This window comes from Methylobacterium sp. WCS2018Hpa-22 (genome assembly GCF_031843785.1).
Taxonomy (GTDB): Bacteria; Pseudomonadota; Alphaproteobacteria; order Rhizobiales; family Beijerinckiaceae; genus Methylobacterium.
In genome coordinates this window covers 230,277-286,851 of sequence record NZ_JAVTJA010000006.1, presented here as the reverse complement: position 1 = coordinate 286,851, position 56,575 = coordinate 230,277, and the positions used below count along the sequence as shown (strand labels likewise).

General features: G+C 65.1%; 51 protein-coding genes and 1 other RNA gene (1 of these 52 running past the window's edge). 24 read left to right on the top strand and 28 right to left on the bottom strand.

All coding sequences use genetic code 11. From position 1 onward, the window contains the following. Positions 1-208 precede the first annotated feature (208 nt). Together RQI43_RS10690 and lexA are read left to right on the top strand one after the other, a co-directional pair. Positions 209-901, top strand: coding sequence for a GntR family transcriptional regulator (locus RQI43_RS10690; RefSeq protein ID WP_056430919.1), 693 nt, complete (start codon positions 209-211; stop codon positions 899-901). A gap of 366 nt (positions 902-1,267) precedes the next feature. Further along, positions 1,268-2,005, top strand: coding sequence for a transcriptional repressor LexA (gene lexA / locus RQI43_RS10685; protein ID WP_311275128.1), 738 nt, complete (start codon positions 1,268-1,270; stop codon positions 2,003-2,005). Here lexA and RQI43_RS10680 read toward each other — a convergent pair. Further along, positions 1,999-4,269: a ComEC/Rec2 family competence protein gene (locus RQI43_RS10680; protein ID WP_311275127.1), complete on the bottom strand. Its 2,271-nt coding sequence runs from the start codon at positions 4,267-4,269 to the stop codon at positions 1,999-2,001. The two genes, lexA and RQI43_RS10680, sit on opposite strands and share 7 nt — an antisense overlap. Before the next feature lie 178 nt (positions 4,270-4,447). On the opposite strand from RQI43_RS10680, the gene gltX reads away from it, so the two are divergent. Both gltX and gltA read left to right on the top strand, forming a co-directional pair. Continuing rightward, complete coding sequence (gene gltX / locus RQI43_RS10675) at positions 4,448-5,875, top strand: glutamate--tRNA ligase (RefSeq protein ID WP_311275126.1); 1,428 nt, start codon at positions 4,448-4,450, stop codon at positions 5,873-5,875. A 229-nt stretch (positions 5,876-6,104) separates the two neighbouring features. Then, positions 6,105-7,394 carry a citrate synthase gene (gltA, locus tag RQI43_RS10670; RefSeq protein WP_056430927.1) on the top strand — a complete coding sequence of 430 codons (1,290 nt, stop codon included), beginning with the start codon at positions 6,105-6,107 and terminating at the stop codon, positions 7,392-7,394. A gap of 254 nt (positions 7,395-7,648) precedes the next feature. Here gltA and rpsD read toward each other — a convergent pair whose 3' ends face one another. Both rpsD and murI read right to left on the bottom strand, forming a co-directional pair. Beyond that, the gene (gene rpsD / locus RQI43_RS10665; protein ID WP_056430930.1) at positions 7,649-8,266 is read right to left on the bottom strand and encodes a 30S ribosomal protein S4; all 618 of its coding nucleotides are present in this window, start codon (positions 8,264-8,266) and stop codon (positions 7,649-7,651) included. Positions 8,267-8,470: 204 nt separating this feature from the next. After that, a complete protein-coding gene (gene murI / locus RQI43_RS10660; RefSeq protein WP_311275125.1) occupies positions 8,471-9,349 on the bottom strand; it encodes a glutamate racemase in 879 nt (292 codons plus the stop codon). A 194-nt stretch (positions 9,350-9,543) separates the two neighbouring features. Here murI and egtB point away from each other — a divergent pair, with 194 nt between their 5' ends. Then, a complete protein-coding gene (gene egtB / locus RQI43_RS10655; protein WP_311275124.1) occupies positions 9,544-10,818 on the top strand; it encodes an ergothioneine biosynthesis protein EgtB in 1,275 nt (424 codons plus the stop codon). Between the two features lie 59 nt (positions 10,819-10,877). Next, the gene (gene egtD, locus RQI43_RS10650) at positions 10,878-11,852 is read left to right on the top strand and encodes an L-histidine N(alpha)-methyltransferase (protein WP_311275123.1); all 975 of its coding nucleotides are present in this window, start codon (positions 10,878-10,880) and stop codon (positions 11,850-11,852) included. 3 nt (positions 11,853-11,855) lie between these two features. Here the strand turns inward: egtD and RQI43_RS10645 are convergent, their stop codons facing one another. From RQI43_RS10645 to RQI43_RS10630, 4 genes are all read right to left on the bottom strand, one after another. Next, positions 11,856-12,131, bottom strand: coding sequence for a hypothetical protein (locus tag RQI43_RS10645; RefSeq protein ID WP_056430939.1), 276 nt, complete (start codon positions 12,129-12,131; stop codon positions 11,856-11,858). Between the two features lie 336 nt (positions 12,132-12,467). Then, the gene (gene clpA, locus RQI43_RS10640; RefSeq protein WP_056430942.1) at positions 12,468-14,957 is read right to left on the bottom strand and encodes an ATP-dependent Clp protease ATP-binding subunit ClpA; all 2,490 of its coding nucleotides are present in this window, start codon (positions 14,955-14,957) and stop codon (positions 12,468-12,470) included. Between the two features lie 23 nt (positions 14,958-14,980). Continuing rightward, on the bottom strand, positions 14,981-15,427 hold the full coding sequence (gene clpS / locus RQI43_RS10635; protein WP_311275141.1) for an ATP-dependent Clp protease adapter ClpS: 447 nt from the start codon (positions 15,425-15,427) through the stop codon (positions 14,981-14,983). A 312-nt stretch (positions 15,428-15,739) separates the two neighbouring features. Next, positions 15,740-16,084 (bottom strand): phasin family protein, encoded by a 345-nt coding sequence (locus RQI43_RS10630; protein WP_056430945.1) that lies wholly within the window; start codon positions 16,082-16,084, stop codon positions 15,740-15,742. A 299-nt stretch (positions 16,085-16,383) separates the two neighbouring features. On the opposite strand from RQI43_RS10630, the gene RQI43_RS10625 reads away from it, so the two are divergent. After that, positions 16,384-17,874: a D-alanyl-D-alanine carboxypeptidase gene (locus tag RQI43_RS10625; RefSeq protein WP_207412809.1), complete on the top strand. Its 1,491-nt coding sequence runs from the start codon at positions 16,384-16,386 to the stop codon at positions 17,872-17,874. Positions 17,875-18,020: 146 nt separating this feature from the next. Here the strand turns inward: RQI43_RS10625 and RQI43_RS10620 are convergent, their stop codons facing one another. The 3 genes from RQI43_RS10620 to RQI43_RS10610 all read right to left on the bottom strand — a co-directional run bounded on the left by RQI43_RS10620 (position 18,021) and on the right by RQI43_RS10610 (position 20,208). Beyond that, complete coding sequence (locus RQI43_RS10620) at positions 18,021-18,734, bottom strand: DnaJ domain-containing protein (RefSeq protein ID WP_311275122.1); 714 nt, start codon at positions 18,732-18,734, stop codon at positions 18,021-18,023. Next, the gene (locus RQI43_RS10615; RefSeq protein WP_311275121.1) at positions 18,731-18,988 is read right to left on the bottom strand and encodes a hypothetical protein; all 258 of its coding nucleotides are present in this window, start codon (positions 18,986-18,988) and stop codon (positions 18,731-18,733) included. The genes RQI43_RS10620 and RQI43_RS10615 overlap by 4 nt, the downstream gene beginning before the upstream one ends. Positions 18,989-19,074: 86 nt before the next feature. Continuing rightward, positions 19,075-20,208 carry a trypsin-like peptidase domain-containing protein gene (locus tag RQI43_RS10610; protein ID WP_311275120.1) on the bottom strand — a complete coding sequence of 378 codons (1,134 nt, stop codon included), beginning with the start codon at positions 20,206-20,208 and terminating at the stop codon, positions 19,075-19,077. A gap of 423 nt (positions 20,209-20,631) precedes the next feature. Here RQI43_RS10610 and RQI43_RS10605 point away from each other — a divergent pair, with 423 nt between their 5' ends. Continuing rightward, entirely contained in the window at positions 20,632-20,847 is a 216-nt protein-coding gene (locus RQI43_RS10605) for a hypothetical protein (RefSeq protein ID WP_018044781.1), read from the top strand. A 219-nt stretch (positions 20,848-21,066) separates the two neighbouring features. Here the strand turns inward: RQI43_RS10605 and RQI43_RS10600 are convergent, their stop codons facing one another. Both RQI43_RS10600 and RQI43_RS10595 read right to left on the bottom strand, forming a co-directional pair. Next, positions 21,067-21,267 carry a hypothetical protein gene (locus tag RQI43_RS10600; RefSeq protein WP_056430960.1) on the bottom strand — a complete coding sequence of 67 codons (201 nt, stop codon included), beginning with the start codon at positions 21,265-21,267 and terminating at the stop codon, positions 21,067-21,069. A 74-nt stretch (positions 21,268-21,341) separates the two neighbouring features. Then, a complete protein-coding gene (locus tag RQI43_RS10595; protein ID WP_311275119.1) occupies positions 21,342-22,247 on the bottom strand; it encodes a DUF817 domain-containing protein in 906 nt (301 codons plus the stop codon). 92 nt (positions 22,248-22,339) lie between these two features. Between RQI43_RS10595 and RQI43_RS10590 the strand changes: the two genes are divergently transcribed. From RQI43_RS10590 to RQI43_RS10580, 3 genes are all read left to right on the top strand, one after another. Continuing rightward, entirely contained in the window at positions 22,340-22,759 is a 420-nt protein-coding gene (locus tag RQI43_RS10590) for a hypothetical protein (RefSeq protein ID WP_311275140.1), read from the top strand. Between the two features lie 148 nt (positions 22,760-22,907). Further along, on the top strand, positions 22,908-25,073 hold the full coding sequence (gene scpA / locus RQI43_RS10585) for a methylmalonyl-CoA mutase (protein WP_311275118.1): 2,166 nt from the start codon (positions 22,908-22,910) through the stop codon (positions 25,071-25,073). Between the two features lie 175 nt (positions 25,074-25,248). Beyond that, positions 25,249-26,682: a mannose-1-phosphate guanylyltransferase/mannose-6-phosphate isomerase gene (locus RQI43_RS10580; RefSeq protein WP_311275117.1), complete on the top strand. Its 1,434-nt coding sequence runs from the start codon at positions 25,249-25,251 to the stop codon at positions 26,680-26,682. 18 nt (positions 26,683-26,700) lie between these two features. On the opposite strand, the gene RQI43_RS10575 is transcribed toward RQI43_RS10580, so the two are convergent. Then, on the bottom strand, positions 26,701-28,236 hold the full coding sequence (locus tag RQI43_RS10575) for a YifB family Mg chelatase-like AAA ATPase (RefSeq protein ID WP_311275116.1): 1,536 nt from the start codon (positions 28,234-28,236) through the stop codon (positions 26,701-26,703). 146 nt (positions 28,237-28,382) lie between these two features. Between RQI43_RS10575 and RQI43_RS10570 the strand changes: the two genes are divergently transcribed. The 4 genes from RQI43_RS10570 (at position 28,383) to RQI43_RS10555 (ending at position 31,207) form a co-directional block, all read left to right on the top strand. Beyond that, positions 28,383-28,646 (top strand): PepSY domain-containing protein, encoded by a 264-nt coding sequence (locus tag RQI43_RS10570; protein WP_056430974.1) that lies wholly within the window; start codon positions 28,383-28,385, stop codon positions 28,644-28,646. A gap of 56 nt (positions 28,647-28,702) precedes the next feature. Next, positions 28,703-28,799: signal recognition particle sRNA small type (gene ffs / locus RQI43_RS10565), an RNA gene on the top strand. Positions 28,800-28,867: 68 nt separating this feature from the next. Then, the gene (locus tag RQI43_RS10560; protein ID WP_311275115.1) at positions 28,868-30,820 is read left to right on the top strand and encodes a DNA polymerase III subunit gamma/tau; all 1,953 of its coding nucleotides are present in this window, start codon (positions 28,868-28,870) and stop codon (positions 30,818-30,820) included. 66 nt (positions 30,821-30,886) lie between these two features. Continuing rightward, positions 30,887-31,207 carry a YbaB/EbfC family nucleoid-associated protein gene (locus RQI43_RS10555; RefSeq protein ID WP_311275114.1) on the top strand — a complete coding sequence of 107 codons (321 nt, stop codon included), beginning with the start codon at positions 30,887-30,889 and terminating at the stop codon, positions 31,205-31,207. Between the two features lie 67 nt (positions 31,208-31,274). Here the strand turns inward: RQI43_RS10555 and RQI43_RS10550 are convergent, their stop codons facing one another. Continuing rightward, positions 31,275-32,891 (bottom strand): phosphoenolpyruvate carboxykinase, encoded by a 1,617-nt coding sequence (locus RQI43_RS10550; RefSeq protein WP_311275113.1) that lies wholly within the window; start codon positions 32,889-32,891, stop codon positions 31,275-31,277. Between the two features lie 336 nt (positions 32,892-33,227). On the opposite strand from RQI43_RS10550, the gene recR reads away from it, so the two are divergent. The 5 genes from recR (at position 33,228) to RQI43_RS10525 (ending at position 37,703) form a co-directional block, all read left to right on the top strand. After that, positions 33,228-33,833, top strand: coding sequence for a recombination mediator RecR (recR, locus tag RQI43_RS10545; RefSeq protein ID WP_311275112.1), 606 nt, complete (start codon positions 33,228-33,230; stop codon positions 33,831-33,833). Between the two features lie 120 nt (positions 33,834-33,953). After that, positions 33,954-34,472, top strand: a complete 519-nt coding sequence (locus RQI43_RS10540) for a peptide deformylase (RefSeq protein ID WP_207412799.1) — start codon at positions 33,954-33,956, stop codon at positions 34,470-34,472. 28 nt (positions 34,473-34,500) lie between these two features. Beyond that, positions 34,501-35,430 carry a methionyl-tRNA formyltransferase gene (fmt, locus tag RQI43_RS10535; protein WP_311275111.1) on the top strand — a complete coding sequence of 310 codons (930 nt, stop codon included), beginning with the start codon at positions 34,501-34,503 and terminating at the stop codon, positions 35,428-35,430. 25 nt (positions 35,431-35,455) lie between these two features. Then, positions 35,456-36,229: a tRNA pseudouridine(38-40) synthase TruA gene (gene truA / locus RQI43_RS10530; RefSeq protein ID WP_311275110.1), complete on the top strand. Its 774-nt coding sequence runs from the start codon at positions 35,456-35,458 to the stop codon at positions 36,227-36,229. 247 nt (positions 36,230-36,476) lie between these two features. Next, on the top strand, positions 36,477-37,703 hold the full coding sequence (locus RQI43_RS10525; RefSeq protein ID WP_311275109.1) for a hypothetical protein: 1,227 nt from the start codon (positions 36,477-36,479) through the stop codon (positions 37,701-37,703). Between the two features lie 6 nt (positions 37,704-37,709). On the opposite strand, the gene dapE is transcribed toward RQI43_RS10525, so the two are convergent. Next, positions 37,710-38,915 carry a succinyl-diaminopimelate desuccinylase gene (gene dapE / locus RQI43_RS10520; protein WP_311275138.1) on the bottom strand — a complete coding sequence of 402 codons (1,206 nt, stop codon included), beginning with the start codon at positions 38,913-38,915 and terminating at the stop codon, positions 37,710-37,712. 112 nt (positions 38,916-39,027) lie between these two features. Between dapE and RQI43_RS10515 the strand changes: the two genes are divergently transcribed. Then, entirely contained in the window at positions 39,028-39,804 is a 777-nt protein-coding gene (locus RQI43_RS10515; protein WP_311275108.1) for a molybdopterin-synthase adenylyltransferase MoeB, read from the top strand. Between the two features lie 120 nt (positions 39,805-39,924). Here RQI43_RS10515 and RQI43_RS10510 read toward each other — a convergent pair whose 3' ends face one another. The 12 genes from RQI43_RS10510 to RQI43_RS10455 all read right to left on the bottom strand — a co-directional run bounded on the left by RQI43_RS10510 (position 39,925) and on the right by RQI43_RS10455 (position 50,890). Then, positions 39,925-40,128: a hypothetical protein gene (locus RQI43_RS10510; protein ID WP_207412793.1), complete on the bottom strand. Its 204-nt coding sequence runs from the start codon at positions 40,126-40,128 to the stop codon at positions 39,925-39,927. Positions 40,129-40,191: 63 nt separating this feature from the next. Next, the gene (locus RQI43_RS10505; RefSeq protein ID WP_311275107.1) at positions 40,192-41,223 is read right to left on the bottom strand and encodes a formate dehydrogenase subunit gamma; all 1,032 of its coding nucleotides are present in this window, start codon (positions 41,221-41,223) and stop codon (positions 40,192-40,194) included. Between the two features lie 47 nt (positions 41,224-41,270). Then, the gene (gene fdh3B / locus RQI43_RS10500) at positions 41,271-41,867 is read right to left on the bottom strand and encodes a formate dehydrogenase FDH3 subunit beta (RefSeq protein ID WP_056431009.1); all 597 of its coding nucleotides are present in this window, start codon (positions 41,865-41,867) and stop codon (positions 41,271-41,273) included. 12 nt (positions 41,868-41,879) lie between these two features. Then, positions 41,880-44,822, bottom strand: coding sequence for a formate dehydrogenase subunit alpha (locus RQI43_RS10495; protein WP_056431012.1), 2,943 nt, complete (start codon positions 44,820-44,822; stop codon positions 41,880-41,882). A gap of 7 nt (positions 44,823-44,829) precedes the next feature. Continuing rightward, the gene (locus RQI43_RS10490) at positions 44,830-45,054 is read right to left on the bottom strand and encodes a formate dehydrogenase (protein ID WP_056431015.1); all 225 of its coding nucleotides are present in this window, start codon (positions 45,052-45,054) and stop codon (positions 44,830-44,832) included. 44 nt (positions 45,055-45,098) lie between these two features. Continuing rightward, positions 45,099-45,686: a molecular chaperone gene (locus RQI43_RS10485; RefSeq protein ID WP_405030596.1), complete on the bottom strand. Its 588-nt coding sequence runs from the start codon at positions 45,684-45,686 to the stop codon at positions 45,099-45,101. Positions 45,687-45,841: 155 nt separating this feature from the next. Further along, on the bottom strand, positions 45,842-46,516 hold the full coding sequence (locus RQI43_RS10480; protein ID WP_311275105.1) for a DUF3306 domain-containing protein: 675 nt from the start codon (positions 46,514-46,516) through the stop codon (positions 45,842-45,844). After that, positions 46,513-47,067 (bottom strand): DUF3305 domain-containing protein, encoded by a 555-nt coding sequence (locus tag RQI43_RS10475; RefSeq protein WP_311275104.1) that lies wholly within the window; start codon positions 47,065-47,067, stop codon positions 46,513-46,515. Before RQI43_RS10475 ends, RQI43_RS10480 begins: the two co-directional genes overlap by 4 nt. Next, entirely contained in the window at positions 47,064-48,074 is a 1,011-nt protein-coding gene (locus RQI43_RS10470; RefSeq protein WP_311275103.1) for a DUF6352 family protein, read from the bottom strand. Before RQI43_RS10470 ends, RQI43_RS10475 begins: the two co-directional genes overlap by 4 nt. Beyond that, positions 48,071-48,649: a DUF6505 family protein gene (locus tag RQI43_RS10465; RefSeq protein WP_056431027.1), complete on the bottom strand. Its 579-nt coding sequence runs from the start codon at positions 48,647-48,649 to the stop codon at positions 48,071-48,073. The genes RQI43_RS10470 and RQI43_RS10465 overlap by 4 nt, the downstream gene beginning before the upstream one ends. 151 nt (positions 48,650-48,800) lie before the next feature. Further along, positions 48,801-50,084 carry a porin gene (locus tag RQI43_RS10460; protein ID WP_311275102.1) on the bottom strand — a complete coding sequence of 428 codons (1,284 nt, stop codon included), beginning with the start codon at positions 50,082-50,084 and terminating at the stop codon, positions 48,801-48,803. Between the two features lie 77 nt (positions 50,085-50,161). Beyond that, on the bottom strand, positions 50,162-50,890 hold the full coding sequence (locus RQI43_RS10455; protein ID WP_311275101.1) for a biotin/lipoate--protein ligase family protein: 729 nt from the start codon (positions 50,888-50,890) through the stop codon (positions 50,162-50,164). A gap of 128 nt (positions 50,891-51,018) precedes the next feature. Between RQI43_RS10455 and RQI43_RS10450 the strand changes: the two genes are divergently transcribed. After that, a complete protein-coding gene (locus tag RQI43_RS10450) occupies positions 51,019-53,061 on the top strand; it encodes a 4Fe-4S binding protein (RefSeq protein WP_311275100.1) in 2,043 nt (680 codons plus the stop codon). Between the two features lie 288 nt (positions 53,062-53,349). Here the strand turns inward: RQI43_RS10450 and RQI43_RS10445 are convergent, their stop codons facing one another. Continuing rightward, positions 53,350-54,612 (bottom strand): c-type cytochrome, encoded by a 1,263-nt coding sequence (locus RQI43_RS10445; protein WP_311275137.1) that lies wholly within the window; start codon positions 54,610-54,612, stop codon positions 53,350-53,352. A gap of 218 nt (positions 54,613-54,830) precedes the next feature. Between RQI43_RS10445 and RQI43_RS10440 the strand changes: the two genes are divergently transcribed. Both RQI43_RS10440 and RQI43_RS10435 read left to right on the top strand, forming a co-directional pair. Then, positions 54,831-55,916, top strand: coding sequence for a molybdopterin-binding protein (locus tag RQI43_RS10440; RefSeq protein ID WP_311275099.1), 1,086 nt, complete (start codon positions 54,831-54,833; stop codon positions 55,914-55,916). Beyond that, positions 55,913-56,575, top strand: the beginning of a protein-coding gene (locus RQI43_RS10435) for a molybdopterin biosynthesis protein (RefSeq protein ID WP_311275098.1). The gene runs 1,332 nt beyond the window's last position; the window shows 663 of its 1,995 coding nt (coding positions 1-663); the start codon lies at positions 55,913-55,915; its stop codon lies off the right edge, out of view. The genes RQI43_RS10440 and RQI43_RS10435 overlap by 4 nt, the downstream gene beginning before the upstream one ends.

Genomic DNA, 56,575 nt, shown 5'->3' with positions numbered 1-56,575 from the left:
GTCGACACAGGAAGAATACAACTCCTTCCTTCATGGTAATCGGAAGTCTGCTCTTCGAACCGTAGCGAGGAAAGCGCCGCTCAGCTTATGTTAAGAGCTTTGAGCGGGCCGAGGCATTCCTTGTATTTCAAACGCGAGTTTGGCATGCTTCACACCAAGTGTGCTCGCCCGCGTGTGCGAGTTTAAATTATTCTAGGTGGCATGAAAAATGGTTAAAACCGACACATTTCAAGTAAAGCCTATCGTTGCGACTTCAAGCTTGCGTGCATTGGCTTATGACGCGCTCAAAGAAGCAATCACGAACATGAACATTTATAATCAGCGTGAAGAGGTTCGCCTGGATGAGCGAAAGTTGTCCTTGAACCTTGGCGTGAGCCGCACCCCTGTGCGCGAAGCGCTGACGGTATTGGAGCAGGAAGGCTTCGTGCGGTTCGAGGCCCGTCGCGGTGTCTTCGTCATCAAGAAGTCGAAGAAAGAAATTGTCAGCATGATCCAGGCCTGGTCTGCCTTGGAGAGCATGGCTGCGCGCCTCGCCTGCGAGCGGGCCACCGACGAACAACTTCACTGCCTGCGCGAGCACTTTCCAGAATTCTATGAAGGACGCCCGTCGGATCATCTCGACGAGTATTCGGAAGCCAACATTCGCTTCCACCAGAAGATCATTTCGCTCGGCCAGTGCGACGTGATCAAAGACATCACCAGCAACCTGCTGATGCATGTCCGCGGTATTCGCAACACCGCGCTGCGTCAGGGGGAACGCGCGGCCAACTCGATCAAGGAACACGTGGCGATCATCAAGGCATTGGAAGCGCGCGATGCAGATCTGGCGGAACGCCTCGTGCGCGAGCACGGCCTCGGCCTCGCCAGCCATGTTGAGAAATATGGTGACTATCTCGACTGATCGACGCTGCCCCCAGAGTACCCGCCATATCGCATGGCTCCCCGGCCGTCGGTGACCGACTAAGTCATCGGCGGGGACTGGGCGCGCGGCTCCGCCGGACACCGCGAAGGCCCGCCATACAGGGGCGGGGTAAGCCCCCGCGGCACGAAGCCCCTTCGGATGATTGAAGGGCCCTGCGGGTAATACCGGCGGACGCCAAGCCGGCCCGCGGTAAGGCCGCTTGAGCGGAACATTGCACCTCAGGAACAAACTCTACCACCGGGTTAACGGAACCCTTGCAGAACACTTGCGGAACGTCTACCGTGTTCGTGTTTTGTTTCAGCGGCGTTAGTCGCGGCCATTGGCTTCAGTGGAAGAGTGATCTGTATGTTGACGCGTAAGCAGCTGGATCTTCTCCAATTCATCCAACAACGGATGCAGGAGAGTGGCGTCCCGCCCTCCTTCGACGAGATGAAGGACGCCCTCGATCTCAAATCGAAGTCGGGGATCCACCGGTTGATCACGGCCCTCGAAGAGCGCGGATTTCTGCGTCGTTTGCCGAATCGCGCCAGGGCGATCGAAGTGATCCGGATGCCTGAGAGCCTGACCGGTGCACCGGCGTCGAAGCCCGCTCCCGCCGGTGAAGTTCGCCGCTTCACGCCGAGCGTCGTCGAAGGCGGTCGGTCCAAGGCGATGCCGTCCCTGCGCCAGCCAACGACCCAGGCCCAGGACGAGAGCGGAAGGTCGATCACGATCCCGGTCATGGGACGGATCGCGGCCGGCACGCCGATCTCCGCCATACAGAACCAGAGCCATTCCGTGACGCTATCACCGGACTTCCTGGCCGGCGGCGAACATTACGCTCTGGAGGTCCGTGGCGATTCGATGATCGAAGCAGGTATCCTCGACGGTGATCTTGTCGTGATCAAGAAGCAGGACACTGCGAATACCGGCGACATCATCGTTGCCCTCATCGACGATGAAGAGGCCACATTGAAGCGCCTGCGTCGCCGCGGTTCCTCCATCGCTCTGGAGGCGGCAAACCCAGCCTACGAGACAAGGGTTCTGGGTCCGGATCGTGTTCAGATCCAGGGGCGGCTCGTCAGCCTGGTCCGTCGTTACTGAAGCCCGTCCGACTGCGTTTCGGATGACGGATCGCCGTCGTCGCCCTCGGGTTCTATGGGTTTCGCACTCGGTCCCGATTCCTTCGGAGGCGAAGGGGACGGCGTGACGACGGCGACCGCCCGCCGCCATGGCGGACGAGAATGAGGTTGGTGGGCGGACGTGACCTGCGGTCCTTCGGGGCCGAAACGGATGGCGGTGGCGCCGCGTAGTGCCAGGTATGCGCGATCGATGACGAAGCCGGCCCGGCAGTCTTTGGGTGCGTCACGGCGGGCGATGATCACACTCGCCCGTTCGCAATCCTCCGCGAAGGCCCGCTTGTCCTTGACCAGGGCGACGATCCGACCCGGCCCTAACTCGACGACGCATCCGACGGTATCGCATCGGCTTCTCGGCGAGGCTGCGACGGCGGCGACCTTCCGCGAATCGCCATCCGCCTTGAGCCATTGTTCGAGGACGAAGGCCGGCGGGCTGCCGAGAATGCTCAATCGCCCGTCCCCGTCGCGGAAGGCTGCACCGCCACCCTCACGGTCGATGTAGACGTCGTAACGCGGCGGCATGGTAGCGAGCACGACACCGAGAGCGGCCGGAGCAAGGCCGATCCAGCGTAAGCTCGAGACGGGAAGTGTCAGCAGGAGCAAGGCGAGAGCAAGCAGGCAGAGTGCCGTGCTGCCATAGGCCGGGACGACGAGGGTGGCGTGTCCGAACCCGCTGATCCAGCCGGAGATCGTGAGCATCCCGCGTACGGCGAGCCCCATCGCCCACCAGACCGGCTGGTCCAGTGCGAAGGGATAGGCGAGGATCCCGAGGACCGCCGCCGGCATCACCGCCAGGGAGACGAGGGGCAAGGTCAGGGCATTGCCGACGATGCCGAAGGGCTGGACGGTCTGGAAATGATAGGTCGCGAAGGGCGCCGTGGCGATCTGGGCGATCAATGTCGTCGCCAGGGTGCCAAGGACCGCGACAGCCAGAAACCGCCAGGTTCGGGCCAAGAGGCCCGCACCTTCGCGTGGCGGCATCCAGCGATTGAGCGCACCGGCGCAAGCGATGAGGCCGGCTACCGCGCCGAAGGACATCTGAAAGCTCGGGCCGAGAATCCCGTCCGGCTCTCGCGCGAGGGCGATGAGGGCAGCGAGCGCGAGGTTCCGCATGCTCAAAGCCGGGCGATCCACCAGGATCGCGCCGAGCATCACCAACGTCATGATGAGCGAGCGTTCGGCAGCGATATCCCAGCCCGAGAAAACGCAATAGGCCGTGACACCCACCATGGCGAAACCGGCGGCGATCTTCTTGATCGGCCAAACCAGGGCGAGCCCCGGAACGAGGGCGAGCAGCGCGCGGACGAGCCAGAACACGACGCCGGCTGCGAGCACCATGTGGAGGCCGGAAATCGAGACGACGTGGTAGATTCCCGCCGCACGCAGAACCTCGTTGGTCTCTGCATTGATGAGGCCGCGCTTACCCGTTACCAGGGCGGCGGCCACCGCGCCGGCCTGCCCGCCATTGGCGTCGGTGATGCGCCGGGTCAGCGCGTTGCGGGCGTCGTCTACGGCGGCTGCCAGTGCTACGGAGCGGGGCAAAGGCCTGGGCGGAGGCTTGACGTCGATCTTGCCTACCAGGGAACCGACGGCACCGATCCCGCGAAAATAGGCATCCCGGGCGAAATCATATCCGCCGGGGCGGGCCGCGTCGGGCGGCGGCAGGAGCCGTGCCGTCGCCGAAATGAAATCGCCCGGCTTCAGCGCGAGGGCCTTCTTGTAGGAAACGCGGACCCGCGTGGGCCGGCGATCCGGCGGGAGGTTGCCGAAACTCTCCACGAGAACGATCAGGCGGGCGCCGACTTCCCGTTCGTCGAGGGCTTCGACCAATCCGGTGAGCGGGGCAATCGTCGTCCGGGCCAGGACGGGTGCCGCTACGACCTGCATCCGCAAGGTGGCGGCTGCGAAGCCCAGGAAGGCTGCGGCAAGTCCGAGAACCAATGCCAAGGCCACGGGCCTCGAACCGAGGCGAAGTGCGAGGGCAGAGAGTGCGGACGCGACGAGGAGGGGTGCTGCCAGAGCCGGCTGACCATCCGTGGCGGTGAAACAGACGAGGATGCCAAAACCGAACGTGACGGCAAGCCAGGGAAACAGGCGCCTCTGTTCGGATTCTTGAACCAGCCCGTCGACGATCCAGCGTCTAATCGCGCCGATCAGGATCGCGGGTGAGCGTGACGAGGCCGAGGTGGCACCCGTCGCACCCGCGGCTCGCGCATTGGCCTGCGCCATCTCCCGCTGCGTCTCTCCTCACGGCTCGCGAAGCACGAGAGATGCCGCCCGCGCGAAATCGTCCCCGTTTCGCGACTCGGCGCCACGCTTTCTTAACGTCATCGAAAACGCATGCTACATGCGCCGATCCGGGCCGGTCGATCCGCCCTCTCACTTCACGCACAAGTTTAGCCGCCCGATGTCGTCACCCGTCGTTACGCGCTTTGCCCCCTCCCCTACGGGGTACCTGCATATCGGGGGAGCGCGCACGGCGCTCTTCAACTGGCTCTATGCCCGTCATTTCGGCGGCAGGATGCTGTTGCGCATCGAGGATACCGATCGGGAGCGCTCCACCCAGGGCGCCATCGATGCGATTCTCGACGGGCTCCGCTGGCTCGGCCTCGATTGGGATGGGGACGTCGTCTACCAGTTCGCCCGCGCCGCGCGGCACCGTGAGGTAGCGGAAAGCCTGCTCGCTTCGGGCAACGCCTATCATTGCTACGCGACGCCGGACGAACTCACCGCCATGCGCGAAGCCGCGCGGGCCGAGGGACGTCCCATGCGCTATGACGGGCGTTGGCGCGACCGCGATCCTTCGGAGGCACCGGCGGGCGTGAAGCCGGTCATCCGCCTGCGCGCCCCATCCGAGGGCGAGACGGTGGTGGAGGATCAGGTTCAGGGCCGGGTGACCTGGGCCAACAAGGATCTCGACGACCTCGTCCTGCTCCGCTCTGACGGCAATCCGACCTACATGCTCGCGGTCGTCGTCGACGATCACGACATGGGCGTCACCCATGTGATCCGTGGCGACGACCACCTTACGAACGCCGCACGGCAGGGCCAGATCTATGATGCGCTCGGTTGGTCCGCGCCCATCATGGCCCATATCCCGCTCATCCACGGTGCTGACGGCGCCAAGCTTTCGAAGCGCCACGGCGCGCTCGGGGTCGATGCTTATCGCGACCTCGGCTACCTGCCCGCCGCCTTGCGCAACTACCTCGTCCGCCTCGGCTGGAGCCATGGCGACCAGGAGGTGTTCTCGACGGAGGAGATGATCGCTGCCTTCGATCTCAAGACGATCGGACGCTCCGCTGCCCGTTTCGACTTCGCCAAGCTCGAGAACCTCAATGGGCTCTACATCCGCGGCGCGGAGGATGCCGTACTGATCGATGCGATCGAGACGATCCTGCCGGCCCTCGCCGCCGATCGCGGTTTGCCCACGACCCTATCCCCCGAGCTTCGTGACAAGCTGCGGGCGGCGATGCCCGGCCTGAAGGAACGCGCCAAGACCCTGGTCGAGCTTCTCGACAGCGCCTATTACCTCACCGCCTCCCGGCCGCTCAATCTCGATGACAAAGCGAAGACGCTGCTGAGCGAAGAGGCCCGCCAGCGCCTCGCCGCGATCCTGCCGGCTCTCGGCGACCTTCCGGAATGGAACGCGGCCTCCACGGAAGGCGCCGTGCGCCGGTTCGCGGAGGAGAACGCACTCAAACTCGGCCTGATCGCGCAGCCCCTGCGGGCCGCGCTGACCGGGCGCGCGACCTCACCCCCGGTTTTCGACGTAATGGCCGTACTCGGACGGGATGAATGTCTGGGCCGCTTGGCCGATCAGGCGGCGTCCGCCTGATCGCATGCATCGAACCGGTGACAGATCGGCCCGGTTTTCGCTTCAGGGATAGCGTGGAGAGGGGGATCGGTTGAAGGCGGTGGGCCGATCCGCTAACCCGATAGATGTGTGAGCACTTGCAGCATAGGTCTGCCCGTGCGCTCCGGGCCGAAGTGGTGGGTGTCGCCATGCGGACCGGCGCTCCCCTCTGCCAAGGTCTGCCTTCTGCCAAGAAAGGGTCCACGTCTCCATGAGCGCCTCCAGCACGATCTCCGTGGGCGACAACCAAGTCGAGCTTCCGATCAAGACCGGTACGATCGGACCTGACGTCATCGACATCGGCAAGCTTCACGCCAAGACCGGCATGTTCACCTTCGATCCGGGATTTACTTCCACCGCGTCCTGCGAATCGAAGATCACCTATATCGACGGCGATGCCGGGGTGCTCCTCTATCGCGGCTACCCGATCGAGCAGATCGCCGAACAGGGCGACTTCCTCGAGACGTGCTATCTGATGCTGTTCGGCGAATTGCCGACGCCCGCCCAGAAGGCGGATTTCGACTACCGGGTCACGCGCCACACCATGGTGCATGACCAGATGAACCGCTTCTTCCAGGGGTTCCGCCGCGACGCCCACCCGATGGCGATCATGGTGGCCTGCGTTGGCGCGCTCTCGGCCTTCTATCACGACTCGACCGACATCTCGGACGACAAGCAGCGGATGATCGCCAGCTTGCGCATGATCGCCAAGATGCCGACGCTCGCAGCGATGGCCTACAAGTATTCCATCGGTCAGCCGTTCGTCTATCCGAAGAACGACCTCGATTATACCTCGAACTTCCTGCGGATGTGCTTCGCGGTGCCGTGCGAAGAGTTCGTCGTCAACCCGATCTATGCGCGCGCGCTGGACCGGATCTTCATCCTCCACGCCGATCACGAGCAGAACGCCTCGACCTCCACCGTTCGTCTGGCCGGTTCCTCGGGCGCCAACCCCTTCGCCTGTATCGCCGCCGGCATCGCTTGCCTGTGGGGCCCCGCGCATGGCGGCGCCAACGAAGCAGCGCTCAAGATGCTGGAAGAGATCGGAACGCCCGACAACGTCGCGAAATACGTCGCCAAGGCCAAGGACAAGAACGACCCGTTCCGGCTGATGGGCTTCGGTCACCGCGTCTACAAGAACTACGATCCGCGCGCCCGCATCATGCAGAAGACCACGCATGAGGTGCTCAGCCAGCTCGGCATCAAGGACGATCCGCTTCTCGAAGTCGCTGTGCAGCTCGAGCAGATCGCCCTGAAGGACGAGTACTTCATCGAGAAGAAGCTCTACCCGAACATCGATTTCTATTCCGGCATCACCCTCAAGGCGATGGGATTCCCGACCTCGATGTTCACGGTGCTCTTCGCCCTGGCCCGCACCACCGGGTGGATCGCTCAGTGGGCCGAAATGATCGAGGACCCCTCGCAGAAGATCGGCCGTCCGCGCCAGCTCTATATCGGACCGGACAAGCGCGAATACGTGCCCATCGGCCAGCGCGGCTGATACTTTCGTTCAGGCCGTCCGCCGTATTCGACCTCGCTTTCGAAGCGAACGTCACGGAGGGTCAAGATCTCGTGGGTAGAGGAATGAATGAAGGTGGGGTGGCCGACAGGCTGCCCCGCCTTTTTTGTGCCCCTCTTCGCGTCGTGGGTCGCAGGAGAAGCGAGGAGTGATCGATTTTCGATCGATCCGATCAGGCAAACAAAAAGGCCGCCCTCTCGGGCGGCCTTTCTCGTCTCGGAGATGATCCGGTGGGATCAGCGCGAATAGAACTCGATCACGAGGTTCGGTTCCATCTGGACCGGGTAGGGAACCTCGGTGAGGCTCGGCACGCGGGTGACGCGAGCCGTCATCTTGGAGTGATCCACCTCGATGTAGTCCGGCACGTCACGCTCGGCGAGCTGCGAAGCCACGACGACGATCTCGAGCTGCTTCGAGGAATCCTTCACCTCGATCACGTCGCCCGGCTTCACGAGGAAGCTGGCGATGTTCACGCGACGGCCATTCACCTTGACGTGGCCGTGGTTCACGAACTGACGGGCAGCGAACGGGGTCGGTACGAACTTGGCGCGGTACACGACCGCGTCGAGGCGACGCTCCAGCAGACCGATCAGGTTCTCGCTCGAATCGCCGCGCAGGCGGATCGCCTCGGCGTAGTAACGGCGGAACTGCTTCTCGGTGATGTTGGCGTAGTAGCCCTTGAGCTTCTGCTTGGCGCGCAGTTGCGTGCCGAAGTCGGACATCTTGCCCTTGCGGCGCTGGCCATGCTGGCCGGGGCCGTATTCGCGGCGATTGACGGGGCTCTTCGGGCGGCCCCAGATGTTCTGGCCCATACGGCGATCGAGCTTGTGCTTCGCCTGAATACGTTTTGACATCGCGGTTCCTCTCAGCGAGTGAGATTGGTCGAGGAACGCGCCCTCCTCTTTCCGAAGCGGCCCGGGGCCGAAGCGGAACGACAGAGCGGACATTGCCGCTCACGGGTGCGCTTGAAAAAGCTGCGGGGCCCCTCTCGGAGCCCCGTAACTCTGCGCTGCATAAGCGAGAGATGCCCAAGGGTCAATGCCGAGGCGGCAACACATCTATTGCAAGGCGAGCGGCATCATCTCCACGGCGACATCGCCGACACCTCTTGCGTCGAGAGAGCGACGCAAGGAAGCCGTGACGCCCGCACCGCTGGTGAAGGCCGTGAGTCCCGGGGGGATGTCGTCCAGGGGCTTACGACGGGATGGACCGAGAAGCTGTGTCACCCGGCGGGCGATGGCCGGCGCCGGGTCGATCCAGCTCACTTCCCATGGGGCAAGGCGCTGGAACCGCGCGAGCAGCAGCGGATAATGGGTGCAGGCGAGGCAGACCACATCCGTGCGCCGACCATCCTCTCCCTCGACGAAGCAGGGTGCGATTTCGGCGGCGAGCAGCGCATCGTCGACAGGATGACCCGCAAGTTCGGCCTCGGCATAGGCCGCTAGATTCGGCGATCCGACGAGCGTGACCACGCAATCGCCCGCATAGGTCTCGATCAGGTCGTGGGTGTAGGGCCGCGCAACCGTCCCCGGCGTCGCCAGAAGAGTGATCCTGCGTGAACGCGTCGCTTCCGCCGCTGGCTTGATCGGTGGCACGACGCCCACGAAGGGGGTGGAGAAACCTGCCCGGAGAGCGGGAAGCACGAGGGTCGATGCGGTGTTGCAGGCGATGACGATGAGGTCGGGCGCGTGGCGCGCGATCAGTCGTTCCATCACCGTCGCGACGCGGGCGACGAGGATGGTCTCGGAGAGGCGGCCATAGGGAAAAGCCGCATCGTCCGCCGCATAGACGTAACGCGCGTCGGGGCGGGCCCGCCGCACCTGTTCGAGAACCGTCAGCCCCCCGAGCCCCGAATCGAAGACGAGGATCGTCGGGGTCGGCCGGATTTCGGCAACCAGGGCCGCTGTCATCGCTCCCGCCATCAGATCGATCCGCATACGAGCCTTGCCTGGACACAGTGCGTGGATGGCAGAGTGTCGGGCGACAGGGTTAAGGCCGTGTCACTGCGGCATGAAAAAGGCCCGGCATTTTCAGCGCTTGTGCGCCGCGGCGATGGGCGCAGACGAAGGGCCGTTGCCGAATAGCAGCGGAGCCATATTTCCGCATCATGGATGCGAGTGGAGTGATCGACATGGCAGCGACAGCGGCAATTCGCGAGACCTCGCACCATCAGGCGGACGGCGCAGCATTCCCGCCGCCTAACGTATCGGCGCGACCGGTAGATCGCGCAGCCTGGATCAGAGCCTTCCGCGCGGTACGCGACGAAACGGAGCGCCGCGCCGCGCCGCTCTCGCCGGAGGACCAGCAGATTCAGTCCATGGCGGATGCCAGTCCGACGAAATGGCATCGGGCCCATACCACGTGGTTCTTCGAGCAATTTCTCCTGCGTGATCACGTCCCCGGCTACCGCATCTATGACGAGCGGCTGCACTACCTGTTCAATTCCTATTACGTCGCGGCCGGCCCCCGGCAGCCGCGAATCATGCGCGGCCTCATCACCCGCCCGACCGCCGACGAAGTCGCCGGGTACCGTGCCCATGTGGACCGGGCAGTGGAAAGCCTCCTATCGGATGCTACCGACGCGACCCTGGAGACCGTGTTGCCGATCCTCGAAATCGGCCTCTATCATGAGCAGCAGCACCAGGAATTGCTGCTCACGGACATTCTCCATGCCTTCGCGCAGAACCCGCTGAGCCCCGTCTACGATGCCGGATGGCGATTTCCCCGTCCGGTATCGCGCGGCGGAGCCGCCGAACTGCGGGGTGGGGTGGCGAAGATCGGGCATGAGGGCGAAGGCTTTTCGTTCGACAACGAGTCGCCGCGACATGAGACTCTGATCCTGCCGTGCCGGATCGACAAAGGCCTCGTCACCAATGCGCAATGGCTTGCCTTCATCGAAGACGGCGGCTACGCGCGTCCTGAACTCTGGCTCTCGGATGGCTGGCTCGCGGTGCAGGCGGAGGGCTGGGAGGCCCCTGGTTACTGGCAGCGCAACGATGCAAGGCAATGGTCGAGCATGACCTTTGCCGGGCAGGCAGGCATCGACCCAGCCTTGCCTGTCACCCATGTGAGCTATTTCGAGGCGGATGCCTTCGCTCGATGGGCGGGGCGCCACCTGCCGACCGAATTCGAATGGGAGATCGCCGCCAAGGAGGGCCTTCTCGACGACGCTTTCGGCCTCGTCTGGCAATGGACCCGCTCGGCCTATTTGTCCTACCCGGGCTACAGGCCGGTGTCCGGTGCGCTCGGCGAATACAACGGCAAGTTCATGTCGAACCAGTTCGTTCTGCGCGGTTCCTCGGTGGCGACATCGGGAGGACATGCCCGCATCGGCTATCGCAACTTCTTCTATCCCCACCAGCGCTGGCAATTCACGGGACTGCGGCTGTCGAACTATCGCGACTGAGCGTCGTTTCCCACACCCGCGTAACCCAGCGTCCTTTGGCGTCCTTCGGAGACTTGCCCGTGACCATCAATCCCGTCTTCACGGACGCCACACCCCTGTCCGCCGTCAGCTCGGAAGAACAATTCCGCGATGACGTCCTGGTCGGACTCACGGCGGCGCAGAAATTCATTCCGGCGAAGTATTTCTACGACGAGGTCGGCTCGGATTTGTTCGAGGCGATCACCCGCCAGCCGGAATATTACCCGACCCGAACCGAGATCGGTATTCTGGATGAATCGGGGGCGGACATCGCCTCGCTTCTTCCCCCGCGCGCGAACCTCGTGGAATTCGGTAGCGGCTCGACGGTGAAGGTTCGGCGTCTTCTCGTCCATCTGACTGATCTGGCGGCCTACGTGCCGGTGGACGTTTCCGAGAGCTTCCTGAGGAGCGAGGCCGAGACTCTGTCTCGCGATTTCCCTCGGCTGTCGATCCAACCGGTGGCTGCGGATTTCACTCGGCCCTTCACTCTCCCCGACGGGCTTTCCAACAGCGCCGTGGCGGGGTTCTTTCCGGGCTCGACAATCGGAAATTTCGAGCCGCCCCAGGCGGCCCATCTCCTCGCCCATTTCGGGAGGGTTCTAGGTCGCGGGGCATCTCTCGTCGTCGGCGTCGATCTCGTGAAAGACAAGTCCGCGCTGGACGCGGCCTATGACGATGCGGCGGGAGTGACGGCGCGGTTCAACATCAACTTGCTGCATCGAATCAATCGCGAACTCGGCGCCGACTTCGACCCGTCAGCCTTCGCCCACCGGGCCTACTTCGCCCCGGAGGCTTCGCGGATCGAGATGCATCTCGTCAGCCTGCGCGCCCAGCAGGTATCACTCGCGGGCCGCCGGTTCAGCTTCTCGGAGGGAGAAACGATCCATACCGAGAACAGCTACAAGTACACGGTCGACGGCTTCCGCGACCTCGCCAGCCAAGCCGGATGGAACGTGGCCAAGAGCTGGACCGACGGCGAGCGCCTGTTCTCGGTCCATGCCCTGACACGCGGATAAGGATCAGGCTTTTTTCTCGAGCATCTGCTTGACCTGCATCAGCTGGTCCCAGACGGTCCCCGGGGTGGTGCCGAGCACGTCGAAACCGGCGCTGATGCCCCAATAGATCCCGTAGCAGATGATCGGAACGAGGATCCAACCCAGGATTTCCTCGCCGCGGCGACGGCGCATGCGCCGGCGTCGACGCTCTTCTCGGCGGGTCAGTTTCTGCGGGCGGGCCGCGACATGCGTGCCTTGGCTGGAGAGTGGCGTCAGGGGGCCCTCTTGCAGATCGCTCATGGATACTCCCCTGTTGTCGCGAGTGGCTATGACGATCACAGGCTCGATGCTCCTGGCGACGATCTGAAGCGTCGCCGGACACCTGAACCTGTCATGTCGCTCGGCGAGCCCCCTCGCAGGATTCACGACCCGACGGGCGCCTATGCACCCATTCGAACGCGGTTGCTAACGACCGATCATGCCCATGTCGACCACGGGACCGACGTTTTCGTGGCACGATACGAAGTCTCGATCACCCAACCCCGTGGGGCAGGCCCATTTGTGCACGGCATAACGCAGAAGGGGCGCATCTTCCGTTGAGGAAGACGCGCCCCTTTTGACCGATGCCTCGTGCGATCAGGCTCGAACGAGAGGAACCTTAGGAACGGTGCGGACACCGCCCGAACCGCCGGAACCGCCCTTGTCGTCCTTCTTCGCCTCGTCCTTCTTCCGCGGAGCAGCCTTCGCCCGGCTACGCTTGCGCTTGCTGCCACCGGCGTCGGTGACGTCCTTTTCCGGCTTGGGCGTCACCGGGCCGGCCGGGAACTCGAAGGCCAGTGCATCTTTCTGCGCCAGCGCCTCGCCGTCCTCGGCTTTCTTCAACACCACCCTGACCGCGCCGCCATCCTTGAGACGTCCGAAAAGCACCTCGTCGGCGAGTGGAGTCTTGATCGTGGTCTGGATCAGGCGTGCCATTGGCCGCGCGCCCATCGCCTCGTCGTAGCCATTCTCGGTCAGCCACTCGCGTGCTTCGTCGGACAGCTCGATCGTGACGTTGCGATCGGCGAGCTGGGCCTCGAGCTGAAGCACGAACTTGTCGACGACTTTGGCCACCACGTCCTTCGGCAGATGTCCGAAGGAGATGATCGAGTCGAGGCGATTCCGGAATTCGGGCGCGAAGAGCTTGTTGATCGCCTCCACGTCGTCTCCCGTGCGCTTGGTCTGAGTGAAGCCATAGGCGGACTTCGCCATGTCAGACGCACCCGCATTCGTCGTCATGATGATGATGACATTGCGGAAATCGACCTGCTTGCCGTTGTGATCGGTGAGCTTGCCGTGATCCATCACCTGCAACAGGATGTTGAACAGGTCGGGATGAGCCTTCTCGATTTCGTCCAGCAGCAGCACGCAATGCGGATGCTGGTCGATCCCGTCCGTGAGCAGCCCGCCCTGGTCGAAGCCGACATAGCCGGGCGGTGCGCCGATCAGGCGGCTCACCGTATGCCGCTCCATGTACTCCGACATGTCGAAGCGGATCATCTCGATGCCGAGCGATGAGGCCAGCTGCTTGGCCGCCTCCGTCTTGCCGACGCCGGTCGGGCCGGCAAACAGGTAGGAACCGATCGGCTTGTCGGGGTCACGCAGACCGGCACGGGCCAGCTTGATCGCCGAAGTCAGCGCCTCGATGGCATTCGACTGGCCGTAGACGACGCGCTTCAGGTTCTCGGTGAGGTTCTTCAGAACCACGGCGTCGTCCTTGGAGACGGTCTTTGCCGGGATGCGAGCCATCGTGGCGATGGTCGCCTCGATCTCCTTGACGCCTATGGTCCGCTTGCGGCGGGCTTCCGGCACCAGCATCTGCGAGGCGCCGGTCTCGTCGATCACGTCGATCGCCTTGTCCGGCAGCTTACGGTCGTTGATGTAGCGCGCCGACAGTTCCACGGCGGCCTTCACGGCCTCGGTCGTGTACTTGAGCTTGTGGAACTCCTCGAAATAGGGCTTGAGCCCCTTCACGATCTCGATAGCGTCCGGGATCGACGGCTCGTTGACGTCGATCTTCTGGAACCGGCGCACCAGGGCACGGTCCTTCTCGAAGTACTGGCGATACTCCTTGTAGGTGGTCGAGCCGATGCACCGAAGCGAGCCGTTGGCCAGAGCCGGCTTGAGGAGGTTCGACGCGTCCATCGCGCCGCCGGACGTCGCACCGGCTCCGATGACCGTATGGATTTCATCGATGAACAGCACCGCGTTCGGATGCGCCTCGATTTCCTTCATCACCTGCTTGAGGCGCTCCTCGAAGTCGCCGCGATAGCGCGTGCCGGCGAGCAACGTCCCCATGTCGAGGGAGAACACCGTCGCATCGATGAGAACTTCCGGGACTTCCTTGTTGATGATTTTGCGCGCCAATCCCTCGGCGATGGCAGTCTTGCCCACGCCCGGGTCGCCCACGAGCAGAGGATTGTTCTTCTGCCGGCGGCAAAGGATCTGGATGGTACGCTGGACCTCGCTCTCACGTCCGATCAGCGGATCGATCCGACCATCCCGGGCCTTCTTGTTGAGGTTGACGCAATAGGCATCCAGCGCGTCCCCCTTCTTCTTCGTGCGGTTCTCGGCCTCGTCGCCGCTCGGGCGCTCGGACGAGGGCTCCTCTTCCGCACCGCGAACCGGCTTCGCCTCCGAAGCGCCCGGGCGCTTGGCGATGCCGTGGCTGATGTAATTGACCGCGTCGTAGCGGGTCATGTCCTGCTCCTGCAGGAAATAGGCGGCATGGCTTTCGCGCTCGGCGAAGATCGCTACGAGCACGTTGGCCCCTGTCACCTCTTCCCGGCCGGATGATTGCACATGGATGACCGCCCGCTGGATGACCCGCTGGAAGCCCGCCGTCGGCTTGGCATCCTGCCGACCATCCCCGATCAGGTTGGCGAGTTCGGTATCCACATACTCGACCAGGCTGCGTTTCAGCGTGTCGACCTCGACGTTACAGGCGCGCATGACGGCTGCGGCATCCTGGTCGTCCACCAGGGCGAGGAGCAGGTGCTCCAGCGTCGCGTATTCGTGCCGGCGCTCGCCGGCGAGCGCCAGGGCGCGGTGGAGAGCTTGTTCTAGGCTGCGAGAGAAGCTGGGCAAAAGCGGGTCCTCGTGTGGGGTGCCTATTTTTTTTCCATGACGCACTGGAGAGGATGTTGGTGTTTACGCGCGAAGTCCATGACCTGCGTCACCTTGGTCTCCGCCACTTCGTACGTAAAGATCCCGCACTCGCCGACGCCGTTCTGATGCACGTGCATCATGATCTGGTAGGCATCGGCCTGTGATTTATTGAAGAACTTCTCGACCACGTGCACGACGAATTCCATCGGCGTGTAATCGTCGTTGAGCAGGAGGACGCGGTACAGGCTCGGCCGCTTGGTCTTGGGCTTGGTCCGCGTGATGATCGCAGTCCCCGAGCGACCGTCGTCGGTGCCACCCGGTCCGAGGGGATCAGCGGCGCGCGGCACCGTGGGACCGACAGAATTCGCGCCATCACGTCCGATGGTCGCGGCGAAACTGCCGTGATCCATGACGGAAGAGACCAGACAACGCATCGGGTCGTCGAACATCGGAATAGCATCGACCCCATTTGTGGCAGCGGAGTCCGGACGCGGATATGTAAGAACCGACCGGCTTCCCGACTGCACGCTGGCGCGGCGCACCTGCTTCTCGTCCAATCTATAGGCCGTTTCCCGACTTCGCCAGTCGCCTGCGCGCACTTGTCCGGTCACTCGACGCCACGGATGCCTACCGCCGGGCGAACATCGCCCAGGCCCGGCGCCGGAAGGTGCCGTGGCGCACGAAAAAGGGCGACCGAGCCGTCGCTCGATCGCCCTTCGGAATAGCTTTTTCGGTCTCTCGGGCGCTGGCGCCGGGGGAGCTCAGTTGGTGGCGGGAAGCTTGATCTTCGTCAGGCCCTCGAGCGGCTTGCCGATTTCCTTAGCGAGTTCGGCATACAGGCCGCCGACCAGCTTCGCTTGAGCGACCATACGCTCGTAGGACGCCTTCATGAACTCGGCCTGGATTTCCATGGCGCTCTGAGGGGTCTTCGCCTCGGCCAGCTTCTTCATGGTGGCGGTGCCATGCTCGAACGACTGCTTGGTGTAATCCGCCATCTCGGTTCCGACGGTCTGGTTCGTCCGCGCCACCAGCGAGACGTTCTTCATCACCGAGTCGATGCCGGATTTGTCGAAAGCGGGGATCTTGTCGAAAAGCTGACTGGTCATGGGATGCGAGATACCCTTTCGGGCATTCCTCTAGGGCCGGATGTCGACAAGGCCGGTTCCCCGACCCGCGGAAGCGACCAATGCCGTCTCTATGTGCGATGCAACATGGAACGTCAAGATCATGTTGCATCGCAGCAAAAACGGTCAAATCAATCGCCAGGCATTAACCGGGCCGTAACCGCGTCGACCTAGCCTGATTGACAGATGTTGCGAGGTCACGGCGGCACGTTCGCCGGCTTTGCAGTGATGATGCAGTGCAAGCCGATCTCACGATCGGTTGTCGAGGACACCCCGTCGCGATGCGTAGCGTTCCGAGTCGCTCCCGGACGACCCATGGACTGCCGGCCCTCATTGCGGCCGCAGCCGTTCTCACGGCCATCGCCTCGCCCGCCGACGCGCGTCGCGGGCACCATCACCGGGGCGGCGGCGGGGGCTACAACCCACCCTACGCCGCCATGGTGATCGACGTGAAGACCGGCCGTACCCTGCATGCGGTCAACGAGGATTCCCTCCGGCATCCGGCCTCGATCACCAAGGTGATGACGCTCTACATGCTGTTCGAGCAGCTCGAGCGCGGCCGCTTTAACCTCGATTCGCCGCTGACCATCTCCGCCTTCGCAGCCTCCCAATCCCCATCCAAGCTCGGGCTCCGGCCTGGCTCGACGATCGAGGTCGAGGACGCGATCAAGGCCATCGTTACGAAATCCGCCAACGACGTGGCTTGCGCCATCGGCGAGAACATCGCTGGCTCCGAGCCGAAATTCGCCGAGATGATGACCCGCAAGGCGCAGGCCCTGGGCATGACCAGGACCAACTACGCCAATGCCTCGGGCCTGCCCGATGCGGACCAGATCACCACGGCGCGCGATCTGACCATCCTCGCCCGCGCGATCCAGGACCGGTTTCCGCGCTACTACAAATATTTCCAGACGCGCTCCTTCGCCTTCCGCGGCCGGGTCATCGGAAACCACAACCGCCTCCTTGGAAATGTCGAGGGCGTCGACGGTATCAAAACCGGCTACACCCGCGATTCGGGCTTCAACCTGATGACCGCCGCCAAGTCCGACGACCGCCAGATCGTCGCGATCGTGCTCGGCGGAAAGTCCGGCGCCAGCCGCGACCGGATCATGGCCGATCTCGTCCGGGCGAACCTGCCCCGGGCCTATGCCGGCAACCGCCAGACGCCGGCCGTGACGGAAGTCGCCGAGCGTGGCCGTCCCGCCGTGGTCGCGGACGCCACGTCGCGGACCCGCACGCAGGTCGCCTCGGCCGATGACGAGGACGTGGAGGTCGAGACCACCGCTTCGACCCAGCCCCTCGACATCAGCCCGCGCCAGACAACCACGCCCGGAAGCGCCGGCGCCAAGTGGCGGAGCGGCGCCCTCCCGGCCTCGGCTCAGGCCTATGCCCCGAGCAGCGCACCCGCCGCGTTCCCGGGAGCCAAAACCTCGCCCAGCGGCAAGTCCGACGCCCGCCTCGCATCGGTCGACGGCGCCCGGTCCGACCCCGCACCGAAGGCAGCATCCACGAGCCGCGTCACGCCCACCGCCTGGGTGATCCAGCTCGGCGCCATGGACGACGAAGACAAGGCCAAGTCGATGCTCTCCGAGGCTCGCAGCCGGGCCGGCAGCGCGCTCTCCAAGGCGTCACCTTACACCGTGCGGGTCGATCACGGCGGCGCCACCCTTTACCGGGCGCGGTTCTCCGGCTTCAGCGAACAGGAAGCCGCCCAGGATGCCTGCTCGACCCTGAAGCGCAACGGCTTCAACTGCTTCGCCACGCGAAGCTGAACTCCACCAACGCGACGGCTTCCCTCTTCAGGAGGCCGAAGCCGTCCTAACAACGGCGACGACGCCCTTCGCGTCTTCGTCGAACCCCGACGGCTGTTCGCCGGTCGGGTCTGATCGAGCATTTTTCTGGCAACGCGCGTGGAGTATCAGCGATGTCGGCTCACAAGCCTGTCTCGGGCCGCGTTGATACGCGAAGCCCCCTCGACCGTTCCGCCCTGGTCGGGATGCCACCGTTTCATCAGCGTCCGATGAGCCGTGCGGATCTGCTGCAAGGTCGCCCCGCTCTGAAGCCCCAGGATCTGGTGAGCCTCCTCCTGCGTCATCGACCCTGGATCCGGCGAACGGCGCGACCGCGCGTTGGCATCTCTCTCAGCGTCTACACGCCCGGCGGCAGTCCTGCCGTCGAGATACGTCTGTAGCCGGCGGGCGGCGATGCGATCCACCTTGCGGCAGACGGCGAAGATCTGCATGAGCGCCGCATCCGGAAGCTGTGACAGGCGACGGCCGGCATAGGGACCGATCTGAACGATCCCGTCAGCGGTCCGTCCGTCAGGCATCACCTCGAACAGCACGATCGTGGGCCGTGCGACGGCAACACGCCCGACCAGTCCGCGCAGCCGGACGACGAGGGCATCGACACCGTCGAGAAACCAGAACGCGATGCCCCCGAACAGGATCGCGAGTTCGACCCGTCCGCGAATTGCCGCCACAGCTGCCAGGGCGAGCAAGACATAGCCTCCGCTGCGTCTCACGACACGCGGCGTGATCAGGCGCCGCAAGCGCCGAACGAGTTGGGGCTTCGCGTTCTTCGCGTACCACCACAGGACGAACAGGGCCGCGAGGGCGGCGAGAATCGTCATCGGCGGATGTCGTGATCGAGTGAGACCCGTCCGGCGATCCGGATCTGGACCTCGCCAATCCGGTGCGAACCACTCCGCGAGCCGGTCTCCTCAGTAATACGGTCCGGGCAACGCTCACGAGACGGCGGGCGAACTCCCTCGGGAGCGTCGCCGGGGCATAAGCGCCGCGCCCTGTCGCTCGCTTCGGCCGGCATCGTGCCGAGCGCCAGCGCGACGCAGACGAGGGATCGGGACAGGCTGGCCTTCGTCGTCATTGCGTGTCTTGCGTGTTCTCGTGCGGCGCGGTTCCGTCCCTACTGCACCGGAAACGGCCAATGTGACAGCCCGAACCGGGAAAGCCTTATTGCCGCGTCTCTGCGACATCCGCCGTGGTGACCGTCACCTTGCGGATGCGCCCGTCCCGCTCCACAGCGAGCTCGATGGACTTGCCGATCCCCGCCGCTTCCATTGCCGCGGTGAGGTCGGCCAGGCGGTGCACGGGCTGGCCGGCGGCTCCGACGATGATGTCGCCTATCGTGCCGGTCTGAACGTCGACGCCACGCAAGCCGGCTTCGGCGGCCGGCGATCCGCGCAGAACCCGCAGGACCACGACACCGTCGATCCCGAGGCGCGCGGCGGTGGCCTCCTGCCCGGCGATGATGCCGATACCCGGATTGCGGGTGCGTCCGTTGCGGATGAGTTCGGGGACGACCCGGTTCACGACATCCACGGGAATCGCGAAACCGATGCCGGCGCTGGCACCGGAGGGAGAATAGATCGCCGTGTTGACGCCCACGAGGCGTCCGGCGGAATCGAGGAGTGGGCCGCCCGAATTGCCGGGATTGATCGCGGCGTCGGTCTGGATGACGCCGGACAGCTCCCTCCCCTCCCCCGTCGGGAGGCGGCGGCGAAGCGCGCTAATGACACCCGTCGTCAGGGTATGGTCGAGACCGAATGGATTCCCGATGGCGAAGGCCGATTGCCCGACCTTGAGATCCGCCGAGGTACCGATGGCGAGGGGCGGCGGAACGGCGCCGGTGCCGCCGAGGCGAAGTACGGCGAGATCGTAGCTCGGCGCAGTGCCGACGATCGTCGCCGGACGGACTTCACCCGAGGAAAGGCGAACGGACACCGACCCGCCCCGCTGGGCAGCCGATGCGACCACGTGATTGTTGGTGACCACATGCCCTGCGCCATCCCAGACGAAGCCCGTACCCGTCTGCGCACCGGTGCCGCCTTCGCCCTCCTCGGCGTCGGGGCTCATCAGGGAGCGCCCCTGTGCGGCGGCCTGGGCGAAGACATGCACGACCGATGGGCTCGCACGCTCGAACAACGTCGCAGTGGACACTTCCGCTTGGGCCAGATCCCCCCGCGCCGTGATCGCCCGCGGGGTTTCGGCCGAGAACAGGAGGGCCGCCATATAGGGCTGCCCGACATAGAGGGCCATGAGCACCAGGGCCGCTGTGATCGCGATGCGGCCAAAGCGGTCCGACATGTCACATCCCTTTCACAGCTTTGGAAAAATTCTGGACTGCGTCTGTCGCATTAACTGGTCGGTCACGCATCTCCGTTCAACTGTTTTGACGGGTGGCACGATCCGGGTGCGCAGGCACACGGTTCCGCCCCAACGTTCAAGCTACAAGTACGACAAGCACTGCCACTCTCAACTCTTCATCATAAAAAGAGGGCGTCCCAGAGCAGCGGCTTCAAGCTTTGTGTCCAAAACATGATGCTTAAGGCAGGGGATAAAAGATTGGGTCTGCCATACTCATCATGGCAATGCCTAAATTGATCGCAAAGATGCCCTAGAGATGCTTCCATTCTCACGGAAACACATCCCGCGCTGGCTGCGCCAAGTGCTGGTTCAGTCGCACAGACCCGCGGGGAATGACCCTCTCAGGTTCAAGGAAACATTGTTATGGAAACCGAAGCCCTCGAACGTCCTGCCGATCTGACGATCTGGCGGACTACTCCCGTCCCGGCGCCGCTGGCCCAGCCTGCGCGCTACGGCACCCTTCGCGAGGCGATCGAGGCCGCCGCAGGCGCCCTGACCGACCCGGCAAAGCAGCCGTGGATCATCACGGAAGAAGGCGAAATTCTCTCGCCGAACTGGATCCGCACCTATCTCAATTGATCCGCTACGGCTTCTGTCACCCGACTGACGAGCTCTTTTAGACCCAGCCGCCGGCGCGGAACCGACCGCGCCGCGCAGCGGGCGTAACGATGATGTAGCTAGTCGGACCCGCCTGTCCGATGCATGCGTCATCCTTTGCGGGCAACCCGACCCGTCCTACGGCATAGCCTGCCTCGATGCGGGCAATCATCGGGCCTTGTCGCCGATGGTGACCGAGGCTCAGACCTGCCGGTCCACGACCGCACCTTGGCCTTCGGGAAGAACGGCCTTCTGCTGATCGGCGGATTGCTGCAACATCTGGGAAATGGCCCGGTCGCTTTCGCCTTGCTTGCGTATGAAAGTCGTCTGCATCGACTCTCGCGTCGCAGCCGTCTGGTTCGACACGATCGACTGTGCAAGGCCGGCGATGGAATCACTCATGAACGGGGTTCCTCATGGCTCGAATGGGCATAGCCCGTTCGATCTTGCCAAACCTTGAAGAAGGCCGATCGCTATTATCTCGAATTTCTCCGCTCGATCCCGCCGTGTCGATAAATCTCCGGTTTGTTCACGAGGGTGACCAGCACGTAGGAAATGATCATCAGCAAATACCAGGCACCCAGTTTCTGCCAGGAAACCATCGCCCAGGTCGATGTCTGGTTCGGATAGAGCCAGACCCGCGTCCCCGTGCCGATATTTTCGGCAAACCAGATGAACAGTGCGACGAGCAGGAAGCCCAGGAGAAGCGGCATTCTCCGGTGCACCCGCCAGACTTTGAAATGCACCCAGGTTCGGCCGAACAACACGGCCGTTGCCGCGAACAACCCGAGGCGGATGTCCGTCGCGTAGTGATGGGTGAAGAAGTTCACGTAGATCGCCGCGGCCAGCAGGAGCGTCACGCCGGTGCCGGGATGATGGGTGAAGCGGAAGTCGAACAGGCGCCACACCCGGGCGATGTAGGAGCCGATGCTCGCATACATGAAGCCGGTGAAGAGCGGCACACCCGCAATGCGGAGCAGACTGGCCTCCGGATAGATCCATGACCCGACGGCAGTCTTGAAGATCTCCATCACCGTCCCGACCACATGGAAGAGCGCAATCACTTTCGCCTCCTCCCAGGTCTCCATGCGCAGGGCGAGAAGCGCTATCTGTATCGCCACCGCCGACAGCGTGAGAAAATCGTACCGACTGATCGCCGCATGCGGCGGATAGAGCAGGTAGCTCGCGATGAGCAGGGCGCAGAGCAAACCGCCGAACAGGCACGCCCACCCCTGCTTGATGCCGAACCTCAGGAATTCGTAGAGTCCCGCCGCGAAAGGTCCCCGCCCCAGGGCCCATGCACCGAGACGTGCCTCAATGCCGGCGAACCGGGCGATGGGCGGCCAGGTGCGGGCGGCGCTTTGGGTCTGGATGTCTGTCACGTAAGCGGTTCCGGCAGTGGCGCAGCCCGCCTTAGCGTAGCCGAGGGTGAAGCTCGACCTTATCGATAGCGCGGGAGGGCAATCGCTTGCCGATGCGGACGACCGAGCAAGACGCCGATTGGGAATCGGAGCGTGTGCGACGCGATCTGGCCCGCTTGCAGAAGCTCTTGGCCCGGCGTCGGTTTCGCGCCATCGCCATGCGCGTGTTTCGAGGCGTTCTTGGTAGCGGCGCCAGCTTCGCGGCGCTGATCAAGCTGAAGCTTGCCGGCTCGCTCGTGCTGAAGGGCGGTCTCGCCCTCCTCGTCGGGCTCAGCCTCGCCTGGCCGATCGTATTTGGAATCCTGCTTGCCCTGGCTTTCGTCGTCCTGGCGATCGTCGGAATCATGGAGGGTGAAACCCCCAACTGCCCGGACACGTGCTGGGAGGCCTCGAAGCGACGCGACAGGCTGCGCGAACTGATCGACGAACGCATCGAGTGGCTCGAAAGCCGATCAGGAGGCGCCGAGAACTGAACGATGCCGCAGTCTGAGGATGTGCCGGAAGCCCCTCTCCGCGGAGTCGGGATCGCGGTTCATCCTCAAAATGAATTTGAGAGGGATAGCCCGAAGCCGGCGCTTCACTATAATGCTTCGCCATACGCCGCCGCACGAGTTCGATCACATGACGTCCCGTATCCCTGATTTCGCGAACGTCCCCTACGCGGCAGATGCCTTCACGGCGCCCGTGCCGCCGGCAGGCGAGCCCTGGATGACGCCGGAAGGCATCCCGGTGAAGGGCGTCTACGGGCCGCAGGATCGCGAGGGGATCGAGTTTCTGCACACGTATCCCGGTGTCGCGCCTTATCTGCGCGGCCCCTACCCGACGATGTACGTGACGCAGCCCTGGACGATCCGGCAATATGCCGGCTTCTCCACGGCTGAGGATTCGAACGCCTTTTATCGGCGCAACCTCGCGGCCGGACAGAAGGGCCTGTCGGTGGCCTTCGATCTCGCCACCCACCGGGGCTACGATTCCGATCACCCGCGCGTCTCGGGCGATGTCGGCATGGCCGGCGTGGCGATCGATTCGATCTACGACATGCGGACGTTGTTCTCGGGCATCCCGCTGGACGAGATGACCGTCTCGATGACGATGAACGGCGCGGTGCTGCCGATCCTGGCGCTCTACATCGTGGCGGCCGAGGAACAGGGCGTGCCGCCGGAGAAGCTCGCCGGCACGATCCAGAACGACATCCTCAAGGAGTTCATGGTCCGCAACACCTACATCTACCCGCCGGCGGGTTCGATGCGGATCATCGGCGACATCTTCGCCTACACGTCGGCTCACATGCCGAAATTCAACTCGATCTCGATCTCCGGCTACCACATGCAGGAAGCCGGTGCGACGAACGACCTCGAACTCGCCTACACGCTCGCCGACGGCGTCGAGTACATCAAGGCCGGTCTCGCGGCCGGGCTGACCATCGACAAGTTCGCACCCCGCCTGTCGTTCTTCTGGGCCATTTCCACCAACTTCTTCATGGAAATCGCCAAGATGCGGGCCGCGCGCCTGATCTGGGCCAAGCTCGTGAAGGAGTTCGAGCCGAAGACCGACAAGTCCCTGCCCCTGCGCACTCACAGCCAGACAAGCGGCTGGTCGCTGACCGCCCAGGACGTGTTCAACAACGTCACCCGCACCTGCATCGAGGCGATGGCCGCAACGCAGGGCGGCACCCAGTCGCTCCACACCAACGCCCTCGATGAGGCGCTAGCGCTGCCCACCGACTTCTCGGCGCGCATTGCCCGCAACACCCAGCTGTTCCTGCAGCAGGAGAGCGGCACGACGCGGATCGTCGATCCGTGGGGCGGCTCCTACTATGTCGAGAAGCTGACCCAGGACATCGTCGCCCGCGCCTGGGAGCATCTCCGCGAAGTCGAGGAATTGGGCGGGATGGCCAAGGCCATCGAGGCCGGCATCCCCAAGCTGCGGATCGAGGAGGCTGCGGCCCGCGCCCAGGCGCGGATCGATTCCGGCCGCCAGACCATCGTCGGCGTCAACAAATTCAAGCCCGAGGATGACCGCGCCATCGAGCTGATGCGCGTCGACAACGGCAATGTCCGCATGCTCCAGATCGACAAGCTCAAAAGGCTGCGCGCCGAGCGCAACCAGGCCGACGTCGATGCGGCCCTTGCGGCACTGACCGCAGCCGCTAAAGGCGAGGGCAATCTCCTGGCGCTCGGTGTCGAGGCCGCCCGCGCGAAGGCTACGGTCGGAGAGATTTCCGATGCGCTGGAAAAGGCCTGGGGGCGACATCGCGCCGAGATCCGCTCGATCTCGGGCGTCTACAAGCGAGAGGTGGGTGGCATGTCGCCGGTGGTCGAGACCGTTCGTCAGCTCGTGGAGACCTTCGAGGAGAATGACGGGCGGCGCCCGCGCATCCTCGTCGCGAAAATGGGCCAGGATGGACATGACCGAGGTCAGAAGGTGATCGCCTCGGCCTTCGCCGATCTCGGCTTCGACGTGGATATCGGACCCCTCTTCGCCACTCCCGCCGAAGCCGCGCGTCAGGCTGTGGAGAACGACGTCCACATCGTCGGTGTGTCGTCTCTTGCCGCCGGCCACCTGACGCTGGTGCCTGAATTGAAGGCAGCCCTCACAGAACAAGGCCGGGGCGACGTGATGATCGTGATTGGCGGGGTCATCCCACCGGGCGATTATCCCGCCCTCCATGCCGCTGGCGCATCTGCGATTTTCCCACCCGGCACGGTCATTGCTGACGCTGCGGTGAAATTGATCGAAGAACTCAACGGAAGGCTCGGTTACAGCACGCGTCAGGCCGCCGAATAGGGCGTTCATGTTACACGACCGTAGTGCAAGAGATCGGCTTCGACGCTGGCCTCAAGCGCTTGCCTAATGCATTTATCGTTTTTGCCGCATTTTTCATCCCACGCCGGGTTGGTTGCGGCGCATTAAAATTGTATTTCGCGGCAACGTACTGAACTGAAATTGTGAGTTGACGCCGATGGCCTCAGGATTTTTCCCTCTCATCCATCCGGTCATCCTCTGCGGAGGCTCCGGTACGCGCCTCTGGCCTGCTTCCCGCGAGAGCATGCCGAAGCAGTTCACTCTGCTCGTGAACGCGGACAGTTCGACCTTCCAGGACACGGCCCGTCGGGTCACCGACGGAACCGCCTTCTCGCGGCCGACGATCATCACCAGCAGTGAAGCCCGCTTCATCGTGGCGGAACAACTTCTGCAGGCCGAGGTCCAAGCCGACATCGTGCTCGAGCCGGAGCGTCGCGATTCCGCCGCGGCCGTTGCGGTAGCCGCCCTCCATGCCGCCCGCCGCGACCCGGAGGCCGTGGTGATGATCCTGGCGGCCGACCATGTCATCGGTGACACCGCGGCCTTCGTCGAGGCTGCACGCGCCGCCGCGGTTGGTGCGCAGGCGGGCCGCATCATGACCCTCGGAATCGAGCCGACCGCTCCATCCACCGCCTATGGCTATATCCGCAAGGGCGCGCCCATCGACGGCGTAGAGGGTGCCTATGATGTCGGGCGCTTCGTGGAGAAGCCCAATCGTCATGGCGCGGAAAGCCTGATCGCCGACGGGGCCCTGTGGAACAGCGGGTACTTCCTGTTCCGGGCCGACGTCATGCTGGCCGAACTCGAGACCTATGTCCCGGAGATCCTGGCCGCGACACGCACGGCCCTCGACAAGGCGACGAGCGATCTCGATTTCCTGCGCCTGGATTCCGCCGCCTTCGCCAGCGCGCCGAAGACCTCCATCGATTACGCGGTGATGGAGCGGACCGATCGCGCCGGAGTCCTGCTGGTCTCCTTCCCTTGGTCCGATGTCGGCACCTGGGATGCGGTCTGGGACGTCCTGCCTCGTGATGCGTTGGGCAATGCTGTGCGCGGCCGCGTGGAACTCGTCGAGACCCGGGGCAGCCTGATCCATAGCGAGGGCGAGCACCTCACTGCGGTGGTCGGCGTCGACGACATCGTCGTCGTCTCGACCCCGGATGCCGTACTCGTCACCTCGAAGGCCAAGGCCGGGCTCGTCAAGGAGCTGGTCACGCAGCTGCGCGAGAAAGCCCATCCGGAGGCGGATGCCCATCGCCGGATGTTCCGCCCCTGGGGCTGGTATCAGCGCATCGATATCGGCGAGCGTTTCCAGGTGAAGCGCATCATGGTGACGCCGGGCGGGCGGCTCTCACTGCAGAAGCACTTCCACCGTGCCGAGCATTGGGTCGTGGTGCGCGGCACGGCCGAGGTCACCGTGGATGACCGTGTCGTGCTGGTTCACGAGAACGAGGCGGTCTACCTGCCCATCGGATCGATGCATCGCCTCACCAACCCGGGCAAGATCCCCCTCGAACTCATCGAGGTCCAGGTCGGATCCTATACCGGCGAGGACGACATCATCCGCGTCGAGGACATCTACGGGCGTTAAAACGAGAGACGGTCGGCCTCAGGCGGCCACAGGCCGCTCGGCCCGGCCGCGATAGGACAGGGCCTCGGCGAGATGGATGCGGCGCACCCGCTCCTCCCCGTCGAGGTCCGCCAGGGTGCGCGCCACGCGCAGGACGCGGTGAAAGCCGCGAGCCGAAAGGCGCATGGTTTCCGCCGCGTCGCGGATCAACGCCGTACCGTCGGCATCCGGCGCGGCCATCTCTTCGATCATCGGAGCCGGACATGTGGCGTTGGTGACGACGCCGGTGAGCCCCTGCGCGGTGAAGCGCTCGGTCTGCAGTGCCCGAGCGACTGCGACCCGCGCCGCCGTTTCGGCCGAGCCTTCGGCGGGAGGCGGTAGGATCAGATCGGCCGCCGTGACTGCCCCAACCTCGATTCGCAGGTCGATCCGGTCGAGGAGCGGCCCGGAGATACGGGCGCCATATTGCGCGACACAACGCTCGTTGGGTCCACGTCGACAGGCATAGCCCGGCTCGAGGGCCTGACCGCAGCGACACGGATTCATCGCGGCGATCAGCTGGAACCGCGCCGGATAGGTCACCCGGTGATTGGCGCGCGCGATCATGACCTCTCCGGTCTCCATCGGCTGGCGTAGGGAATCGAGCACCTGGGGTGTGAATTCGGGAAGCTCGTCTAGAAACAATACGCCGCCATGCGCCAGGGAGGCCTCGCCAGGGCGGGCATTCATTCCGCCGCCCACCAAGGCCGCCATCGAGGCCGAATGGTGGGGCTGGCGGAAGGGGCGCCGGTTCGAGAGTGCACCGCCTTTCAGCTCGCCGGCCACAGACTGGATCATCGAGACTTCGAGGAGCTCGCGCGGACCTAGCGGCGGCAGAATCGAAGGAAGCCGCGCGGCGAGCATGGATTTGCCCGCGCCCGGTGGGCCGTTCATCAGCAAGTTGTGCCCTCCGGCGGCGGCAATTTCGAGGGCTCGCTTGGCGCCTTCCTGGCCCTTGATGTCGCGAAGGTCGGGCAGGCGTCCCGTGCTCGTGGCCACGGCCGGTTCGGGCCGGGCCATCACCTGGCTTCCCTTGAAATGATTGGCCAGTTGAATCAGCGAACGCGGGGCCAGCACGTCCATATCGCCGCCGGCCCAGGCTGCCTCGGGTCCCGTCGCCGCTGGGCAGATCAGGCCAAGTCCTCGCGCATTCGCCGCCATCGCGGCGGGCAGGACGCCGTTCACCGCCGTGATCGTGCCGTCGAGAGCGAGCTCACCAAGAACGCAGTACCCGGCGAGCGCATCGGGTGGGATCGCGCCGATGGCGGCCATCACCGCGAGGGCGATGGGAAGGTCGTAATGCGAGCCTTCCTTCGGCAGGTCCGCCGGAGCGAGGTTGACGGTGATGCGCTTTGCCGGAAGCGCCAGTCCCGATGCGATCAGCGCGGAGCGCACGCGCTCGCGCGATTCCGCCACGGCCTTGTCCGCCAGCCCCACCACCATGAACATCACCGCCCCCGGGGCGATCTGGACCTGGACGTCGACGGCGCGCGCCTCGATCCCCTCGAAGGCGACTGTGGCGACGCGGGTGACCATGGATCCAGACCCCTGAGCTTATAGCCAAGGTTAGGATGCGCCATGGCTCATGACAACCAGCGCGTGCGCCCTCGCTGACGTATCATGGAACTCCATTCCCGATTCGCCGTTCGAAAGTGTCACTTTCCGGACCAAGGAGTTCCACCATGTCGATCAAGACTGCGAGCCTTGCTGCCATCGCCCTCGGTTTCGCCCTCACTGGCACCGCCTTCGCCGACCGTGCGCCGACCCCCGAGGAGCGTACCAAGATCGAAGCCACCTTGAAGAAGGAAGGCTTCACCAAGTGGGGCAAAATCGAAGTCGAGGAGCACGAGATCGACGTGGACGACGCCATCGATGCGAATGGCAAGCAGTTCGACCTCGAACTCGACCTCAAGACCTACGCGATCACCACTCGCGAAGCCGAATAAGCGCTTCGTCCGTCCTGGCGCTTGCGTTCCAGCAAGGCGCCGGCCATATAGCGCTCGGGAGGTTGGCGAGGGACGTTTCACTCGCCAACCGGGTCAGGTCCGGAAGGAAGCAGCCCTAACGAGACCGAGCGGGTCTTCGTCCAGCCTCCCACCTTCGTTTCTTTTGAGGTCCGCGTGGCGGCATCCCCCGACCCGGGGCCGCTCGAACCACGCAAGGCGGCATGGACGCGACCTCCGGCACTCCGAGCGATTTTCCCGGCCTTCCGGGTCTTCCCGAGCCCGTACCGGCGACCACGCCCTACCGGGTGCTGGCGCGCAAATACCGCCCCCAGAATTTCGATGATCTGATCGGCCAGGGCGCGATGGTCCGCACATTGGCCAACGCGTTCGCGGCCAATCGCATTCCACAAGCCTGGATGCTGACCGGTGTGCGCGGCGTCGGCAAGACGACGACCGCCCGCATCCTCGCCCGTGGCCTGAACTACCTGCGCGACGGGCATCCCGATACCGGCCCCACCATCGCCATGCCGGAGCTCGGCCGCCATTGTCAGGCGATCATGGAATCACGGCACATGGACGTGCTGGAGATGGATGCCGCCTCGCATACCGGTATCGACGACGTACGCGGCATCATCGACGGCATCCGCTATTCGCCGGTCTCCGCCCGCTACAAGGTCTACATCGTCGACGAGGTGCACATGCTCTCGGAGAAGGCGTTCAACGCCTTTCTAAAGACGCTGGAAGAACCGCCGCCCCACGCCAAATTCGTCTTCGCCACCACCGAGATCCGCAAGGTGCCGGTGACGATCCTGTCGCGCTGCCAGCGTTTCGACCTGCGTCGGGTCGAGGCCGACACCATGGTCGCCCATCTGGCCAAGATCTGCGCGGCCGAATCCGTCGAGGCCGAGCCGGAAGCCCTGGCGGCGATCACCCGCGCCGCCGAAGGTTCGGTGCGTGACGCGCTCTCGCTCCTCGACCAGGCCATCGCCCATGGCGCCGGCCTGGTCACCGGGGCGAGCGTGCGCGACATGCTCGGCCTCGCCGACAGGGGGCGGATCGTCGACCTGTTCGAGGCGGTGATGCGCGGCGACGTACCGACTTCTTTCGCCGAGATCCGCAGCCAGTACGAAGCGGGCGCGGATCCCGCCGTCGTCCTGTCGGACCTGGCGAGCTTCACCCATTTGGTCACCCGGCTGAAGCTCGTCCCCGATGCGGCGGCGGCCGACCCGACCTTGAGCGCCGACGAGCGCGGTCGCGGAAGTGAGTTCGCGGCCAAACTGTCCATCCGCGCCCTGTCCCGCGCATGGCAGATCCTGCTGAAGGCGATTCCCGAGGTCCAGACCGCCGCGAGACCGCTCGCCGCCGCCGAGATGGCTCTCGTCCGCCTGGCCTATGCCGCCGACCTACCGACGCCGGACGAGGCCCTGCGACAGTTGAAATCGGATGCGTTCGCCGCAACCCCGATGACATCGACGGGAGCTACACTGCCGAGTGCATCCGCGCCGAGCGGAGTGTCATCTGCGCATGCCGGAGCAGCACACTCGGCCACATCGGGCCCGCCGCCGGGGGCTTCGCAGTCATTGGCCGCACAATCGATGGCCTCGCCATCGATCGACTTGCCATCGATCGACTTGCCCCCGCCGCGTCCCGCGCTGACCCTCGCGGCGAGCGGCGGCGCGCGTGTGAATCTCGTCCCGGCCCCCGCCCCGGAAGCAGCGCCCCGCGAGGCTGGTCCGCGCCTGACCTGTTTCGAGGATATCGTCGCCCTCGCCGACGAGCGCCGCGACATCGGTCTCAAGATGGCGCTGGAACGGGAAGCGCATCTCGTACGGTTCGAGGAAGGGCGGATCGAGTTCCGCCTAGCGGAGGGGGGCCGGCAGAGCCTGCCCAACGATCTTGCCCGTTCGCTGGATGCCTGGACCGGCCGACGCTGGATCGTGGCGCTGTCGAAGGAGAAGGGAGAGCCCACCCTTGCCTACAAGGCACGCGCCGCGCTGGAATCGCGCCATGAGAACGCGGCGGCGCACCCTCTGGTGAGGGAAGTGCTCGCGCGCTTCCCCGGCGCCCAGATCATCGACGTGCGGGACAAGGCCCCCCCGGTGGAAGCGGCTGCCAGCGCGGATCTGACGCCGGTCGACCCCGAAAGCACCGGAGATCCGGACGACGAGGCATAGCGCTTCGCCGCTGCCGACCCCAGATGCCCTCCTGTAATCGTCTCACCTCGTTTTGAAAGCTCAGCCATGCGCGACCTCATGGGAATCATGAAGCAGGCCCAGGCCATGCAGGAGAAGATGGCGACCCTGCAGCGCGAGCTCGATACCGTCGAGGTCAGCGGCGCGTCCGGCGGAGGCGCGGTCGCCGTGACGATGACCGCCAAGGGCCTCGTGAAGGGCGTCACCCTCGATCCTGGGCTGATGAACCCCGACGAACGGGAGATCCTGGAAGATCTGATCGTGGCCGCGGTCAATGACGCGCGCGGGAAAGCCGAGCAGGTGGCGGCCGAACGTATGTCCGAACTGACCAAAGGATTGCCGATCCCGCCGGGGCTGAACCTGTTCTAGGTCTTCGGCCGGTTCTTCCTCGTAGGGGCCGATCCCGGCACGAGCCGGGATCGGACGATGATCTGTCTCAGGCCGCGATGACCTGAACCGGCTCGGCGGCGCGCACGTCGGCGTCCACATGGGCCTCGAAGCGCTTGAAGTTCTCCCGGAACATCGACACGAGGCGCGTCGCCGTCTCGGCGAAAGCCGTCTTGTTGCCCCAGGTCTTCACGGGCTGGAGAATGTGCGGCTCGACCCCCTGAACGAAAGCCGGAACCGCGAAGCCGAAATACGGATCGCGACGGAACTCGGTCTTCGACAGCGACCCGTCCAGGGCGGCACCGAGCAGGCGACGCGTGACGCGAATCGGCATGCGCCGTCCGGTACCGACACCTCCGCCGGTCCAGCCGGTATTCACCAACCAGCAATCCACATCGTGATGAGCGATGAGATCACGCAACAGGTTGCCGTAGACGCTCGGGTGCCGGGGCATGAAAGGTGCGCCGAAACAGGTCGAGAACGTCGCCTCGGGCGCCGTCAGGCCGCGTTCCGTTCCGGCCACCTTGGCGGTGTAGCCGGAGAGGAAGTGGTACATCGCCTCCGCGCCCGAGAGCTTGGCGATGGGTGGCATCACCCCGAACGCGTCGCAGGTGAGCATCACGATGTTCTTTGGGTGAGCGGCCCTGCCCGTGGCGCTGGCATTGGCGATGAAGTCGAGCGGGTAGGCGCAGCGGGTATTCTCGGTGAGCGACGCATCGTCGAAATCGGGGCGACGCGAGAGCGGGTCGATTACCACGTTCTCCATCACCGTGCCGAAACGCTCGGTCGTGGCGTAGATCTCGGGCTCGGCGTTGCGGGAGAGACGGATGGTCTTGGCGTAGCAGCCACCCTCGAAATTGAAGATGCCGTCCTTGCTCCAGCCATGCTCGTCGTCGCCGAGGAGCTGCCGCGAGGAATCGTTGGAGAGCGTGGTCTTGCCGGTGCCCGAGAGGCCGAAGAACAGGGCGGACTCGCCCTCGGCATCCAGCGCCGCATTGGCCGAGCAATGCATCGGCATCACGCCCGCGCCGGGCAGAACGTAGTTCAGATAGGTGAAGACCGACTTCTTCATCTCGCCGGCATAGGCGCTGCCGCCGATGAGGACGATCTTCCGGGTGAAGTCGATGGCGATGACGGTCTTCGAGCGGCAGCCGTGACGGTGCGGTTCGGCTTGGAAGCTCGGAAGATCGATGATCGTCAGACCGGGGACGTAATCCTCAAGAGCCGAACGGTCGGGCCGGATCAGCAGGTTGCGGATGAAGAGCGAGTGCCAGGCGAGTTCGGTGAAGACCCGCGCCTGGACACGGTGGGCCGGATCGGCGCCGCCATAGAGGTCCTGGGCGAAGAGTTCGCGCCCTTCGGCATGGCTGAGGAAATCCTGGTACAGCGTCTCGAATTGCTCGGGCGTAATCGCGCCGTTGTTCTCCCACCAGATTTCGTTCTCGGTGTTGGCGTCACGGACGATGAACTTGTCCTTCGGCGAACGACCGGTATGGCTGCCCGTGGTCGCCACGAGGGCGCCGCCATGGGCGAGCTGCGATTCACCACGGCTCAGGGATTCCTCGTAGAGCCGTGGGGGTTCCAGGTTCCAATGAACCGCCTTCAGATTGCGCAGGCCGATTTTTTCGGGTCCATGGCTGGCGTTGAAATCGCCGAAATGTGTCACGTCCGCTACTCCTCGAACACCTGATCGCTTTGAGGTCTGGCTTGGCCGGAATCTCCCATTCGTCTTCCGGACGGTCCGATGGAGCGTCCACGCGGTCGTTCAGGTCCGCCGCGCACAGGTTCACCACTCGATCGAATAGACCTGCTTATTCTCCGGCAGCCACCGGTCAATTGAGACGGCAACGGTTTAAAAGACGAACGAACGGATCTGTCAGAGAAACAAAGGGGTATCCGGAGCGGCGTCGGAACGCATGCGGCGGCGGCGATTCCTGACTACAAGACGACGAGATCCGACTCCATTTAACGAACACGGCCGCGGCCGTCTGACGGAACACTTATGGCCCAAGCCGTTGCCGGCCCCGAAATCGAACGCCTGATCCAGCTCCTCGCGCGAATGCCGGGGCTCGGCCCGCGCTCGGCCCGGCGCGCGGCGCTGCATCTCATCAAAAAGCGAGAAGCTCTGCTCGCTCCGCTGGCGGAGGCGATGCAGGTGGCCTCCGAGCGCATCGTCGTGTGCCAGGAATGTGGCAACGTCGATACAAGCGACCCATGCACCATCTGCCGGGACGCGTCGCGCGATCCCTCCATCCTGGTGGTGGTCGAGGATGTCTCGGATCTCTGGGCCCTGGAACGGTCAGGGGCGGTGACGGCGCGCTATCACGTCCTCGGTGGCGTGCTCTCCGCCCTCGATGGTGTCCGGCCGGAGCATCTCAATCTCGCGAGCCTCGTGGACCGGGCCGGGAATGGCGATGTCCGGGAGATCATCCTGGCGCTGAACGCCACGGTCGATGGCCAGACCACCGCGCATTACGTCACCGAATCCCTGGCGCATCACAGGCTGAAGGTGACCCGCCTCGCCCATGGCGTGCCGGTGGGGGGAGAGCTCGATTATCTCGACGAGGGGACACTCTCGGCGGCCATCCGAAGCCGGACGGCGTTCTGAGCCGCATCGTTACCCCGGCCGATTTGACCGGCCATCCGCCAAACCTTATCTGCGGGTCCGGCACGGCGGACCCGGGAGACAGGGAGCCGGGCCCTTTTCATCGACAGATCCGGCCGCGCCATGACCATCCGCCCCCTCGTCATCCTGCCAGACGCCCGCCTGCGTCAGGTGTCGACACCCGTCGGTACCATCGACGATGAGGTCCGCACCCTCGCGGCCGACATGCTGGAGACGATGTACGATGCCCCGGGCGTCGGCCTCGCCGCCATTCAGGTCGGCGTGACCAAGCGCGTGGTGACCATCGACACGTCGAAGGACGAGAACGCGCGCCAGCCGCAGGTCTTCATCGACCCCGAGATCGTCTGGGCTTCGGAGGAGAAGCGCGTCTATGACGAGGGCTGCCTGTCGATTCCCGAATATTACGGCGAAGTGGAGCGGCCCGACCGGGTGCGCGTACGCTTTCGCGACCTTTCCGGCGAAACCCGCGAGATCGAGGCGGACGGGCTTCTGGCCACCTGCATCCAGCACGAGATCGATCACCTCGACGGCGTACTTTTCATCGATCACCTGTCGAAGTTGAAGCGCGACCGGGTCATCAAGAAATTCGTCAAGGCGGCCAAGCGCGGCGAGGACGTCTGATCCCATCCTTCAACAGAGAGCGCGCGCGATGAAGCTCGTCTTCATGGGGACGCCCGATTTCGCCGTGGCGACCCTGGCGCGCCTGGCGGAAGACGGTCACGACATCGCCGCGGTCTATACCCGCGCCCCGGCGCGGTCCGGGCGCGGCATGGCGTTGCGTCCGTCTCTCGTCCATGCGCTGGCGGACAGGCTCGGCCTGCCGGTTCATACCCCCACGACGCTGAAGACGCCGGATGCGCTCACGCTGTTCCGATCGCACGGATGCGATGTCGCCGTGGTGGTCGCCTACGGGATGCTGCTGCCGCAGGCGATCCTCGACGTGCCGCGCCACGGGTGCCTGAACCTCCACGCCTCCCTGCTGCCCCGCTGGCGCGGGGCGGCACCGATCCAACGCGCGGTCATGGCAGGGGATACGGAGAGCGGTGTCGGCATCATGCGCATGGAGGCGGGCCTCGATACCGGCCCCGTAGCCCTGGAAGAACGGGTCGCCATCACCCCCGGCATGAGTGCGGGAGACCTTCACGATACGCTGATGCCCATTGGCGCGGCGCTCATGAGCCGGGCCCTCGGCCAGCTGGAACACGAGCCCCTCCCCCTCACGCCCCAATCCGAGGAGGGTCTCGTCTACGCGCACAAGATCACCAATGACGAGGCGCGCATCGACTGGTCCAAGCCGGCGGGTGAGGTGGCGAACCATATCAACGGGCTGTCGCCCTTCCCCGGAGCCTTCTTCGAGGCCGATCTCGGCAAGGGGCCGGAACGGGTGAAGGTGCTGCGCGCCCTGCCAAAGGAAGGACAGGGCACGCCCGGCACTCTGCTCGATGCGGCCGGAACCATCGCCTGCGGCGAGGGCGCCGTGCAGCTCACAGAATTGCGCCGGGCCGGCAAGGGCGGCATCGTCACGGGTGCGGAATTCGTGCGCGGTGCGCATCTCGCGCCGGGAACGCGCTTCCCGTGAACTCAGAGACCGGGGGCCGTCGCTGATGCCCCGCTACAAACTCGTCATCGAGTATGACGGCGCTCCGTTCTGCGGATGGCAGCGGCAGGCCGAAGACATCACCGTCCAGGGCGCCATCGAGGACGCCGTCAAACGCTTCACAGGGGAGGACCTGCGCCTGACCTGCGCCGGTCGGACGGATGCCGGCGTCCATGCCATCCATCAGGTGGCCCATCTGGACCTCATTAAGGACTGGCGCACGGATACGGTGCGCGACGCCCTGAACGCCCATCTCCGCCCGCTACCGGTCACCATCGTCAGCGCCGAGCGGGTCGGGCCCGGTTTCGATGCGCGCCACTCCGCCATTCGACGGCATTACCGCTACCGCATCTTCAACCGGCGCAGCCCGCCTGCCCTGACACGCGACCATGTCTGGCACGTGCCATGGCCGCTCGATGCCGAGGTGATGCACAGAGCCGCGCAAGGTCTCCTCGGTCGGCACGACTTCACCGCCTTCCGCGCCGCCGAGTGTCAGGCGAACAGCCCGATCCGTACCCTCGAACAGCTCGACGTGGCCACGGTGACGATGGGCCTGTTCGAGGAGATCGTGATCTCGACCTCGGCACGCTCGTTCCTGCACCATCAGGTCCGCGCCATGGTCGGAACGCTGATGATGGCCGGCTGCGGACGATTCGGCATCGCCGAGGTCGCCGACATCCTGGCGAGCCGCGACCGCGCCCGCTGCGGCCCGATGGCGCCCGCCAAGGGACTGACCTTCGTGGGGGTGGATTACGGACCAGACCGGGAATCTACTGAGTAAGCAATTTCAGATTGTATTTCGCCAGCGAAAAGGCATCTTCAGGCAACCTCGACGATTTTCGACATCGTGAGGCCTGGAGCCTTCGCCCGTGGAAACGCCATTCCAGATCATCCTCGTTCTCGCGACTGTCTTCGCGGTCGTCTCACCGCTGATCTTCGTCGCCATACGAGAGGCGATCAAACTTCAGAGACAGGAGATCATCACGGATCTCGCAACGGTCTTCGATAGATCGGATCAGCCGGGGCCGATGCTGATCCCCTCCTTCGAATTCGTGAAATACAAGTATTTCGTCGGGGCCAAGCGCAGCAGCGACCCGACCGCAGGCTTCGGTGGCGATGATCGAATGAATGCGATCGCGCGGGAGGCACATCGCAAACGCGAGGATTTCTCGAAGGTCTCCTGGCTCATCGGCTGCGCTCCATTCAGCGCATTCGCGGGGATCGGCATGTTCTATGGATTGTCGCTGCTCCTCTGGATGTTCGCCGGACAACCGACGACACCGTCCGGTTTCAGCTGGCCGGGCGTGACGTATCCGACGCCAGGTAGCCTGGGGCTGGTCTGGCTCCTGGGAATCTGCGCGGCCTTCGCCGGAAGCTACGTTACGGCGTTGCGCAGTTTCTACCGCGCGATCAAGAACTTCGACATGAGCCCCGGGACGATCGTCGGCGAGAGCATCAGGATGCTGGTCAGCATCGCGCTCGGGCCGATCCTCGTCATTTCTATCCTCTGGATCGGGACGGACGTGGTCTCCGCACTGCTGAAAGCAGATTCCCTCGCGACTGCGCCGGCCACCATCGCTGCAGTGGTCGTTGCCTGTTTCGTCGCCGGGATCATGCCAGATGTCGTCATGCGGAGCATCGTGCAAAGAGACCAGCTGAAGAACTTCAAACGCGAGGAAGAGGACGTCTTCCGGGCCTTCAAGATCACACCCGTAGAGATCATCGACGGGATCGACAGCAACATCCGTGTCAGGCTCGACGATCACCACATCCACTCGACACAGAACCTAGCGACCGCCAATCCGCTCATGCTGTTCGTAGAGACACCGTTCGGCGTCTACCAAATCATGGATTGGGTGGCGCAGGCGCAGCTCTGCTGTTCGGTCGGCAGAGAGAGGATCATCCGGCTTTGGCCCCTAGGCGTGCGGACCCTGTTCGACCTCGAACGGCTGGCCGCTTCCACCGACGGCACACACGAAAACCTGCTTCTGGAAGTCGGGCGCATCATCCTCGGTGACAGCCTCGTTCCGCTCAGTGTCAAGGATCCCAAGGCTGCGGCCGCGCTGACGAGAGCCAGTATCGAGCTGCGCCTGGACGACCCGCATGTCCACCGCCTTCGGCAGATCTACATCGCCGTCGGGGAAAGATTGGGCCCGCGCAATCGCCGCTTCACCTTGCACCGGCATCGCCTCCAATGCCGGTATCGCATTCGCGATAGCTGGGTTCGACGGTCGATGATGTGCAAGGCGTCGTGACGCCCATCAGGCTTTGGCTGGGTTCGCTGTTTCCCCGAAGTAAGCCGCCAGCACCCGTCCATAGATCGCGGTCAGTCGATCCAGATCGGCGATAGCCACGCATTCGTTGGTCTGGTGCATGGTCTCACCCACGAGGCCGAACTCGATGACCGGACAAGCATCCTTGATGAAACGGGCATCCGATGTGCCCCCGGTGGTGGACAGGATGGGGCGCAGCCCGGTCTCGGTTTCGATGGCTTCGACCACGAGGTCCGTGAACGCGTCCGGCGCGGTGAGGAAGGCGGGCGAGTTCGAAGGCTGAAGGTTCAGGGTGAACCGGACGGCGTTGCCGGCGGCCGCCTCCAGCCGCCGTTGGATCTCGGCACCCAGGGTTTCCGCCGTCCAACCCTCGTTGAAGCGAATGTTGAACGTGGCGCGGGCATCGGCCGGGATGACGTTGGTGGCCGGATTGCCCACATCGATGGTGGTGAATTCGAGGTTCGACGCATCGAAATGAGCGGTGCCGCCATCGAGTGGCTCGGTGAGAAGGGCGGAGGCGAGGCGCAGCAGGCCGGGGATGGGGTTCTCGGCCTTGTGGGGATAGGCCACGTGGCCCTGGCGGCCATGGACGACGAGCTTGCCGGTGAGAGACCCGCGCCGACCGATCTTGATCATCTCGCCGAGGCGCGCCGGGTTGGTGGGCTCGCCGAGAAGGCAATGATCGAAACGCTCGCCCCGCGCCTTCGCCCATTCGAGGAGCTTCACCGTGCCGTTGATGGCTGGCCCCTCCTCGTCGCCGGTGATGAGGAACCCGATGGAGCCGTTGAACGCCCCTCCCCGCTCGGCGACAAAAGCAAGCGCCGCCGAGAGCATACAGGCGATACCGCCCTTCATATCGACCGCGCCGCGGCCGTAGAGCATGCCGTCCGCTACCGCGCCATCGAACGGCCCGTGCCGCCACGCTTCGACGGAGCCTGGCGGGACAACGTCGGTATGGCCCGCGAAAACGAGATAGGGGCTGCCTGTTCCGATCCGCGCGTAGAGATTGAAGATGTCGGGCGTTCCGGGCTCCGAGAAGCGCGGGCGATCGACGGTGAAACCCGCCTCCTCCAGGACGCCACCGAGCCATTGCAGGGCACCGCCCTCCTCCGGCGTCACCGACGGGCAGCGGATGAGGGCCTGGGCGAGGGCCAACGGCGAGTGATCGGCGATAACGGGAGAGGACACGGGCATCGTCTCGTCGAGATGGGACATTCTACCGTCGCGCATAAGCGGCACGGCATCGGGACGCAAATACCGTCCCGATGCCCTTTCGGCGCTTCGCCGCAAGGGCTATTTCACCGGGATGGCCTTCTCCAGCGACGAAGTCGAACGCTACGCCCGCCACCTCGTCCTGCGTGAGGTCGGAGGACCGGGACAGGCGCGTTTGCAGGCGGCGCGGGTGCTCGTCATCGGCGCCGGCGGGCTTGGCGCTCCACTGATCCAGTATCTGGCAGCGGCCGGCATCGGCACGATCGGCATCGTCGACGACGACACGGTCTCGCTCTCCAATCTGCAGCGGCAGGTCATTCACGGCACGCCGGATATCGGCCGTGCGAAGATCGACAGCGCCACCGATGCCGTGGCGCGTCTGAACCCGCATGTGCGGATCGAACCGCATCTCATGCGGATCGACGCGGACAACGCCGTCGCGTTGATCGGCCGATACGATGTCGTCGCCGATGGGTCGGACAATTTCGCGACCCGCTATGCCGTCTCCGATGCCTGTTTCCACGCCAAGCGTCCGCTCGTCACGGCCGCTCTCGGGCAATTCGACGGCACACTGACGACAATCCGGGCCCATGAGACCGGACCGGACGGCCGCCCGAATCCGACCTATCGCTGCCTGTTCCCGAACCCGCCTCCCCCTGGCAGCGTGCCCGCCTGCGCCGAGGCCGGTGTGCTCGGTGCTCTGGCCGGGGTAATGGGATCTCTGATGGCGATGGAAGTGATCCGCGCGGTAGCGGATTTCGGCGAGCCGCTGGTGGGACGGCTGCTCATGGTCGATGCCCGATCCATGCGGTTCGAGACGCTCGGCTATGGTTGGGACGAAGGAAATTCGTTGAACGGATCGGCGAATTAGGGACCGGAAAGTCGCTTTCGCGGCCCATTGTCCACCGAATACGGTACCGCGCATCCGGCAAGCGGGGCTGCTTTCGTGCCCCTGAACCCACGTCGTGAGCGTTCCGTGAGATTCCGGAATTCAGGATTTAGAGGGCTTCTCCGGATCGGGCGTGACGCCGTTCCAATGCGGCCCGACCAGATTGCTGTGACCCGCCGGGTCGGAGACCCGGGTGCCGGAGGTCGTGAAGGCCTGGTAGGCGAAGCGCTGCTGCTGGTTGAGAAGCATGGCGGCCAGCGTGCCGAGGGCGACGGCAACGACGAGGGCGATGATGAAAGCTTTCATGGACGTTGTCTGATCCTCGACATGCCGGCTCCGGTCGCCGAACGCCTGTATTAGTCCGTCAGGTTACTCGGCAGGCACCTGATGGCGCCCTAGCTGCGGGCCGCTGGCGTTCTTGGCCTGCTCTTCCTCGACCCAGAGGTCGTGGTGGACCTTTGCCCAGCCGAGATCGACTTTGCCGCTGCCCATGGCGTCGTAGGCGCCCTCCATGCCGAGGGTACCGATGTAGATATGGGCGAGGATGCCGGCGATGAAGGCGATGCCGATGAGGGCGTGGATCACCTGCATCAGCTGCATTCCGGTGATGTCGGTGAGGGCGAAGGGAAAGATCATCATCAGGCCGGTGACGCTCATGGCCGTGCCGAAGCCGATCACCATCCAGAACACCATCTTTTGGCCTGCGTTGAAACGGCCAGCGCTGGGATGCTTGTTGCCGATGAAGCCGCCGAAGGCCTTGATCCAGGCAATGTCGATCTTGTTCGGGATGTTGTCCTTCAGCCAGAGCACCAGCATCAGCGCGACGCCGATCATGAACGGCCACGCGAGGTAGATGTGGCTGAACTTCGCGTATTGCGCCACCACGCCGAACGCATCCGCACCGATGAGCGGCATCAGCAGGCGCTTGCCGAAGATGTAGTTCAGGCCGGACAGGGCCAGGATGATGAAGCAGCTCGACGTCATCCAGTGCGCGAACCGCTCGAATCCATTGAAGCGCAGGATCTTGCGGCCCGTATCGGGACCGGGCTCCATCAGGATACGGCCCCGGAAGAAGTAGAACAGGCCGAGAAGCGCGACGGCGCCGAGGACGGCGAGCGCGCTGAGCCAGGGCAGCCACCGTTCCCGGAAATCACGGTAGTCGCGGCCGGCGGGCTGGATCAGGTGCGCCGCCTTGCCGTCGGGGATGCTGATGCGGCCGGTGATCTTCGGGTCCTGCTTGAACAGGAACTCCTCGTTGACGGATTCCGCCGTCGGGTTCTGCCCGGTCGGGTTCAGCCCGTCGCGCGTCTGTTGCGCGAAGGAGGCCGATGAGGCGCCGACAGCCGCCGTGAGGATGGTCGCTGCGACCAGCGTCCTGAAAGTCGTCAGTGTCCGCCGCATCGGCGTTTCCTTCCTGAAGTCTCGACCCCGGCAGTCCAGTCCGTCGCCTAGATGGCGACGGTTTCGCGATAGGCGGTCTTCCAGCCCCAGGCGCCGGAGCCGTAGCCGCGCTTGATCACGCGCTGCTTGTAGATCTGGGCGATCATCTCACCGTCACCCGCCAGCAACGCCTTGGTCGAGCACATCTCGGCGCAGAGCGGCAGCTTGCCCTCGGCGAGACGGTTCGAACCGTATTTCTCGTACTCGATGGTGGAGAGATCGGATTCGGGACCGCCGGCGCAGTAGGTGCACTTGTCCATCTTACCGCGCGAACCGAAGTTGCCGACCTTCGGATATTGCGGCGCGCCGAACGGACAGGCGTAGAAGCAGTATCCGCAGCCGATGCAGATGTCCTTCGAATGCAGCACCACCGCGTCGGCCGTGGTGTAGAAGCAATTCACCGGGCACACCGCCGCGCAGGGCGCGTCGGTGCAGTGCATGCAGGCCATGGAGACCGAGCGCTCGCCGGGCTTGCCGTCATTGAGCGTGACGACACGCCGGCGGTTGATGCCCCACGGCACCTCGTGCTCGTTCTTGCAAGCGGTGACGCAGGCGTTGCACTCGATGCAGCGGTCCGCGTCGCAGAGGAATTTCATGCGAGCCATGGCGATTATCCCTCAAACGGCCCGGATCTGACACAGGGTGCACTTCGTCTCCTGCATGCCCGTCACAGGATCGAAGCCATAGGTCGTCGTGTTGTTGGAGCTCTCGCCCAGCACAACGGGGTCGGTGCCGTGCGGATAGAATTTCCGCATGTCGTCGCCCTGGTACCAGCCGGAGAAGTGGAACGGCATGAAGGCGACGCCCTTGCCGACCCGGTCCGTCACCAGCGCCTTGACCTTGGCCTTGGCGTTGTTCTCGGGGCCGGAGACCCAGACGAACTGACCGTCCTTGATGCCGCGATCGGTGGCATCGCCGGTGTTGATCTCGACGAACATGTCCTGCTGGAGCTCGGCGAGCCACGGATTCGAGCGCGTCTCCTCGCCGCCGCCCTCGTATTCCACGAGACGGCCGGAGGTGAGGATGATCGGGAAGTCCTTGGCGATGCCGCGATCCACCGCCGCCTTCTGCACCGAGAAGCCGATATTCGGCATGCGCAGCTGACGTTCGTCGGGGCGAGTCGGGTACTGGGCCACGAGATCGGGACGCGGCGTATAGATGGGCTCGCGGTGCACCGGCACGGGGTCAGGCAGGTTCCAGGCATTCGCCCGGGCCTTGCCGTTGCCGTAGGGCGTGACGCCGTGGTCGAGGCAGACGCGCTGGATGCCGCCCGACAGGTCGGTCGCCCAGCTCACCGTATCGATGTTGGCCCCGCCGATCTTGGTGATGGTCGCCATCTCCTCGGCGGTCAGGTCCTTGTCCCAGCCGAGCTTCTTGAACACCGCCATGGTGAATTCGGGGTAGCCGTCGGTGAGCTCAGAGCCCTTGGCGAAGGAATCCTCCGCCAGCAGGGTCACGCCGTTACGCTCGGTGCCGAAGCGGGCCCGGAACGTTCCGCCGCCGTCCTTGATGTGGAGATTGGTGTTGTAGAGGATATGCGTTCCCGGATGGCGGAGCTCCGGCTTGCCCCAGCACGGCCAGGGCAGGCCGTAATAGTCGCCGCCCACTTCAGGGTCGTCCTTGGGCGCCCGCAGCGTCACCAGATCGAACTTGGCCTGGTTGCGCATATGCGCCTTCAGGCGTTCCGGGCTCTGGCCGCAATAGCCCGTCGACCAGCCGCCGCGGTTGATCTCCCGCAGGATATCCTCCGCGTCCGGCACCGCGTCCACGACCTTGATGTTCTTGAACATCTTGTCGGCGAAGCCGAGCTTCGCCGCCAGACGGTAGATGACCTCGTAATCGTTCTTCGATTCGAAGGCGGGCTTCACGATCTGCTCGCCCCATTGGAGCGAGCGGTTCGAGGCCGTGCGGCTGCCATCCATCTCCAGCGAGGTGCAGATCGGCAGGAGGTAGGTGTTGTCGCGCCGCGCATCGAGGGCGGCGAAGGTGGTGGGATGCGGGTCGGCCACCACGAGGAGGTCGAGCTTGGTCAGGCCTTTCACCGCCTCCGGCAGGCGGGTGACGGTGTTGCCGCCATGGCCGAACACCATCATCGCCTTGATGCCGGTGCGCTGGTCCACTTGTTCTTCGGGCAGGTTCACGCCGTCGAACCACCTCGTGGAGGTGATGCCGGGTAATTCCATGCTCTCCTTGCGCGTACGGGCCTTCCGGCCGCCCTTGGCCGGCACCTCGTCGAATCGCGACTGGAGCCAGTCGTATTCCACGTCCCAGACGCGCGCCCAGTGCTTCCAGGCCCCTTCGACGAGGCCGTAATAGAGCGGCAGCGACGTCACATCGAGGCCCAGATCGGTGGCCCCCTGTACGTTGGTGTGGCCGCGGAAGATGTTCGCGCCCGTGCCCGGCTTGCCGACATTGCCCGTGGCGAGACACAGGATGCAGAGCGCACGGACGTTGGCGGTGCCCACCGTGTGCTGGGTCGCGCCCATGCACCAGATCAGGGTGGCGGGCTTCTCCTTGGCGAACTTCTCGGCCACGCGGCGCAGCTGCTCGCCCGGCACGCCGGAAACACGCTCGACCTCCTCGGGATTCCACTTGGCGACTTCCTTGCGGACGTCGTCCATGGCGTAGACGCGCTGGCTGATGAACTCCTTGTCCTCCCAGCCATTCTGGAACACGTGCCAGAGGATGCCCCAGACCACCGGGATGTCGGTGCCGGAACGGATGCGGACATATTCCGTGGCGTGGGCGGCCGTGCGGGTGAAACGCGGATCGATGACGATCATGTTCGCGCGGTTGATCTCCTTGCCGGACAGCAGGTGCTGAAGGGAGACCGGATGCGCTTCGGCGGGGTTTCCGCCGAGAATGATCATCGTCTTGGCGTTGCGGATGTCGTTGTAGGAATTAGTTTGCGCGCCGTAGCCCCAGGTATTGGCAACGCCGGCCACCGTGGTCGAATGGCAAATGCGCGCCTGGTGATCGACCGAGTTGGTCCCCCAGAAGGCGCCGAACTTGCGCAGGACGTAGGCGGCCTCGTTGGTGAATTTGGCGGAGCCGAGCCAGTAGACGGAATCGGGGCCGTATTTGTCCCGCAGGCCGGTGATCTTGTCGCCGATCTCATCGATGGCCTGATCCCAGGAGATGCGGGTCCACTGCCCGTCGACCATCTTCATCGGATATTTCAGGCGGCGGTCGCTGGAGACGAGCTCGCGGATCGCCGCGCCCTTGGCGCAATGGGTACCCCGGTTGATCGGGCTGCTGAAGGAGGGCTCCTGGCCGACCCAGACGCCGTTCACGACCTCCGCCGTCACCGTGCAACCCACCGAGCAATGGGTGCAGATGTTCTTCTTGATCGTCACCTCGGGGCCGATCGCGGAGGCGCCCGCCGCCTGGGCCTTGCGGACCGAGCCGAGCTGGATCGAGCCGGCGGCCGCGAGCCCTCCGGCGACGAGGCCGGAATTGCGCAGGAAGGCGCGACGGTCGAGGGCCTTCGGCGTCTCGCCGATGGTGACGGCCTGATGGAAGGTGCGGCCCGGGCCGCCTGTCTTGCGCTTGATCAGCATGGCGCCCTCAATTCTTCTTCAGGGTCTCGTAGCCGTTGGTGCGGTAGAACGCCTTGACGTGGTCGGACTCGCGGTAGCGGGCCTTCGTCTCATCCGCGCCGGGGTCGTAAGCCTGCGCGGGCGTCGCAATCATCGGCTGGGCCGTGATCGCGGCAGCGGCCGCCACCGATCCGCCGCCGAGGGCGCGGAAGAAATGGCGCCGTCCCATCTCGTCCTTTCGATCGTCCCGCATGCTCGTCACTCCTGAATGCGACCGATGTTTCAATGATTCCCGCCTCACGCGTCGAGCGCGTAAGCCCGGGTCTCGATGTCGATGAACGTCCGGCCGAGGTCGCCCACGGCACGGTAGAAAGACGAACGGGTATTGGCCGCCACATCGTCGAACAAACGCCCGGCCCAGGGCTTTAGATGCCGCTCGAAGAAGACGCGGTCCTCGCCGGCTCCCGTCTCGAAACGGCCCGAGACGAGACCCGCCATGGTCTCGAGCAGCATCGCCACATGGTCTTCCGGCTCGCTCATGCCGCCCGAGGCTTCGATGCCGAGCCGGGCCAGATCCTGGCGGATGCGCGCCAGCGGGCGCTCGTTGAGAAAGCCGGTCAGGTAGTAGGAAGCGTGCGGCACGACTTCGCCGCGTCCGACGCCGACGAAGAGATCGAAATACTCGCGCCCGACCTTGGCCAGATCCGCACCGGCCGCTTCGCGAGCGAGGGCGGAGCTCGCCTTGCCCAGGGGAGTCTCATCGCCACCCGAGCCGGCAAGAAGCGACAGGATATCATCGGACGGGACTCGGCCGGTTAGGGCCGCGAGGAGATCGTAGAGATGAGCGCGCAGAAAATCGACGTCGTCCACGACCGGCTGCGTCATGCCGGGCGCGCCGGAAGCGAGTTTCGCTTCGTCTTCGCGCAACAACTCAACCGAACGCATACCATCCTCAAACCGCGACCCGATCGCGGGCGAAGTGAATTCACTTCGTCCACAATACCGCGGAATGGGACGTGCGCAACGTAGTTTTTAATTGCTCAAAGTGGGATGGCGCTGCCATGTCGTCGCGGTCTCGGCATAGCCGTGTCCACGGGGGCAGAACGTGGCGGCGACAAGGCCAAGCTTGGCTCGTCAACCTGCATGACAGTGAGACCCGGTTCTTCACTGCCCCGATCCGTCTCTTCGGTTTTCACCGGTTCGGATTCCTCCGCCAGCTCCTCCGCTTCAATCAGCGTGGCCACTTTGCTTTCCTGCTCAGGCTCAATTTTTTCGTCGGGCGTCCCGTCGAATATGTCCCGCAGCATGGCCTTGATGTCGTCTGTGGGCAGAAGCGGGCCGTTTCCCGGCACACCGCCCACCACATTCCAGTCATAGGCGTATTCCCGCGCCTCGCTGACATAGTCGCGGATGTTGGTATCGAGGGACCACATCCGGCGCAAAGCCGCCTTGCGCATCACCATCGGAACGCCAGCCCGAAGGAACTGTGTCAGGTCGGTCTGTGCCGTCAGGCTGTCCAGGGAGGGCAACTTGGCGAGTTCCTCGGGCGACAGGGTCTCACCCTCGGAGAGTTCTCCCGCGAGAGGCGCCGATTCGCTCTCGACCGCCTCGCCCCCGACCGCCTCGCTTCCAACCGGCACGGTCGTGGGCGGGTTCTCGCGGACGATAGCCCGCTTACGCTTCGACCAGCGGGAAAAGAAATCGCCGCCGCTCATCCTTCGTCCCCCCGTCTGCGCGTACCGGTCCCCTGTCGTGCCAGGGCCTCGGGATCGGCCCGGTCGCGCTTACGCTTGTGGAACACCTGTTCGACATGGAAGGCCTCGAAGAAAGCCAGGACCTTGGCCTGCACTTCCAGCGGCATCGGCACCGCCTCGACCACCTCGCCGATACCCTCGGCCATGGATTCGCCCTCATAGGGATCGGCCGTCACATTGGCGACTTCGTAGCTGCCCTCCGCGATCTGCCGCAGGGCGACCCAGAGCGAGGGCCGGCCCGAGATCAGGTTGTCGCGGTAATGCGACGTCTCGGCGGGGTGGAGAGAGACCTCGTAGGCGCCGGCATAGAAGGTTTCCTCCTCCGGCGTCGACGACAGCACCGTCCAGGGCGAGGCGGCCGGGATCGCCGGAAGGGCTGCGACCGGTAGCCAGGCATGGCTTGTCCAACGGCTCTTCAAGGCTCGTTTGACGACAATGATCCCGACGTCGAAACGGTCATCGGGCGGCGTCGGTGCAGGAGTCGGTGCAGAGGTCGGATTCTCTTCGGTCATGCGGCCTCCGCGCCGTCGGCAAGCGGCAATCCCGCCACGAGGTTCTGAGGTTTGAGAAAAAGGCGCTTGTCGGGGTCCATGGCCATCAGGAGATAGACCGGCCGGCCGGAAGCGCGCGGGTCGATCCGCCGGTCGTCGGCGAAGGTGAGGCGAAACAGGGCCAGGATGCGCATGCGGCTCGCTTCGTCCAGGGTCTCGCCGTTCCAGAGGGCGTTGCCGATTCGGGTCGCTTGAGCGTCGAGCCCGACGAACCAGCGCCAGTCCGGATCGTCCATGGAGGCGATCGGCTCCACTTTCGCCTCCACATGCAGAAGGTGTCGAACCCAGGCCTCGATGGCGCGCGCCAAGCCCTCGCGACTCTTCGGGTTGCTCCCCAGGTTGAGCGCCATGGTGAACGCGTCGGAGCGGCTCCAATAGGTCCAGGCCGTCTCGTCCGTGAGCACGTCGAGCTCATTCGCCGGCTCCTTGCCCAGCATGGCGACGAGGGGCGATTGCGCGGCCCCGGTCTCCCGCGCCTCGATCACCTCGGCATCGGCCAGCAACGCCGCACCATCGACGAAAGAGACGCGCTGCGGCCGGAAGAAGAGCTCGCCGGCGCGGAGCGTGTAGGGGTCATCGCAGCCATCGAGGGCATTACGCAGGATGAGATGCGCCAATTGATTGAGGAAGATCGGCGGCGTGCCGTTCAGCCCCCTGCGAACGAGGTCGAGATAGGCCGCCTCCACCGACCGCGCGGCCATCAACCGGTCGCGGAAGGCGAGCATCATGGTCCAGTTCTCACGCGCATCGGCATCCGCCATCGCGGCGATCTCACCGGGGGAGACCGGCCGGCGCGGCGCCGTCACGAGGCCGCGGTGGAGCGCCCGCTCCGCCATGCAGGCTTCGTCGGGCGGCACGAGCTCGGGCCGCGCGAGATAGGCGAGGATCAACTCGTCGGTGACGGCAAGGCCGCCCCCTTCCGTGCGCCCGGCGAGGTGGTGTCCGCTGGAGACCCAGAACTCGGTCATCGTCCGTCATTCCCGGAAACAGGTGCGTTGGCCATGCCGATGAGGTCCGCCCGTTCCTCGGGTTCGTCATCGGTCTCCTCGAAGGTGAAGGCCCTGGCATGGGCATGCAACTTGTCCGCCCCGGCGACGCCCGGCCCACGCTGATGCAGCGTGCGGAACGCTTCGCGGATCGCACCGTCCTCGAAGGTTCGATGCAGCGCGATCACGCTTCCCACCGCCGGCTGACACAGGGTGGCGGCAAAAGCGATCTCCTCGTCGGCCGCGATACGGGCCACATCGAGGGTGGGCGCGCCGAGGCGCTCGCAAAGGTGATGTGCCAGCTGCTCGACCGCTTTGTCCCGCTCCGCCATCGTCGCCTCGCTGACCACTGCCAGGGTCGAGAAGCCAAGCGACGTCACCCCGAGGAACCCGGAGCGAAACGCCGTACGGTCCTTACCTTCGAGAAGCGGAACGTCGGCATCCCAGAACAGGAACGAACCCGTGACGGCCCATTCGCCGGGTTCGGCCGCCTTCGCGAAGACGAAGGTATCGGACGGATCGAGGCGGATCGTCCGGGGAAGTTTGAGACTGCTCATCGAGGCCTTCGCCTGTTCATTCCGTCGTCACCACCCGAACCGGCCAAGAGGTGGTGGCGAAGACCTTCGTGTTCGAGGCACCTGTCCGGCGTCCACGGCACGTATCTGGGGTCGGCTCGCGGAAATTGCTCACGACTGGGGGAGACGCCCTTCACCAATACAATTGAAACCGGCCGATGAACGTATCGGCGTCGATCGTCCGTCCGTTCTGAAGCGCGGAGGGAGACGTATGGGACCGGACGTAATCGGCCATGATGCGGATGTTGGTATCGGGATACCAGGATAGGCCCACCGTGCCGTCCCGCTCGATGCCGCCGCGCACGCCGCCATCGTCGAGATCGATGGCCGAGAACCGCAGGCCGAGTTCGAAGACGCCGAAACCGCCACGGGTGATGCGCTGCGCTTCTGCGACTTTGACGCCACCGAAGACCGCGTAGCTGGTGCCATTGAAGTCGGGCGCCAGGCGATAGGCCCGATTGTCGCCGTTTAGCACCCAGCTCGCCTGGACGTATCCCCCTTGGAAGCTCAGCGGCGATCCGCCATCGAACCGGCCGATCTCGGTTCGCGTGTATTCCGCGCTCACCAGCAGCGGACCGGAGCGATAGGCCAGTTCCGCACCGAGGCGGGCGATGCTCGCCGCATCGCGGATATCGCCGGTATCGACGAACCTCCTCGCGTAGAGGAACGCTTCGGATCGGCTCGAGAGCGAGAGGGGGCTCTCGTCACGCGGCAGGCTGCGGTAGCTCCCGGCGAAGCCGACATGGAGCGTTTGTTTCTCATCGTTGATCGGCGCGTAAGTCACCCGGCTCGTCGAGGCCAAGCCCTCGCTGCCGATACCGGTATTGGCGTTGCCGCCGAAGATTCCGGTGACGACGCTCCAATCCTTGCCATGCCTCCCCACGGCGAAGCCGAAGTTCCGCGCCGGAACGAAGGCGTCGGACAGGGCCCGTTCGGTGAACAGGATGTTGTTGTTGGAGGCGAGTTGGTCGAGGCCGAACGGCTCCTTCTCGTTGCCGATGCTGAAGAGCATGTCCGGCACACCGCGATAGACCAGGACCGCATCGTTGATCGGCGTCACCGGATCGGCGAAATCGTATTGAAATCCGAGGCCAACATCCTTGCCGAGGCTCAGGGTGGTCTCGATCCACGAGCGGCGCACGGCGATATTGTCGCTGAACGGGTCGCCGAAGCCCGATTGGCGGATGCCGGCCGCACCGAAATCGAGGTGGAGCCGGCCGCCGATGCGCAATGTCGCGGCATCGTCGGGAAAGGTCAGGGTGATGCCCTTGTCGTCGACGGTGAGCCGCTCGCCATAGGGGCCGGGCACGCCCTTCGCCTCGATGGCCGGGCCCCTCGGAGCCTCCTCGGCCCGAAGCCCACCCGGCAGGGATAGAAGTGCGGCCAGCGCAGCGAGGCGAGCGATGCGGGTTCTCAACGACGTTTTCTCTCTGGGGAACGCCCTCACCGCGGGCGATCTCGACGGACATTCCCACATTCCGGGCATCGCCACATTCACAGATGAGGCTCGCCCGTCTGCGGATCGCCCCAGCGCATCGCGGCCAGGGCTTCGACGAGATCGCGGCGATCGCCGTCGCCGCCGATCAGGTCGCCGCCAGCATCGATCCGCGCCGCCGGGCCGCCCTCGGCGAGCCGCCGGAGATAGCGTCGTTCGATTCCCGCGAAACCGTCTTCCTCCCAGATGGCGAAGGTCTTCATGAGATGACGGGCGAAGCTCTCCACGAGGATTCCGTGGCCATCCTCGAAACTGAAACCCTCGTTTTCGAGGGAGGTCGAATCCGGCGTCAGGCCCGGATCGCCGGCCCGTGCCTTCGAGGCGATGATCGTGGCGGAGAAGACGAGCCAGTCCGGCACGTCGCCCTCGCCGCAGGTTGCCGGCCATCCGAGACGCCCGCCGCCGAGGCGCGCGCCGTCGAAGCGGAGCGTATCGGGCCAGCCGAACGTCACCGGGACCTCGGGCGGCCCATGGGCGCCGATGGCCTCGGCAAGCGCCACCATGCCGGCGAAGACGGCGCGGCGCGCCGTGGCGAGAGGCTCGTCCGGCTCGAGGATCACCGCAAAGTCGAGCAGCTCTGCGTTCTTTCGCCAGACGAGACGCCCGGTCCGGCCGCCGGATGCGGCCGCGTCGCGGGCTTCGTCGAACGCGCTCGCCGGCCCGGCTGAGATTGCGAGAGAAAAGACGGGCGGCAGGATCAGGTCCGGGTCGTCGGAGCTCGGCGCCATGCGTTTCGGTTCTACCTGCGCCCGTATGTCGGGTCCTAGTTTCGAGCCGTTATAGTATACGATGCACCAACCTGAGCGCGAGTGGGCCTGTACCCTCGCCGCTGTGACCAAACGTTCGGGGTAAATCATTGTCCGACCGGATCGTGTTCGCGTGCTCCTGCGATGAGACCGTCGCCCTCGACGGGCAGGCGATCGGCAAGGCGTGCGGTGGCCGCCTGGAGACCGCCGATCAACTGTGCGGGCGTGAGATCGCCCGGTTCGAGGACGCGCTGGCACAGGGCGCGCCCGTCACCGTCTCGTGCACGCTGCAAGCCCCCCTCTTCACCGACATTGCCGCAGGGGCCGGGGCGGAAGCCCGCGTGACCTATGCCAATATCCGCGAGAACGCGGGCTGGTCGAGGGATGCCGATGCGGCCGGACCGAAGATCGCGGCCCTGCTGGCCGCCGCGGCCGAGACGACGCCCGCGCCGGGCACCGTCGCGATGGTGAGCCAGGGCGTCGCCCTCATCTACGGACGCGACGAAGTCGCCATCGAGGCCGGGCGGCGGCTCGCCGACCATCTCGACGTGACGGTTCTGCTCAACCGCCCGCGCGATGTACCGGTGCCGCGCCGGCACGAGTTTCCCGTGCTCCAGGGCAGTGTCGTTTCGGCGAGCGGGCATCTCGGGGCGTTCTCCCTGCGCATCGACGATTACGCGGTTCCGAGCCCCTCATCCCGCCAATCCCTATCCTTCGGCCCGTCGCGCAACGGCGCCACCTCCACCTGCGACGTGGTGCTCGACCTGACGGGGGGCACGCCGCTCTTTCCCGCGCATGACCTGCGCAGCGGCTATGTCCGGGCGGATCCCGGTGACCCGGCCGCCGTGGAGCGGGCGATCTTCACGATCTCCCACCTCGTCGGCGAGTTCGAGAAGGCGCGCTTCATCGATTTCCAGGCCGATCTCTGCGCGCATTCGCGCTCACGCATCACCGGCTGCACGCGCTGCCTCGAAGTCTGCCCGACCGGCGCCATCGCGCCCGCAGGCGATCACGTCGCCATCGATCCCTATATCTGCGCCGGCTGCGGATCTTGCGCCTCCGTGTGCCCCACCGGTGCGGCGGCCTACGCCCTGCCCGCCGCCGACGGGCTGATGCGCCGCCTCAGGACCCTGATGCGTGCGTATCACGAGGGCGGGGGACGGAACGGCGTGGTGCTGTTCCACGATTCCGAGCACGGCGAGCCCCTGATCGAGGCGCTGGCTCGCTACGGCGACGGCCTGCCGGCCAACGTGCTTCCTGTCGCCGTCAACGAGGTCACGCAACTCGGCCCGGAGGCCGCCGCGGCGCTCCTGGCCTACGGCGCCGTGGGCATTCGCCTCCTCGTCCGTGACCGTCCCAAGCACGACATCGCGGCCCTGCGCCGGATGGCTCATCTTGCCGATACCCTCGCTGGAGCGCTGGGCTACGGTTCGGCCGATGGGACGCCCGTCGTCTCGCTCATCGAGACCGACGATCCAGACAAGCTGGGCTCCGCGCTGACGACCGGAAATCTCGGCACAGCCGCGCCGGTGCCCGCGGCCTTCATGCCGGTCGGCCCCAAGCGCAACGTCCTGCAATTCGCCTTCCGCGAGATGCATGTCGCCGCCCCGGCCCCTGTCGCCGTCGTCCCCTTGGAAGCCGGTTCGCCGTTCGGCGGTCTCGAGTTCCGCACCGAGGATTGCACCCTGTGCCTCGCCTGTGTCGGCACCTGCCCGACCCATGCGCTCAGCGACAGCCAGGATCGGCCGCTGCTGGCTTTCGAGGAAAGTCTCTGCGTGCAATGCGGGCTCTGCTCCGCCACCTGCCCGGAAGATGTCATCTCTTTGAAGCCGCAGGTGGATTTCGCCGCCTGGAGCCAGCCGCGCCGTATCGTCAAGGAGGAAGAGCCGTTCGATTGCGTCTCCTGCGGCAAGCCCTTCGGCACGCGCAGCAGCATCGAGCGGGTCATCGAGAAGCTTCAGGGCCGCCACTGGATGTTCAAGGGCAGCGCCGGCGAGGCCCGGATCCGTACCCTGATGATGTGCGACACCTGCCGCGTCGAAGTCGTGGTGAACGAGGCTTTCGACCCGCATACGGTGCCGGAGCGGTCGAAGCCGAGAACCTCCGAGGATTACTTCCGGGCGCGGGAAACGAGTGGGAGCGGCGGCGCCTGAGAAATAGTTCGGTCGGATTTCCCAGCGGGTGCTCCTGCCAGAGTCGATCATCCCATCCAGTCATCTCATCCCGAGATGCCCGCGTCAGCGGGCCTCGAAGGAGCCCTCCAGTTCGCTCAGTGGGTTCTGGAGCGCTCCTTCGAGGCCGCTACGCGGAACCTCAGGATGAGGTAAAGCCTTGGAGAAACAAATCAAAAAGTGTCTTATAAATAGCCTGCTGCACCGTCTTGCTCCGGGCAAGAACCGACCGAGACGGGAAGATTCATGATGCGTCTCCCCCCCCTTTGATCAAGGCGTCTTCGTCGCCCTCTCGAGGAAACGCACCAGGGCCTCGCGGTCGTCCGGGTTGTTGATCGTCTGCTCGGGCATCTTGGTGCCGGGCGTGTAGCGGGATGGGCCGATCTCGAACAGTTTCGAGATAGTCCGCGCATCCCAGACGATGTCGAGGCCCTTCAGGGCCTGCGAGAACGTGTATCCCTCGGCGGTGGCGACACGCCGACCGAACACGCCGCTCAAGGTAGGGCCGGCTCGCGTGCCGTCCTCCGGCGTCAGGGTATGGCAGGCGACGCAGGCGCGAAATACCTCGGCCCCGTGATCGCCCTTGAAGGCCGCCAGCGAATCCACCGGCCGCGGCATCGACAGCGAGCCGATGGGCTCGCCCGTCCCGGCATTCCATCGACGGACCAGCCTGTCCCCGCCCCCGGTCAGCAATTCGGTTCCGTCCGGCCGGAAGGCGAGCGACCAGACCGGCAGTCCCGGCCCTACGAGGCTGAACGCCACCTTGGCCGCGCCCCGGTCGATCATGGCCACGGTGCCGGCCACCGTGGCAGCGGCGACCCGGCGCCCGTCTGGAGACAAAGCGAGACCGATGACAGGGTTGGTCGCGAGGTCGACCGACGCGCGGATGGTGCCGTCGGCGGACAGGAAGCGGACCACGCTATCCGCACCGGCGGCGACGATCTCGCCCTCCCCGGCCACGGCCACGCTGTTCACCGGCGATGGGAGTTGAACGATGCGCGGTGGCTCGTCGGTCTCGGCGAGGGGCCAGACTCGAAGTGTGGCGTCATAGCCCCCGGTGACCAATCTGCCATCGGGCAGGAAGGCGACGGCGTTCACGTTGCCCGCATGTCCCCGCAGCACCCGCACCGGCCCGCCGGCGAGGAACCGGATATGCGCCGTGCCATCCCAGGAAGCGGAGGCGAGGCTCGCCCCGTCCGGCGAGACCGCGAGGGCCGCGATGGGTCCGGCATGGTCGGAAAAGATCTCGACGGGCTCCGGGCGTCCGGCCTGCCAGAGGGCGATGCGCCCGTCCTCGCTGGCTGTGACGAAGCGGCCGCCATCGAGGGCAGCGACGGCATTCACCGCACCGTCGTGGAAACGAAGGACCGAGAGGGCCGTCCCCTGGTCGATCGCCCATAGAATGCCGGAATGGTCGAACCCGCCGGAAATCGCGATGCGTCCGTCCGGGGCAATCGCCAGCGCCCGCACCGGGCCACCATGACCGCGAAGCTGCGCTGAGCCCGGAAGCGGTGCGGAGAGGACGAGGAGCATCGCGCAGATCGGCCAGACGCGGCGGATCGTCTGTCGAGAGAACCGAGGTCGAACCGACAACCCTGATATCCGCGCCACGCCGTCGCTCTCTTACGGGATCGAGGACGTTGAGAAATAGTCGCGGCGACGCAACCTGTCTTCCCTTCCGGCTACCACTCGGCTGATGCGCCGCAGGCGGGGTTGCTCACCCGCTCGCAATGCCGCATCCGTCACGGCGCATGTCGATCCGGTCCGCGACTTCGGCCTTGATGCCCCTCGACGACGCCTTGGCGCAGCTTCTGGTCGCCGAGCCGGTAAGCGCCATTGTCGTGCCGGTGGGCGATGCGATCGGCTCCGTTCTCGCGGCGGATGTCGTCGCCCCCGCCGACTTACCCACGCATCCGCGCGCGCTGCGGGACGGCTGGGCCGTGGCCGGCAGCACTGTGACGGGTGCCTCGGCCTATGCGCCGGTGACGCCGCTCTCGCCTCCGCCCTGGCTGGACGCGGGCGATGCGATGCCGCCTGGCACCGATACGATTCTGCCGCCTGACGCAATCGACACCGACGGGGACATCGTGGCGGATGCGGCACCGGGCGGAGGTGTCTCCGGCATCGGTCAAGAGATCGCACGGGGAGACGTTCTGGCGCGATACGGGGAACAGCTGACGCCGCTCGGTGCTCTCGCACTCGGTGCCAGTGGGATCGACACAGTCGCGGTCCGCGTGCCGCATGTTCACATCCTCGATATCGGGGGCCATTCCGCATCCACCATCGCGGCTTTGGCGAAGAAGGCGGGCGTTCGGGTGACGTCGAGCCGATGCTCGCGCGAAAGAGAGTCCATCGCCGATGCGCTGCTCGTCCCGGGGGCGGACGCGGTGTTCGTCGTCGGCGGCACCGGTTTCGGCCGCAATGACCACAGCGCCGAGGCCCTGGCACGGCGAGGCCGGCTCGGCGCGCATGGCATCGCGCTTCGTCCGGGAGACAGCGCCGGTTTCGGCTCGATCGGGTCTGTCCCGGTCCTGCTCCTGCCGGGCAGGCCTGACGCCGCCCTCGCGACATTCCTTGCCCTTGGGCGTCCCCTACTGTCGAGGCTCTCCGGAGCGAGCCTCCCCGGCAAGGCCAAAGGGCGTCTCGCCCGCAAGATGTCCTCGACCATTGGAATGAGCGACATCGTCTTTATCGGCCTGAAGAACGAGCGGGTAGAGCCTCTCGGCGGAGCGGATCTGCCGCTGCGACGGTTGATCCACGCCTGGGGCGCGGTTCTGGTGCCGCCGGAGCGGGAAGGCTATCCCGAGGGGGAGTGGATCGAGGTCATGCCCCTGTGAAGCGTCTCGACGCATCGGAGTCGAACGAGGATTTCCTGGCGAGGCTGTCGCGCGCGGCCCGTCAGGAGCAGTTTCTTCATGTGGTCAGCCGAGACGAGGCCGCATCGCGGTTTCGCGCGGCGGTGCCGCATGTGGCGCTGCCATCCGAGAGTGTGCCGCTCGCCGCAACGCTCGGCCGCGCGCTGGCGCGGGATGTAGCCTCGCCCATCGACGTGCCCCCCTTCGACCGAGCCCTCGTCGATGGGTTCGCACTCCGCTCCTCCGACACGCTCGGCGCGAGCGAGGCCGAACCGGCCCGGCTCGGCCTCAACCACGAGATCCTCGCCTGCGGCGTCGCTCCCCGATTGGCGGTGGAGCCCGGCACGGCGACAGCCATCGCCACGGGCGGCATGATTCCACGCGGCGCCGACGCGGTGGTGATGGTGGAGGCGACCGAGATCGCGTCCGGCGAAGGAGCCCTGGCGATCGACCTCGACCGGGGAGCCGCGCCCGGACAGTTCGTTGGTTATGCCGGGTCGGACATGGCGCGCGGCGAGACCGTTCTCCGCAAGGGCACCGTCATCACCGCGCGCGAGATCGGCATGCTGGCCGCCTGCGGCCTCGATGCGGTCGAGATGGTGCGCCGGCCGAGGGTCGCCGTGCTCTCCACCGGCGACGAG

What these genes read in the sequence shown, in the direction of transcription:
- RQI43_RS10690 (WP_056430919.1), top strand. Translation starts at nt 209, where the DNA reads ATGGTTAAAACCGACACATTTCAAGTAAAGCCTATCGTTGCGACTTCA.
- lexA (WP_311275128.1), top strand. Translation starts at nt 1,268, where the DNA reads ATGTTGACGCGTAAGCAGCTGGATCTTCTCCAATTCATCCAACAACGG.
- RQI43_RS10680 (WP_311275127.1), bottom strand. Translation starts at nt 4,269, where the DNA reads ATGGCGCAGGCCAATGCGCGAGCCGCGGGTGCGACGGGTGCCACCTCG.
- gltX (WP_311275126.1), top strand. Translation starts at nt 4,448, where the DNA reads ATGTCGTCACCCGTCGTTACGCGCTTTGCCCCCTCCCCTACGGGGTAC.
- gltA (WP_056430927.1), top strand. Translation starts at nt 6,105, where the DNA reads ATGAGCGCCTCCAGCACGATCTCCGTGGGCGACAACCAAGTCGAGCTT.
- rpsD (WP_056430930.1), bottom strand. Translation starts at nt 8,266, where the DNA reads ATGTCAAAACGTATTCAGGCGAAGCACAAGCTCGATCGCCGTATGGGC.
- murI (WP_311275125.1), bottom strand. Translation starts at nt 9,349, where the DNA reads ATGCGGATCGATCTGATGGCGGGAGCGATGACAGCGGCCCTGGTTGCC.
- egtB (WP_311275124.1), top strand. Translation starts at nt 9,544, where the DNA reads ATGGCAGCGACAGCGGCAATTCGCGAGACCTCGCACCATCAGGCGGAC.
- RQI43_RS10645 (WP_056430939.1), bottom strand. Translation starts at nt 12,131, where the DNA reads ATGAGCGATCTGCAAGAGGGCCCCCTGACGCCACTCTCCAGCCAAGGC.
- clpS (WP_311275141.1), bottom strand. Translation starts at nt 15,427, where the DNA reads ATGTTCGACGACCCGATGCGTTGTCTGGTCTCTTCCGTCATGGATCAC.
- RQI43_RS10630 (WP_056430945.1), bottom strand. Translation starts at nt 16,084, where the DNA reads ATGACCAGTCAGCTTTTCGACAAGATCCCCGCTTTCGACAAATCCGGC.
- RQI43_RS10625 (WP_207412809.1), top strand. Translation starts at nt 16,384, where the DNA reads ATGCGTAGCGTTCCGAGTCGCTCCCGGACGACCCATGGACTGCCGGCC.
- RQI43_RS10620 (WP_311275122.1), bottom strand. Translation starts at nt 18,734, where the DNA reads ATGACGATTCTCGCCGCCCTCGCGGCCCTGTTCGTCCTGTGGTGGTAC.
- RQI43_RS10615 (WP_311275121.1), bottom strand. Translation starts at nt 18,988, where the DNA reads ATGACGACGAAGGCCAGCCTGTCCCGATCCCTCGTCTGCGTCGCGCTG.
- RQI43_RS10610 (WP_311275120.1), bottom strand. Translation starts at nt 20,208, where the DNA reads ATGTCGGACCGCTTTGGCCGCATCGCGATCACAGCGGCCCTGGTGCTC.
- RQI43_RS10605 (WP_018044781.1), top strand. Translation starts at nt 20,632, where the DNA reads ATGGAAACCGAAGCCCTCGAACGTCCTGCCGATCTGACGATCTGGCGG.
- RQI43_RS10600 (WP_056430960.1), bottom strand. Translation starts at nt 21,267, where the DNA reads ATGAGTGATTCCATCGCCGGCCTTGCACAGTCGATCGTGTCGAACCAG.
- RQI43_RS10590 (WP_311275140.1), top strand. Translation starts at nt 22,340, where the DNA reads ATGCGGACGACCGAGCAAGACGCCGATTGGGAATCGGAGCGTGTGCGA.
- scpA (WP_311275118.1), top strand. Translation starts at nt 22,908, where the DNA reads ATGACGTCCCGTATCCCTGATTTCGCGAACGTCCCCTACGCGGCAGAT.
- RQI43_RS10580 (WP_311275117.1), top strand. Translation starts at nt 25,249, where the DNA reads ATGGCCTCAGGATTTTTCCCTCTCATCCATCCGGTCATCCTCTGCGGA.
- RQI43_RS10575 (WP_311275116.1), bottom strand. Translation starts at nt 28,236, where the DNA reads ATGGTCACCCGCGTCGCCACAGTCGCCTTCGAGGGGATCGAGGCGCGC.
- RQI43_RS10570 (WP_056430974.1), top strand. Translation starts at nt 28,383, where the DNA reads ATGTCGATCAAGACTGCGAGCCTTGCTGCCATCGCCCTCGGTTTCGCC.
- RQI43_RS10560 (WP_311275115.1), top strand. Translation starts at nt 28,868, where the DNA reads ATGGACGCGACCTCCGGCACTCCGAGCGATTTTCCCGGCCTTCCGGGT.
- RQI43_RS10555 (WP_311275114.1), top strand. Translation starts at nt 30,887, where the DNA reads ATGCGCGACCTCATGGGAATCATGAAGCAGGCCCAGGCCATGCAGGAG.
- recR (WP_311275112.1), top strand. Translation starts at nt 33,228, where the DNA reads ATGGCCCAAGCCGTTGCCGGCCCCGAAATCGAACGCCTGATCCAGCTC.
- RQI43_RS10540 (WP_207412799.1), top strand. Translation starts at nt 33,954, where the DNA reads ATGACCATCCGCCCCCTCGTCATCCTGCCAGACGCCCGCCTGCGTCAG.
- fmt (WP_311275111.1), top strand. Translation starts at nt 34,501, where the DNA reads ATGAAGCTCGTCTTCATGGGGACGCCCGATTTCGCCGTGGCGACCCTG.
- truA (WP_311275110.1), top strand. Translation starts at nt 35,456, where the DNA reads ATGCCCCGCTACAAACTCGTCATCGAGTATGACGGCGCTCCGTTCTGC.
- RQI43_RS10525 (WP_311275109.1), top strand. Translation starts at nt 36,477, where the DNA reads ATGCTGATCCCCTCCTTCGAATTCGTGAAATACAAGTATTTCGTCGGG.
- dapE (WP_311275138.1), bottom strand. Translation starts at nt 38,915, where the DNA reads ATGCCCGTGTCCTCTCCCGTTATCGCCGATCACTCGCCGTTGGCCCTC.
- RQI43_RS10515 (WP_311275108.1), top strand. Translation starts at nt 39,028, where the DNA reads ATGGCCTTCTCCAGCGACGAAGTCGAACGCTACGCCCGCCACCTCGTC.
- RQI43_RS10510 (WP_207412793.1), bottom strand. Translation starts at nt 40,128, where the DNA reads ATGAAAGCTTTCATCATCGCCCTCGTCGTTGCCGTCGCCCTCGGCACG.
- RQI43_RS10505 (WP_311275107.1), bottom strand. Translation starts at nt 41,223, where the DNA reads ATGCGGCGGACACTGACGACTTTCAGGACGCTGGTCGCAGCGACCATC.
- fdh3B (WP_056431009.1), bottom strand. Translation starts at nt 41,867, where the DNA reads ATGGCTCGCATGAAATTCCTCTGCGACGCGGACCGCTGCATCGAGTGC.
- RQI43_RS10495 (WP_056431012.1), bottom strand. Translation starts at nt 44,822, where the DNA reads ATGCTGATCAAGCGCAAGACAGGCGGCCCGGGCCGCACCTTCCATCAG.
- RQI43_RS10490 (WP_056431015.1), bottom strand. Translation starts at nt 45,054, where the DNA reads ATGCGGGACGATCGAAAGGACGAGATGGGACGGCGCCATTTCTTCCGC.
- RQI43_RS10485 (WP_405030596.1), bottom strand. Translation starts at nt 45,686, where the DNA reads ATGACGCAGCCGGTCGTGGACGACGTCGATTTTCTGCGCGCTCATCTC.
- RQI43_RS10480 (WP_311275105.1), bottom strand. Translation starts at nt 46,516, where the DNA reads ATGAGCGGCGGCGATTTCTTTTCCCGCTGGTCGAAGCGTAAGCGGGCT.
- RQI43_RS10475 (WP_311275104.1), bottom strand. Translation starts at nt 47,067, where the DNA reads ATGACCGAAGAGAATCCGACCTCTGCACCGACTCCTGCACCGACGCCG.
- RQI43_RS10470 (WP_311275103.1), bottom strand. Translation starts at nt 48,074, where the DNA reads ATGACCGAGTTCTGGGTCTCCAGCGGACACCACCTCGCCGGGCGCACG.
- RQI43_RS10465 (WP_056431027.1), bottom strand. Translation starts at nt 48,649, where the DNA reads ATGAGCAGTCTCAAACTTCCCCGGACGATCCGCCTCGATCCGTCCGAT.
- RQI43_RS10455 (WP_311275101.1), bottom strand. Translation starts at nt 50,890, where the DNA reads ATGGCGCCGAGCTCCGACGACCCGGACCTGATCCTGCCGCCCGTCTTT.
- RQI43_RS10445 (WP_311275137.1), bottom strand. Translation starts at nt 54,612, where the DNA reads ATGCTCCTCGTCCTCTCCGCACCGCTTCCGGGCTCAGCGCAGCTTCGC.
- RQI43_RS10440 (WP_311275099.1), top strand. Translation starts at nt 54,831, where the DNA reads ATGTCGATCCGGTCCGCGACTTCGGCCTTGATGCCCCTCGACGACGCC.